This is a genomic window from Luedemannella helvata, assembly GCF_039528415.1.
Classification (GTDB): domain Bacteria; phylum Actinomycetota; class Actinomycetes; order Mycobacteriales; family Micromonosporaceae; genus Luedemannella; species Luedemannella helvata.
On sequence record NZ_BAAALS010000012.1, the window covers coordinates 108,961 to 166,631 of the forward strand.

The 57,671-nt window shown below is 71.2% G+C and carries 49 protein-coding genes, 1 tRNA gene, 1 pseudogene and 1 riboswitch; of the genes and pseudogenes, 16 read left to right on the forward strand and 35 right to left on the reverse strand.

Features of this window, described 5'->3' with window-relative positions; genetic code table 11:
- Positions 1–331: 331 nt before the first annotated feature.
- The 3 genes from ABD191_RS14195 to ABD191_RS14205 all read right to left on the reverse strand — a co-directional run bounded on the left by ABD191_RS14195 (position 332) and on the right by ABD191_RS14205 (position 4,035).
- Complete coding sequence (locus ABD191_RS14195) at positions 332–1,324, reverse strand: C40 family peptidase (RefSeq protein ID WP_344081452.1); 993 nt, start codon at positions 1,322–1,324, stop codon at positions 332–334.
- A gap of 11 nt (positions 1,325–1,335) precedes the next feature.
- A riboswitch (cyclic di-AMP (ydaO/yuaA leader) is annotated at positions 1,336–1,479 on the reverse strand.
- Between the two features lie 154 nt (positions 1,480–1,633).
- The gene (locus tag ABD191_RS14200) at positions 1,634–2,641 is read right to left on the reverse strand and encodes a hemolysin family protein (protein ID WP_344081455.1); all 1,008 of its coding nucleotides are present in this window, start codon (positions 2,639–2,641) and stop codon (positions 1,634–1,636) included.
- The gene (locus tag ABD191_RS14205) at positions 2,638–4,035 is read right to left on the reverse strand and encodes a hemolysin family protein (RefSeq protein WP_344081457.1); all 1,398 of its coding nucleotides are present in this window, start codon (positions 4,033–4,035) and stop codon (positions 2,638–2,640) included. Before ABD191_RS14205 ends, ABD191_RS14200 begins: the two co-directional genes overlap by 4 nt.
- 123 nt (positions 4,036–4,158) lie before the next feature.
- Between ABD191_RS14205 and ABD191_RS14210 the strand changes: the two genes are divergently transcribed.
- Complete coding sequence (locus ABD191_RS14210; RefSeq protein ID WP_344081460.1) at positions 4,159–4,392, forward strand: hypothetical protein; 234 nt, start codon at positions 4,159–4,161, stop codon at positions 4,390–4,392.
- Here ABD191_RS14210 and ABD191_RS14215 read toward each other — a convergent pair whose 3' ends face one another.
- Entirely contained in the window at positions 4,393–6,516 is a 2,124-nt protein-coding gene (locus ABD191_RS14215) for a (Fe-S)-binding protein (protein WP_344081463.1), read from the reverse strand.
- A gap of 122 nt (positions 6,517–6,638) precedes the next feature.
- Positions 6,639–6,923 carry a cell division protein CrgA gene (locus ABD191_RS14220; RefSeq protein ID WP_344081466.1) on the reverse strand — a complete coding sequence of 95 codons (285 nt, stop codon included), beginning with the start codon at positions 6,921–6,923 and terminating at the stop codon, positions 6,639–6,641.
- Between the two features lie 157 nt (positions 6,924–7,080).
- Here ABD191_RS14220 and ABD191_RS14225 point away from each other — a divergent pair, with 157 nt between their 5' ends.
- Genes ABD191_RS14225 through ABD191_RS14240 form a run of 4 tightly spaced genes read left to right on the forward strand, consistent with a single transcriptional unit; the run spans position 7,081 to position 9,532 of the window.
- Positions 7,081–7,884 (forward strand): DUF881 domain-containing protein, encoded by an 804-nt coding sequence (locus ABD191_RS14225; protein WP_344081469.1) that lies wholly within the window; start codon positions 7,081–7,083, stop codon positions 7,882–7,884.
- A gap of 8 nt (positions 7,885–7,892) precedes the next feature.
- On the forward strand, positions 7,893–8,660 hold the full coding sequence (locus tag ABD191_RS14230) for a class E sortase (protein WP_344081472.1): 768 nt from the start codon (positions 7,893–7,895) through the stop codon (positions 8,658–8,660).
- 3 nt (positions 8,661–8,663) lie between these two features.
- Positions 8,664–8,879: a hypothetical protein gene (locus tag ABD191_RS14235; RefSeq protein WP_344081659.1), complete on the forward strand. Its 216-nt coding sequence runs from the start codon at positions 8,664–8,666 to the stop codon at positions 8,877–8,879.
- Between the two features lie 8 nt (positions 8,880–8,887).
- On the forward strand, positions 8,888–9,532 hold the full coding sequence (locus tag ABD191_RS14240; protein ID WP_344081475.1) for an aminodeoxychorismate/anthranilate synthase component II: 645 nt from the start codon (positions 8,888–8,890) through the stop codon (positions 9,530–9,532).
- A gap of 49 nt (positions 9,533–9,581) precedes the next feature.
- Here the strand turns inward: ABD191_RS14240 and pknB are convergent, their stop codons facing one another.
- The 7 genes from pknB to ABD191_RS14275 form a co-directional block, all read right to left on the reverse strand.
- A complete protein-coding gene (gene pknB / locus ABD191_RS14245) occupies positions 9,582–11,294 on the reverse strand; it encodes a Stk1 family PASTA domain-containing Ser/Thr kinase (RefSeq protein ID WP_344081478.1) in 1,713 nt (570 codons plus the stop codon).
- Between the two features lie 117 nt (positions 11,295–11,411).
- Complete coding sequence (locus tag ABD191_RS14250; RefSeq protein WP_344081481.1) at positions 11,412–12,728, reverse strand: serine/threonine-protein kinase; 1,317 nt, start codon at positions 12,726–12,728, stop codon at positions 11,412–11,414.
- A 22-nt stretch (positions 12,729–12,750) separates the two neighbouring features.
- Positions 12,751–14,229 carry a peptidoglycan D,D-transpeptidase FtsI family protein gene (locus ABD191_RS14255; protein ID WP_344081484.1) on the reverse strand — a complete coding sequence of 493 codons (1,479 nt, stop codon included), beginning with the start codon at positions 14,227–14,229 and terminating at the stop codon, positions 12,751–12,753.
- Positions 14,226–15,722, reverse strand: coding sequence for an FtsW/RodA/SpoVE family cell cycle protein (locus tag ABD191_RS14260; protein ID WP_344081647.1), 1,497 nt, complete (start codon positions 15,720–15,722; stop codon positions 14,226–14,228). The genes ABD191_RS14255 and ABD191_RS14260 overlap by 4 nt, the downstream gene beginning before the upstream one ends.
- A gap of 68 nt (positions 15,723–15,790) precedes the next feature.
- Complete coding sequence (locus tag ABD191_RS14265) at positions 15,791–17,149, reverse strand: PP2C family protein-serine/threonine phosphatase (RefSeq protein ID WP_344081487.1); 1,359 nt, start codon at positions 17,147–17,149, stop codon at positions 15,791–15,793.
- Positions 17,146–17,628 (reverse strand): FHA domain-containing protein FhaB/FipA, encoded by a 483-nt coding sequence (locus tag ABD191_RS14270; protein WP_344081490.1) that lies wholly within the window; start codon positions 17,626–17,628, stop codon positions 17,146–17,148. The genes ABD191_RS14265 and ABD191_RS14270 overlap by 4 nt, the downstream gene beginning before the upstream one ends.
- A 5-nt stretch (positions 17,629–17,633) precedes the next feature.
- The gene (locus ABD191_RS14275; RefSeq protein ID WP_344081493.1) at positions 17,634–18,413 is read right to left on the reverse strand and encodes an FHA domain-containing protein; all 780 of its coding nucleotides are present in this window, start codon (positions 18,411–18,413) and stop codon (positions 17,634–17,636) included.
- A 207-nt stretch (positions 18,414–18,620) separates the two neighbouring features.
- On the opposite strand from ABD191_RS14275, the gene ABD191_RS14280 reads away from it, so the two are divergent.
- The 3 genes from ABD191_RS14280 to ABD191_RS14290 all read left to right on the forward strand — a co-directional run bounded on the left by ABD191_RS14280 (position 18,621) and on the right by ABD191_RS14290 (position 20,846).
- A tRNA-Leu gene (locus ABD191_RS14280) sits at positions 18,621–18,706 on the forward strand.
- A 212-nt stretch (positions 18,707–18,918) separates the two neighbouring features.
- Positions 18,919–20,019 (forward strand): NAD-dependent epimerase/dehydratase family protein, encoded by a 1,101-nt coding sequence (locus ABD191_RS14285; protein WP_344081496.1) that lies wholly within the window; start codon positions 18,919–18,921, stop codon positions 20,017–20,019.
- A 20-nt stretch (positions 20,020–20,039) separates the two neighbouring features.
- On the forward strand, positions 20,040–20,846 hold the full coding sequence (locus tag ABD191_RS14290; protein WP_344081499.1) for a WecB/TagA/CpsF family glycosyltransferase: 807 nt from the start codon (positions 20,040–20,042) through the stop codon (positions 20,844–20,846).
- Between the two features lie 53 nt (positions 20,847–20,899).
- On the opposite strand, the gene add is transcribed toward ABD191_RS14290, so the two are convergent.
- The 4 genes from add to ABD191_RS14310 form a co-directional block, all read right to left on the reverse strand.
- Positions 20,900–21,871, reverse strand: a complete 972-nt coding sequence (gene add / locus ABD191_RS14295) for an adenosine deaminase (protein ID WP_344081502.1) — start codon at positions 21,869–21,871, stop codon at positions 20,900–20,902.
- A gap of 9 nt (positions 21,872–21,880) precedes the next feature.
- A complete protein-coding gene (locus ABD191_RS14300; protein WP_344081504.1) occupies positions 21,881–22,384 on the reverse strand; it encodes a hypothetical protein in 504 nt (167 codons plus the stop codon).
- 216 nt (positions 22,385–22,600) lie between these two features.
- A complete protein-coding gene (locus tag ABD191_RS14305) occupies positions 22,601–22,825 on the reverse strand; it encodes a DUF397 domain-containing protein (protein ID WP_344081507.1) in 225 nt (74 codons plus the stop codon).
- The gene (locus tag ABD191_RS14310; RefSeq protein WP_344081510.1) at positions 22,822–23,673 is read right to left on the reverse strand and encodes a helix-turn-helix domain-containing protein; all 852 of its coding nucleotides are present in this window, start codon (positions 23,671–23,673) and stop codon (positions 22,822–22,824) included. Before ABD191_RS14310 ends, ABD191_RS14305 begins: the two co-directional genes overlap by 4 nt.
- Before the next feature lie 610 nt (positions 23,674–24,283).
- Here ABD191_RS14310 and ABD191_RS14315 point away from each other — a divergent pair.
- On the forward strand, positions 24,284–24,595 hold the full coding sequence (locus ABD191_RS14315; RefSeq protein WP_344081513.1) for a hypothetical protein: 312 nt from the start codon (positions 24,284–24,286) through the stop codon (positions 24,593–24,595).
- Positions 24,596–25,544: 949 nt separating this feature from the next.
- Positions 25,545–25,880, forward strand: a complete 336-nt coding sequence (locus ABD191_RS14320) for a hypothetical protein (protein ID WP_344081515.1) — start codon at positions 25,545–25,547, stop codon at positions 25,878–25,880.
- Between the two features lie 69 nt (positions 25,881–25,949).
- Here ABD191_RS14320 and ABD191_RS14325 read toward each other — a convergent pair whose 3' ends face one another.
- The 4 genes from ABD191_RS14325 to ABD191_RS14340 all read right to left on the reverse strand — a co-directional run bounded on the left by ABD191_RS14325 (position 25,950) and on the right by ABD191_RS14340 (position 32,073).
- Entirely contained in the window at positions 25,950–27,671 is a 1,722-nt protein-coding gene (locus ABD191_RS14325; RefSeq protein ID WP_344081518.1) for a PASTA domain-containing protein, read from the reverse strand.
- A 162-nt stretch (positions 27,672–27,833) separates the two neighbouring features.
- Positions 27,834–29,309: a glutamate-cysteine ligase family protein gene (locus ABD191_RS14330; RefSeq protein WP_344081521.1), complete on the reverse strand. Its 1,476-nt coding sequence runs from the start codon at positions 29,307–29,309 to the stop codon at positions 27,834–27,836.
- Positions 29,310–29,404: 95 nt separating this feature from the next.
- Positions 29,405–30,538 (reverse strand): acyl-CoA dehydrogenase family protein, encoded by a 1,134-nt coding sequence (locus ABD191_RS14335; RefSeq protein WP_344081524.1) that lies wholly within the window; start codon positions 30,536–30,538, stop codon positions 29,405–29,407.
- An 11-nt stretch (positions 30,539–30,549) separates the two neighbouring features.
- Complete coding sequence (locus ABD191_RS14340) at positions 30,550–32,073, reverse strand: acyl-CoA carboxylase subunit beta (protein ID WP_344081527.1); 1,524 nt, start codon at positions 32,071–32,073, stop codon at positions 30,550–30,552.
- Between the two features lie 71 nt (positions 32,074–32,144).
- Between ABD191_RS14340 and ABD191_RS14345 the strand changes: the two genes are divergently transcribed.
- Positions 32,145–32,435, forward strand: coding sequence for a type II toxin-antitoxin system RelE/ParE family toxin (locus tag ABD191_RS14345; RefSeq protein WP_344081530.1), 291 nt, complete (start codon positions 32,145–32,147; stop codon positions 32,433–32,435).
- Positions 32,436–32,545: 110 nt separating this feature from the next.
- Positions 32,546–32,743: a helix-turn-helix domain-containing protein gene (locus ABD191_RS14350; RefSeq protein WP_486341495.1), complete on the forward strand. Its 198-nt coding sequence runs from the start codon at positions 32,546–32,548 to the stop codon at positions 32,741–32,743.
- A 238-nt stretch (positions 32,744–32,981) separates the two neighbouring features.
- Here ABD191_RS14350 and ABD191_RS14355 read toward each other — a convergent pair whose 3' ends face one another.
- From ABD191_RS14355 to ABD191_RS14390, 8 genes are all read right to left on the reverse strand, one after another.
- Entirely contained in the window at positions 32,982–37,256 is a 4,275-nt protein-coding gene (locus ABD191_RS14355) for a hypothetical protein (protein ID WP_344081535.1), read from the reverse strand.
- Between the two features lie 146 nt (positions 37,257–37,402).
- Positions 37,403–38,302, reverse strand: a complete 900-nt coding sequence (locus ABD191_RS14360; protein ID WP_425560719.1) for a hydroxymethylglutaryl-CoA lyase — start codon at positions 38,300–38,302, stop codon at positions 37,403–37,405.
- An 84-nt stretch (positions 38,303–38,386) separates the two neighbouring features.
- Positions 38,387–40,018, reverse strand: a complete 1,632-nt coding sequence (locus tag ABD191_RS14365; protein ID WP_344081538.1) for an alpha/beta hydrolase — start codon at positions 40,016–40,018, stop codon at positions 38,387–38,389.
- Positions 40,019–40,108: 90 nt separating this feature from the next.
- Entirely contained in the window at positions 40,109–41,446 is a 1,338-nt protein-coding gene (locus tag ABD191_RS14370; RefSeq protein ID WP_344081541.1) for an acetyl-CoA carboxylase biotin carboxylase subunit, read from the reverse strand.
- Positions 41,447–41,615: 169 nt separating this feature from the next.
- Entirely contained in the window at positions 41,616–42,197 is a 582-nt protein-coding gene (locus ABD191_RS14375) for a TetR/AcrR family transcriptional regulator (protein ID WP_344081544.1), read from the reverse strand.
- Between the two features lie 47 nt (positions 42,198–42,244).
- Positions 42,245–45,115: a hypothetical protein gene (locus ABD191_RS14380; RefSeq protein ID WP_344081548.1), complete on the reverse strand. Its 2,871-nt coding sequence runs from the start codon at positions 45,113–45,115 to the stop codon at positions 42,245–42,247.
- A complete protein-coding gene (locus ABD191_RS14385; protein ID WP_344081551.1) occupies positions 45,105–46,907 on the reverse strand; it encodes an HSP90 family protein in 1,803 nt (600 codons plus the stop codon). The genes ABD191_RS14380 and ABD191_RS14385 overlap by 11 nt, the downstream gene beginning before the upstream one ends.
- A 54-nt stretch (positions 46,908–46,961) precedes the next feature.
- A complete protein-coding gene (locus tag ABD191_RS14390; RefSeq protein ID WP_344081554.1) occupies positions 46,962–47,561 on the reverse strand; it encodes a VanZ family protein in 600 nt (199 codons plus the stop codon).
- A gap of 44 nt (positions 47,562–47,605) precedes the next feature.
- On the opposite strand from ABD191_RS14390, the gene ABD191_RS14395 reads away from it, so the two are divergent.
- Positions 47,606–48,715: an acyltransferase family protein gene (locus tag ABD191_RS14395; protein WP_344081557.1), complete on the forward strand. Its 1,110-nt coding sequence runs from the start codon at positions 47,606–47,608 to the stop codon at positions 48,713–48,715.
- Here the strand turns inward: ABD191_RS14395 and ABD191_RS14400 are convergent.
- Complete coding sequence (locus ABD191_RS14400) at positions 48,712–49,512, reverse strand: SGNH/GDSL hydrolase family protein (protein WP_344081560.1); 801 nt, start codon at positions 49,510–49,512, stop codon at positions 48,712–48,714. The genes ABD191_RS14395 and ABD191_RS14400 overlap by 4 nt on opposite strands.
- A 108-nt stretch (positions 49,513–49,620) precedes the next feature.
- Here ABD191_RS14400 and ABD191_RS14405 point away from each other — a divergent pair, with 108 nt between their 5' ends.
- Complete coding sequence (locus ABD191_RS14405) at positions 49,621–51,381, forward strand: proline--tRNA ligase (protein ID WP_344081563.1); 1,761 nt, start codon at positions 49,621–49,623, stop codon at positions 51,379–51,381.
- A gap of 66 nt (positions 51,382–51,447) precedes the next feature.
- A pseudogene (locus ABD191_RS14410) lies at positions 51,448–52,092 on the forward strand (DsbA family oxidoreductase); the annotation flags it as partial.
- 439 nt (positions 52,093–52,531) lie between these two features.
- On the opposite strand, the gene ABD191_RS14415 reads toward ABD191_RS14410, so the two are convergent.
- The 3 genes from ABD191_RS14415 to ABD191_RS14425 all read right to left on the reverse strand — a co-directional run bounded on the left by ABD191_RS14415 (position 52,532) and on the right by ABD191_RS14425 (position 54,145).
- Positions 52,532–53,074 carry a YbaK/EbsC family protein gene (locus ABD191_RS14415; RefSeq protein ID WP_344081566.1) on the reverse strand — a complete coding sequence of 181 codons (543 nt, stop codon included), beginning with the start codon at positions 53,072–53,074 and terminating at the stop codon, positions 52,532–52,534.
- A 54-nt stretch (positions 53,075–53,128) separates the two neighbouring features.
- The gene (locus ABD191_RS14420; protein ID WP_344081569.1) at positions 53,129–53,296 is read right to left on the reverse strand and encodes a hypothetical protein; all 168 of its coding nucleotides are present in this window, start codon (positions 53,294–53,296) and stop codon (positions 53,129–53,131) included.
- Positions 53,297–53,362: 66 nt separating this feature from the next.
- Positions 53,363–54,145: a DUF2637 domain-containing protein gene (locus ABD191_RS14425; RefSeq protein WP_344081572.1), complete on the reverse strand. Its 783-nt coding sequence runs from the start codon at positions 54,143–54,145 to the stop codon at positions 53,363–53,365.
- Between the two features lie 180 nt (positions 54,146–54,325).
- Between ABD191_RS14425 and ABD191_RS14430 the strand changes: the two genes are divergently transcribed.
- A complete protein-coding gene (locus ABD191_RS14430; RefSeq protein ID WP_344081575.1) occupies positions 54,326–55,207 on the forward strand; it encodes a transglutaminase-like domain-containing protein in 882 nt (293 codons plus the stop codon).
- On the opposite strand, the gene ABD191_RS14435 is transcribed toward ABD191_RS14430, so the two are convergent.
- The 3 genes from ABD191_RS14435 to ABD191_RS14445 form a co-directional block, all read right to left on the reverse strand.
- The gene (locus ABD191_RS14435) at positions 55,196–56,503 is read right to left on the reverse strand and encodes a hypothetical protein (protein ID WP_344081577.1); all 1,308 of its coding nucleotides are present in this window, start codon (positions 56,501–56,503) and stop codon (positions 55,196–55,198) included. The two genes, ABD191_RS14430 and ABD191_RS14435, sit on opposite strands and share 12 nt — an antisense overlap.
- A gap of 360 nt (positions 56,504–56,863) precedes the next feature.
- A complete protein-coding gene (locus tag ABD191_RS14440) occupies positions 56,864–57,103 on the reverse strand; it encodes a hypothetical protein (RefSeq protein ID WP_344081580.1) in 240 nt (79 codons plus the stop codon).
- 303 nt (positions 57,104–57,406) lie between these two features.
- The gene (locus ABD191_RS14445) at positions 57,407–57,544 is read right to left on the reverse strand and encodes a hypothetical protein (protein WP_344081583.1); all 138 of its coding nucleotides are present in this window, start codon (positions 57,542–57,544) and stop codon (positions 57,407–57,409) included.
- Between the last annotated feature and the right edge of the window lie 127 nt (positions 57,545–57,671).

Consider the following 57,671-nt stretch of genomic DNA (forward strand, 5'->3'; position numbering starts at 1 on the left):
CGACTTTGGCGACCGAGGCCGGCCCCCAAGCCACCAAAACCACGACTTTGGCGACCGAGGCCGGCCCCCAAGCCACCAAAACCACGACTTTGGCGACCGAGGCCGGCCCCCAAGCCACCAAAACCACGACTTTGGCGAGGTCGCGAGCCGTCCACCCCACCAAAGTCGCGCTTATGGCGAGAGGAGCCTCCCCGCACCCCGCCAAAGGCACGACTTTGGGGCCGGGGCGGCGGACACGCCGCGCGATCGCCGGGAGCCGCGCTGTTCGGACAACGCACGATGGCGGCCGCCCGAACGGAGATCGGGCGGCCGCCATCGGAGCGGGAAGGAACTAGCCTGGTCGGCCGAAGCTGTGGACGCTGCCCACGGAGTACATCTCGGCCATGCGGACGTTGTCGCCCGCTGTCGGCGCGTGCATGACTTTGCCGTCGCCGACGTAGATCGCCACATGACGCAGGTTGCTGAAGTAGAAGACCAGGTCACCGATCTGGAGATCGGCCTTGTCGATGTACTTCATCGAGGAGCGCTGCGCGGCTGCGTTGTGCGGCAGGGAGACGCCGACCTGGGACCACGACCGTAGGGTCAGGCCCGAGCAGTCGTAGCTGTTGGGCCCGGCGGCGGCCCAGACGTACGGGTCGCCGGCCTGGGAGCACGCGAACTTGGCGGCCTTGTAGCCGTTCGTCGGCGCGTACTCGGACGGGCAGGGCCAGGGGCGGTAGGAGCCGGTGCCACCGGACGTGCCGTACAGCTTGCGGCGCAGCGCCTGCAGGTCCTTGAGCTTGTCCTCGATCTCGTGGGTCTTCTTGAGCAGGTCCTTGTCCTGCTCGGCGAGCTTCGCGACCAGGGTGTCGAGCGGGGCCCGCTGCTTGTCGTACTTGTTCTTGAGCTCGGTGACGCCGGAGATCTGCCGCTGCTGTTCGCGGGCGAGCTGGTCGAGCAGCGACAGCTGGTCGGCGAGGTCGCGGGGCTCTCCGCTGGCGAGCATCGCGTTGATCGCGCTGGCCTGGCCGCCCTTGTAGATCTGGGCGGAGACCACGCCGATGCGGATCTGGGCCAGGTCGACCTGCCGCTCCAGCGGCTCGATCTTCTTCTTCAGCGCGGCGAGCTTCGCCTTGTTCTTCTTGTACTGCTCGTGCACCTTGTTGTAGTGCTCGATCATCGGCTCCGCGTCGGCCCACAGATCGGCGATCTGCTTCTCGACCTCGGAGACGGACGGGTCGGCCGCATGGGCCTGAGCACCCGCCGTGAGCACAACGGAAACGGCGGTAACCGCCGCGACAAGGGCGACGCGCAAGGGTCTGTGGACGCGGGCGGGGGTGGCCACGGCGAACCGACTCCTTCTTCCCTCACCGCCGACCGGGTTAGCTGACGGGTTCGGGCGGGAAGAGCAGGCCCTACCGCGGGAAGACCGCGGATTCACCCCATCTGAAACCAGGTGGGTCCCCGATTCGTCTCGCGACGATTAGGCGGGGTCCGCCCGCGGCCGCCGGGAGGTCAGCCTGTCACGGTCGGACGGTCCTTCACATTAGGGAGTCAATGCGGTGCTCGCAACCTGTCGGGTACACATAAATGACTTTCGATTGCGGTTGGAAAAGCCTTAGTACACAAGGGGTGTAGCAACGGTTGCGGTGCGTTACGCGGGCAGCGGTTGGATCACGCCCAGGAGGTCGTGCAGGGTGACGACCCCCAGCGGGGTCTGCCCGTCGCTCACGAGCACGATGTGCCGGCGCTCGCGGCGCATGGCGATGAGCAGCTCGGCGAGCGTACGGTCCGGCGGCACCACCGCCAGCGGGCGGATCAGCTCCGGCTCGATCGGGCGTCGCCGGTCGGGCCCGGCCACCCCCAACACGTCCTTCACATGCACAAACCCGAGTACGCGCCGGGAGCTCCGCCCGACCACCGGGAAACGCGAGCGCCCCGTGCGGGTGGCCAGCACTTCCAGCTCGGCCGGCGACACGTCCTCGGCGACCGTGGTCACGTCCGACCACGGCAGCAGCACGTCACCCGCGGTGCGCTGGTGCAGCGCGAGCGCGCCCGTGATGCGCTCATGCTCCACGGGCGCCAGCAGACCCTCGGTGCTGGCCTGTGTGACCAGGTTCGCAAGTTCCTCGGCGGTATAGACCGTCTTCACCGCGTCCGCCGACTCGATGCTCCAGATCTTCAGGATGTTCTTCGACAGCCACTTCATGGCCACGAGTACGGGCTTGAACAGCAGGCAGAAGCCGAGGAACGGCGGACCCAGCACGAGCACGGCCCGCTCCGGACCGGCCAGGGTGATGTTCTTGGGCACCATCTCGCCGACGACCGTGTGCAGGAAGACGACCACGCCCAGCGCCAGCACGAAGGCGACCGGGTGCACGGCGGCGTCCGGCAGGCCGAGCGCGTGGAACGGCGTCTCCAGGAGATGGGCCAGGGCGGGCTCGGCCAGCGCGCCGAGGCCGAGCGAGCAGATCGTGATGCCGAGCTGCGCGCCCGCGATCATCAGCGGGACCTGGTTCATGGCGCGCAGTGCCAGGCGGGCGGCCCGGCTCGTCGCGGCGAGCGGCTCGACGACAGTGCGCCGGGAGGCGATGACCGCGAACTCGCTGCCCACGAAGAACGCGTTGCCGAACAGGAGAATCACGCTGATGAGCAGGCTCATTGGTCGTCCTCCTCGTCGAGTGGCGGCGGGCCGACGACCCGGACCTGTTCGACCCGGCGGCGGTCCACCTCGACGACGGTGAACTCCCAGCCCATCTCCTCGACGACCTCCCCGGCGACCGGAATGTGCCCGAGCCGGGCCATGAGGAATCCCGCGAGCGTCTCGTACGGACCCTCCGGCATCCGGAAGCCGGTCAGTTCGGCCAGTTCGTCCTCGCGCAGCACCCCGTCGACGAGCCACCGGCGGTCGCGGCGACCGGCGGTCACCTCCGCCCCCGGGGCGGCCACATCGGCCAGCCGCGGCCGGTCGGGCGCCTGCTCGGCCAGGTCGTACTCGTCGGTGATCTCACCGACCAGCTCCTCGACCAGGTCCTCGATGGTGACGACCCCGTCCGTTCCGCCGTACTCGTCGACGACGATCGCGAGGTCGCCGCCGCCCGCGCGCAGCGTGGCGAGCACGCCGTCGAGGTCCAACGACTCCGGTACGAGCACGGGCTCGCGCGCCACCGTCTTCACGAGCGTCGTCGCCCGCGCGGCGATCGGCACCGACAGGGCGTCGATCACGGTGACCACGCCGACCACCTGGTCGAGGGTCTCCTCGAAGACCGGGAAACGGCTGTAGCCCGACGAGCGGGCGGTCGCGAGCACCGCGGCGACCGTCTCGTCCGCCGCCACGGCCAGCACGTCGACGCGCGGCGTCATGGCCTCCGCCGCACGCTTGTCCGCGAACCGGATCGTCCGCTGCAACAGAACCGCGGTTTCGTGCGGCAACGCGCCGGCTTTCGCGGAGTACGCCGCGAGCAGCCCGAGTTCCTCAGGCGAGCGGGCGCTCGCAAGCTCCTCCTGCGGCTCGATGCCGAAGCGGCGCACGATCCAGTTCGCCGAGTTGTTCAGGGCGAGGATGAGCCACTTGAACGTCACCGAGAACGCGCGCTGCGGCCCGGCCGTCAGGCGCGCGGTCGGCATCGGCCGGGCGAGCGCGACGTTCTTGGGGACCAGCTCGCCGAAGAGCATGGACAGCAGCGTGGCCAGGACGAGCGCCAGGATGTGCGCGACTCCGGCGGTGGCGCCCTTGGCGATCGGCTCGACGACCGGGGTGAACAGCTTCGCCAGCGCGGGCTCGGCCAGGTAACCCGTGAGGAGCGCGGTGATCGTGATGCCCAGCTGCGCGCCGGAGAGCTGGAACGACAGCTGGCGCAGCGCCTTGCGGACCGTACGCGCCTTCGGGTCGCCGGCGGCGGCCTGCTGGTCCACCTCGGCCCGGTCGACGGTCACGAGCGAGAACTCGGCCGCCACGAATCCAGCGTTGCCGGCGGTCAGCAGTGCGAACGCCAGCAGCGGCAGGATGGTTTCGATGAACACCCGGTCCCCTCGATTCGACCCGAATTCTCGCATGTACCCGCTACGACCCCCACGGCACCTCCGGATCGTGCCGTTCAGCGATCTAGCCCGATCTGGCGATTGCGGACGTCGGATTCACCCGGAATGCTGGCCGTCTACGGCGTTCGGAGGGTACGGATGCAGATGTTCGTCGGCGGCGCGTTGGTCGCGGTCGTTTTTGGCATGCTGGTCGGGTCCAGCTTCGCGCGTGCCAAGCGCGCCCGGAAGGACTACGTGGTCAGCGCCAAGGCGATCCCCGGACTGCGGCGCACGCAGTTCCGGGAGGTCCGGCGCGCCGGCAAGTACAGCATCCTCGCCGCCGGCGTCGTGATCGCCCTGGTCTTCGCCGCGATCCGCTGGGACGAGAACTAGCTAGCCCTTGATCTGGCGGAGCAGGACGCTCGCCACGTCGATCACCTCGACGGTGTCGGGCGCCGCGCCGGCCGACTTCTTGGCGGTCACGCCGTCGCCGAGCATGGTGGCGCAGAACGGGCAGCCGACCGCGATGGTGGACGCCCCGGTCGCGAGCGCCTCCTCGACGCGTTCGATGTTGATGCGCTTGCCGATACGCTCCTCCATCCACATGCGGGCGCCGCCGGCGCCGCAGCAGAAGGAGCGCTCCGAGTTGCGCGGCATCTCGATGACGTCGCCGAGGACCTCGCGCGGGGGCGTGAACACCCGGTTGTGCCGGCCGAGGTAGCACGGGTCGTGGAAGGTGACGCCGCCGTCGACGGGCTGCACCGGGGTGAGCTTGCCGGTGGCGACCAGGTGCGAGAGCAGCTCGGTGTGGTGCACCACCTCGCCGGTCCAGCCCACCTGCGCGTACTCGTTCTTGAGGGTGTTGAAGCAGTGCGGACAGGTCGCCACGACCTTCTTGGCGCCGGCGTCGGTGAGGGTCTCGGCGTTCTGCTGGGCGAGCATCTGGAAGATGAACTCGTTGCCCATGCGGCGGGCCGGGTCGCCGGTGCAGGTCTCGCCCTCGCCGAGGATGGCGAAGCTGACGCCGGCCTCGTGCAGCAGCGTGGCGACGGCCCGGGTGGTCTTCTTGGCGCGGTCCTCGAAGGCGCCGGCGCAGCCGACCCAGAACAGGTACTCGAAGTCGTCGACCTCGCCGACGCGCGGCACGTCGAAGTCGAGGCCCTTGGTCCAGTCGGCGCGGGTCTGCGGCGGCGCGCCCCACGGGTTGCCCTTGTTCTCCAGGTTGCGCAGCATGACGCCGGCCTCGCTGGGGAAGTTCGACTCGATGAGCACCTGGTAGCGGCGCATGTCGACGATGTGGTCGACGTGCTCGATGTCGACCGGGCACTGCTCGACGCAGGCGCCGCAGGTGGTGCACGACCACAGCACGTCCGGGTCGATGATGCCCTGGACGTCGGCGCCGCCGATCAGCGGCCGTTCGGCCTCGGCGAGCGCGAGCACGTTGACGTTGGCCAGTTGCTCGGCGGTGCCCTTCTCCTCGCCGGTGAGGTCCTTGCCGCCGCCGGCCAGCAGGTAGGGGGCCTTGGCGTACGCGTTGTCGCGCAGGCTGAGCACGAGCAGCTTCGGCGAGAGCGGCTTGCCGGTGTTCCAGGCGGGGCACTGCGACTGGCAGCGGCCGCACTCGGTGCAGGTGGTGAAGTCGAGCAGGCCCTTCCAGGTGAACTGCTCGACCTGGCTGACGCCGAACTGGTCCTTCTCCGGGTCGGCCTCCTCGAAGTCGAGGGGGACGCCGTTGCTCATCATGGGCCGCAGGGCGCCCAGCGCCGGTGCCTGGGTGCCGCTGCGCTTGAAGAAGATGTTGGGGAAGGCCGTGAAGCGGTGCCAGGCCACGCCCATCGTCGGGTTGAGGCCGATGACGATCGCCCAGGTCATCGAGATGATGATCTTAATGAGGGCGACGATCGTGACGGCCGTGAGGCTGGCGGGCAGGATGTTGCCGAGCGCGTGGCTGACCGGGGCGGCCCAGACCGGGAACGGCAGGTGGTCCGACGCGGCGAGCAGGCCGCGGATGAGCATCCCGCACACCAGGACGAGCAGGATAATCCACTCGACGAAGTACCCCTGCCACATGGTGGAGCCGGTGAAGCGCGACATCTTGCGGCGCGGGCGGTTCGTCAGCCGGACCACGATCAGGTAGAGGATCGCGGGCACGGCGAGCACGCTGAAGATCTCGGTGACCAGGCCGTAGACGCTCCAGCCGCCGATCAGCGGGATGTGCGCGGTGGGGCTGACGACCTCGAAGTACGCTCCGACGACCAGCGTCGACAGCAGCACGAAGCTGACCATGACCAGCCAGTGGGCGACGCCCACCGGGGTCCACTTGAACATGCGGGTGTGGCCAACGATCTCGGTGAGCATCGTGCCCGTGCGCCTGCCCTTGTCGGCGAAGCGCTCGGGGTCGGGCTGGCCGAGGCGGATCACCTCGACCATGCGCCGGACGGCCCGGACCACGAGCACGATCGCGGCCACGGTGACCGCCACCGCGAGCACAGTGGCGACGATCTGGACCGCACCCATGGTTGGCCTCCTGCGCGTACCGGAAAGTGCTGAGCCTACCCGCCTCAGTTACTCATGAGTAACCCCATGATGACCTTCAGCGGGTCGCAGGCAACATCACCTTATCGGTACGCCGGAGGAGATCAACGCCAGCGGGTGAACAACACCAGGGCCGCGACCATGGCACCGAAGCCGATGAGCAGGTTCCAGTACTCCAGGTTCACGAGGAAGGTGAAGTTGTCGCCAAGCTCGACGAAGCCCTGGGTCAGGTAGTAGACCACCAGGTAGACGATGGCGAACACCACGAGGCCGAGCGCGGTCCCCGCCACCCACGGCGGGCTCGGCTTGTTGGCCGCCGCCGTGGTCTGCGGGCGCATCTCCGGCGGCGCCGTGTAGACCTTCTTCTTGCGTACTGATGACTTAGGCACGGGCTCTCCTGAGGGACATCGGAGACCATATCCATGACCGCCGAGGCGCCCCGTGAATAATGGTTGGGAACTAGCGTAATGGCACCGTGACCCTGGCGGCTAACCGGGCGGCACGGCATCACGCCTGAGCTGGGCATCTGGGATGGAAGAGAGTGTGGTGGAGTACACATCCGCCCGCGGCGCCTCGTGGCGCGAGGCGGCCAGCCGCGCCGGTCGCGTGCTGCTGCCGCGCCGCCGCCGCCGCGGCTGGTCGCTGCTCGTCCCCCTCATCGCCCTGGTCGCCGGCCTCCTCATGACCACGACCGCGCACACCGCGGCCGGCACCGCCCTGCGCGATGACCGCGGGCCCGAGCTGTCCCGGCTCATCGAGGAGCGCCGCAAGCAGGTGGCGGCCGGCGAGTTGCAGGCCGCACAGCTGCGGGGCGACATCGACGCGCAGACCGGCGCCCAGGCCGGCTCGGACTCCCGCATCGCCGAGCAGCGCGCCCGGGCGAACGTCGTGCGCGAGGAGGCGGGCTTCACCGCTCTGCACGGGCCGGGGCTGGTCGTTCGCCTCGACGACGCCCCCCGGCGCCCCGACGGCAGCCTGCCGGCCGGCGCCGGCGTCGACGACGTGGTCGTGCACCAGCAGGACGTCCAGTCCGTGGTCAACGCACTGTGGGCCGGCGGCGCGGAGGCTATGTCGATCATGGATGTCCGGGTGATCTCCACGAGCGCGGTCCGCTGCGTCGGCAACACCCTGCTGCTCCACGGGCAGGTGTACTCCCCGCCCTTCGTGGTCCGCGCCATCGGCGACCCGGAGGCCATGCGGCGGGCCCTGGACGCCGCGTCCGGCGTGCGGGCCTTCGCGGAGGCGGCCCGCGTCTGGGGCCTCGGCTACGACGTCGCCTCGCAGGGCGACATCACCGTGCCGGCGTATTCCGGCTCGGTTGACCTGGATCATGCCCAGGTTGCCGGTTAGGCTCCAGCATGCCTCCGACCACGTATTACGCCACCCGGCGCATCGGCGACGACGAGCCGGCGCCCGCGCCCGGCGAGCCCGCCGCGTCGGCGCCGGTGCGCACGCGTGGCGACGTGATCCGCACGGGCGTGCGTACGCTCGGTGAGTTGCTCATCACAGCGGGCCTCGTTCTGCTGCTGTTCGCGGCGTACGAGATCTGGGGCAAAGCGGTCATCGTCCAGCAACACCAGGACGACCTGGACAAGCAGCTGGCCCAGCTGTGGGGCGACCCGACCCCCGGGCCGTCGGCCAGCCCGGCCCCGAAGGCCGGCGCGGCGCCGCCCGGCTGGGCCATCGCCCGGCTCTACATCCCGAAGCTGAACAAGCACTGGGTCGTCGTGGAGGGCGTCAGCCTCGCCGACATCAGGTACGCGCCCGGGCACTACCCGAAGAGCGCCCTGCCGGGCCAGATCGGCAATTTCGCGGTCGCCGGCCACCGCAGCCCCGCGATCTTCTGGGACCTCGACAAGATGATCGCGGACGACGAGATCGTCGTCGAGACCCGGTCCACCTTCTTCACCTACCGGGTGACCGCTCGCAGCATCGTGAAGCCCACAGACGTCGACGTGGTCGCGCCCGTGCCCGGCGACGTCGGGGCCAAGCCGGAGATCGCGATGCTCACGATCACGACCTGCGACCCGAAATGGGACAACTACCATCGGTTGATCGTGCACGCCGAGCTCCAGGACAGCTCGCCCCGCAGCGCGGGCCTGCCCGAGGCCCTGAGGAAGAAGTAGCCCATGTACGGCTGGATCTGGCGCAAGCTGCCCTTCGGGCTGCCCGGCAAGCTCACGGGATCGGTGTTGCTCGTTATCGTCGCGGTTGCCATCCTGTGGTTCTGGGTGTTCCCCGCGGTCGAGCCGCTGCTGCCGTTCGACGACGTGCAGGTCAGCCAGACCGACGGGGTCGTGCCCGCGCCGTCGTCACCGCCGCCCGTTTCGCCGAGTCACCGATGAGGACAACCATGCGCGTACTCGTGATCGACAACTACGACAGCTTCGTCTACAACCTGGTGCAGTACCTGGGCCAGCTCGGCGTCCAGTGCGACGTGCGGCGCAACGACGAGATCACCGTGGCGGAGGTCGGGGAGTTGCGCCCGGCGGGGGTCCTGCTGTCCCCCGGACCCGGCACACCCGCCCGCGCCGGCATCTGCCTCAACCTCATCAGGGAGTACGCGGGACAGCTGCCCATCTTCGGCGTCTGCCTGGGCCATCAGGCCATCGGCGAGGCGTTCGGCGCCACGGTCACCCGGGCCCCCGAGCTGCTCCACGGCAAGACCTCGACGGTGTCGCACTCCGGCCAGGGCGTGCTGGCCGGCCTGCCGACGCCGTTCACGGCCACGCGGTACCACTCGCTGGCGGTCGTCGAGTCGACGCTGCCCGACGAGATCGAGATCACCGGGCGGACGGAGTCGGGCGTCATCATGGCGATGCGCCACCGCAGCATGCCGATCGAGGGCGTGCAGTTCCACCCGGAGTCGGTGCTGACCCAGGGCGGGCACCTCATGCTGGCCAACTGGCTCGCGGCGTGCGGCCTGCCCGAGGCCCTCGACCGCGCCCCGGCACTCGTCGCGGAGGTCGAGTCCCGCCGGGTGGCCGCGTTCGCCTGATCACGCGGTCGGTTCGCCCGGCCCCCGCGGCGGCAGGTGCCGCCGCGGGCTACGTGGGCGGGGCGCTCGTGGGCGGCGCCGTTGTGGGCGGCGCCGTCGTGGGCTCCTGGAGCACACCGACATAGAGCGTGATCGTGCTGCCGGTCTTGAGGACCGTGCCACCGTCCGGGTCCTGGCTCATCACGATGCCGACCTGGGACTCGTCGGTCGTCAGGCGATCGGCGACCCGGACCTGGAAATTGGCGTTGGTCAGGATCGCCCGCGCCGCCTCCTCGCTCCGGCCGGCCACGTCGTCGACCTTCTTCATGTTCTCCCGCGAGATCTCGACCTCGACCGTGGAGCCCTCGGGCAGCTCCGTGCCGGACTTCGGGTTGGTCCGGACGACTTCGTCCTTCGGCCGCTCGCTGTCGACCTGCTTCCACTTCGGCACGAGGCCGGCGCCCTTGAGCTGCTCCTCGGCGTTGCCCTTGCTCGTGCCCACCAGGCTCGGCACCTTGACCTGGTTCGGGCCGGCACACCAGGTGATGACGACCTCGGACTTCTGCTCGACGCGCTGGTTGGGCTGCGGGTTCTGCCCGATCACCTCGCCCCTGGGGCAGTCCGTGCCGGTACGCGGTTCCGGCTTCGCGGTCAGGCCCGCCGCGTTCAACCTCGTGGTCGCTTCCTCCACGGACAGCCCGGTCACCGTCGGAACGACGGCCTTCTTGGGCAGGTTCATGATGATCAGGCCGGCCGTCAACGCGATGACGGCGAGGACGCCGAGGGTCGTGAGCGCGGCGATCGCCCAGCCGCTGGTCTTGCGGCGGCGCGTGTTGCCGACGCCGGCCGGGATCTGGCGCGTCGTGCCCGTGGGGCTGCGCAGCACCTGCGTCGGCCCAGCCTCGTCCATCGGCAGCACGGGCTCGGCGTGCACCGGGCGTCCCTGGGCGGCGCGCAGCACGTCGGCCCGCATCTCCGCGGCGCTCTGGTACCGGTTGACGGGGTTCTTCGTGAGCGCCTTGAGCACGATCGCGTCGACGGCCGGAGGCACGTCGCGGTTGCTCAGGCTCGGGGGCTTAGGGTCCTCGCGCACGTGCTGGTACGCGACGCTGACCGGGCTGTCACCGATGAACGGCGGGTGCCCGGTCATCAGCTCGAACAGCACGCAGCCGGTGGCGTAGACGTCGCTGCGGGCGTCCACGGCCTCGCCGCGCGCCTGCTCCGGCGACAGGTACTGCGCGGTGCCGATGACCGCGCTCGTCTGGGTCATCGTGGACGCGCCGCTGGCCAGGGCCCGGGCGATGCCGAAGTCCATGACCTTGACCTGGCCGGTCTGGGTGAGCATCACGTTGCCGGGCTTGATGTCGCGGTGGATGATGCCGTGGCGGTGGCTGAACTCCAGCGCCGCGCAGATCTCGGCCGTGAGCTCCAGCGCCCGGCGCGGCTGCAGCCGCCCCTCCGCCGCCAGGACCTCCTTCAGCGTGCGGCCGTTGACGTACTCCATGACGATGTACGGCAGCGACTCGCCGGCCGGGCCGCGCTCCTCGCCGGTGTCGTAGACGGCGACGATCGCGGGGTGGTTGAGGGCGGCGGCGTTCTGCGCCTCGCGGCGGAACCGCATCTGGAAGGTGTCGTCGCGGGCGAGATCCGCGCGGAGCAGCTTGATCGCCACGTCGCGGCCCAGGCGCAGGTCGCGCCCACGGCGAACCTCGGCCATGCCGCCGTAACCGAGCAGCTCGCCAACTTGGTACCGCCCCCCGAGGAGAGGAGCCTGGGCGGTCATCTCGTCCGTCGTCCTTCGCTGTCGTCAAGCACTGTCCGTACCACTCTGTCAGCCCGCCATCGTGAGCGCGCTGATACCCGCCGGGGTGGGCTCACGGGGGACCACACCTGACGCACCTCAGCCGCCGTTCTTGGACAGCGCGACGGCCGCCCCGATACAGATGGCCACCACGACCACCGCCACGATGATCGCGATGACGAGGCCGGTGCGGTTGCCGGTCGGCTGCGTCGTCGGGTACTGGGGCTGGGGGTAGCCGACCGGGTAGCCGGGCTGACCCGGCATCGTCCCGTACGGCTGGCCCGGCGAGGCCGGGTACTGACCGCCGGGCGGCACAGCGGCCACGCCGGGGCTGACGCGGCCCTGGTACGCGGCCGGCGACGCCTGCCCGACCCCGGGCAGCTGGCCGACCGCGGGCGCCTGCCCGACCCCGGGCAGCTGGCCGGGCGACCCGACGCCGGGGGAGACCTGGCCGGCGGACGGCTGCCCGGGCGCGCCGACCTGGCCGCCGCTGACCTGCGCGCCGCTGACCTGGGCAGGCGTGCCCGCAGGCCCGCCGCTCACGTGCACGGGCGTACCGGGCGCGACGCCGGCCTGGGCCTGCCGGTTCGCGGCCGCGAGCGTGGCGGCCGCGCGGCGGGCGACGGAGGCGAACGCGGCCGCGTCGGGCCACCGGGCGGTCGGCTCCTTCGCGATGGCCCGCTCGACGATCACGCGTACGGGCACCGGAATGTCGGGCGGCAGCGGCGGCGGCACCTCGCGCACGTGCCGCATGGCGATCTCGAGCGGGTTGTCGCCCTCGAACGGCCGGCGGCCGGACAGGCACTGGTAGGCGACGATGCCGAGCGCGTAGATGTCGCTCAGCGGCGTGGCCTGCTGCCCCATCGCCTGCTCCGGCGAGATGTACGCGGCCGTGCCCAGCACCGACCCGGCGGCCGTGAGCTGCGCGGCGCCGACCGCGCGGGCGATGCCGAAGTCCGTGAGGACGAGGGTGCCGTTGGGACGCACGAGCAGGTTGCCCGGCTTCACGTCGCGGTGCACCACGCCCTTGACGTGCGCGGAGTGCAGCGCCTCGGCGGCCTGGGCGACGAGCGCCATCGTGCGCGCCGGGGTGAGCCGTCCGACCCGCGACAGGGTGCGCGACAGGGCGTCACCGTCGACGTACTCCATCACGAGGTACGACCCGACGGCTGATTCGCTGCTGTAGTCGTAGATGTCGACCACGCCGGCGTGGTTGATGGTGGCCATCGTGCGGGCCTCGCCCCGGAAGCGCTCGCCGAAGCCGGGCTCCTCCAGCAGCGCGGGCAGCAGCACCTTCACCGCCACGGTGCGTCCCAGCACGTCGTCGACGGCGCGCCACACGTCGCCCATGCCGCCGCTGGCAATGCGCTCCTCCAGGCGGTAGCGACCGCCGAGGACCGTCCCTGGACTGATCATCGAGACCTCGCTCGCAGTCGCGTCACTTCAGCGCCGCCTTCAGGACCTCGCCCGCGATCCGGGTCGCCTCGGCGCTACCGCCGGACCCCGCGTTCTGCAGCAGCACGGCCACGGCGACCTTCTTGCCGTCCTTGATGCCGAACCCGATGAACCAGCCGTGGTCGGGCGCGTCACCGTTCTGGGCGGTACCGGTCTTGCCGCCCACCTGGGCGCCGTCGACGCGGGCGTTGCGGCCGGTGCCGTTCTCCACCACGTTGATCATCATGTCCTGCAACTGGGCAGCCACGTCGCCGTTGATGGGCTTGCGCAGGACGGTGGGCTGGGCGTGGTAGACCGCGCGGGCGTCGGCCTGCAGCGTGTCGACGATGTACGGGCGCATCTGGTCGCCGCCGTTGACGACGGAGGCGGCGATGAGAGCGCCCTGCAACGGCGACATCTTCACGTCACGCTGGCCGATGCACGACTGCGCGAGCGCGGGCCGGTCCACGTTGCCGTCCGGGCCCTCCATCGTGCCGGTCTCGCTGACCGCGACGTTGAAGAGGTTCTTGTCGTCCCGGGTGAGGTTGTTCTGCTGCCCGAACCCGAACGCCGCCGCGGCCTCCTTCAGCTTGTCCGCGCCGAGCTGCTCCACGCCGTAGCGGGAGAAGGCCGTGTTGCACGAGACCGTGAGGGCCTGCTTGAGCGTGATGTTGTCCGGGCAGACGACGCCGGGCGCGTTGCGGATCACCTGCTGGGTGTCCGGCGCCTGGTATCCCGAGCCGCCCTTGAGCACGGTGTCGGGTCGCACGCCGTTGTTCAGCGCGGCGGCCGAGACGACGACCTTGAAGGTCGAGCCGGGCGGGAAGATCTCCGAGAAGGCCCGGTTGATCAGCGGCTTGTCCGGATCCTTGTCCAGCTTGTTGATCTGCTCGCGCACCGCGCCCGAGTTGTGCGTCGTGAGCTTGTTCGGGTCGAAGGAGGGCGTCGAGGTGGCCGCGAGGATCGCCCCGGTCGACGCGTCGAGCGCGACGACCGCGCCGCGGTCGGCGCCCACGTTGTTGTCGCGCAGCTGCTTGTACGCCGTCTCCTGGACGCCCTTCTTGAGCGTCAGCAGCGTGTTGCCGCCCGGCGACTGCTTGCCGGTGAACGCCTCCGCGATGCGGTCGTCCAGGAACGAGTCCGCCGTACCGGCGAGGAAGTCGTTCTCCATCCGCTCCACGTTCGTGGCGCCGAAGTCGACCGACTTGTACCCGACGATGTGCGCGTACAGCGCTCCCTCCGGGTACTGCCGCAGGTACTTGAGGGTGTCCGTGGTCTCGACGCTCTTCGCGACCGGCGAGCCGTCGACCACGATCTGGCCACGGGCGCGCTCGTACTCCTGGGCCTGGACCCGGATGTGGTTGTGCTGGTCGTCGGTGCGGTAGTCGTCGGACTTGTAGACCTGCTGCCAGTTGAGGTTGGCGAAGAGCAGGCCGAACAGCACCAGGACGACGACGCCGACCCGGCGCAGCGGCGCGTTCACCGGACCACCTCCGTCGGAATATCGGCCAGCTTCTGCGGCGGTGCGACGACCCCGCCGCCGCCCGTCGCGAGCGTGACCGGCCGGCGGCCCGCGTCGGAGACCCGCAACAGCACGGCGACCAGCAGCCAGTTCGCCATGAGCGAGGAGCCGCCGGCGGACAGGAACGGGGTGGTCTGGCCGGTCAGCGGGATCAGCTGGCTGATGCCGCCGATGATGACGAAGACCTGCAGGCCGAGCGTGAAGGACAGCCCGCCGGCGAGCAGCTTGCCGAACGAGTCGCGCACCGTGATCGCCGCGCGCAGGCCGCGCACCGCGATGAACAGGTACACCGCGAGCATCGCCGTCAGGCCGAACAGCCCGATCTCCTCGCCGAGCCCGGCGAAGATGAAGTCGTTGTGTACGGCCGGCAGCACGTACTGGTCGAAGTCCGCGAGGTACGGCAGGCCCTTGCCCGGCCCCACGCCGAACATGCCGCCCGTGCCGAGACCCAGCAGCGACTGGACCAGCTGGTAGCCCGTGCCGTTGGCGTCGGCGAACGGGTCGAGCCAGATGTTGGCCCGGTCGTAGAAGTTAGCGAACGGGCCCCCGATGGCGGCGCCGAGGAAGTACGCCGAGATCGCGCCGCCGAAGAACAGCAGCAGACCGATGATCAGCCAACTGGCCCGCTCGGTGGCGATGTAGAGCGTCACCACGAACATGCCGAAGTACAGCAGCGAGGTGCCCAGGTCCTTCTCGAAGATCAGAACCATGAGGCTGACGAGCCAGACGACGAGCACCGGGCCGAGGTCGCGGGCGCGCGGGAAGTCGATGCCGAGGATCCGCTTGCTCGCCAGCGACAGCACCTCGCGCTTGCGGACCAGGTAGTACGCGAAGAAGCTGAGCAGACAGATCTTGGCGAACTCACCCGGTTGGATCGAGAAGTACGGGTCGTTCTCGGGGCCGACCTTGATCCACAGCTTGGCCCCGTTGATGGCCGAGAAGCGGGCGGGCAGCACGGCCGGGATGAGCACCAGGACGATGCCGACAAGACCCAGCGTGTACGCGTACCGCGACAGCGACTTGTGGTCCCGCATGATGAACAGCAGCAGCGTGGCCCCGACGACCGCGGCGGCCGTCCAGAACAACTGGCGCACGGAGTCGCCGCTGAACGCGCTCAGGTCGGCCCGCTGCGCGGCCGGCGCGGCGCCCAGGTCGAGGCGACGCAGGAAGGCGATGCCCATCCCGTTGATCAGCGCCACGGCCGGGAGCAGCACCGGGTCGGCATACGGGGCCAGCCACCGGATGACGAAGTGCATGCCTAGGAAGATCAGGAAGCTGACCCCCACGGGCACCCAGAAGTCCGGCGTGACCTCCTCCATCATCCCCGCCTCGACGGCCGCCGAGAACAGCAGGACAACGATCATGGCGAAGATGAGCAGCGCGAGTTCCACATTGCGCCGCGTCCGCGGACGCCGCACCGACCCGGTCGTGACGACCGGGTTCGGCATGGGCATTGCGGCTGCGCTCACGGCTTCGGCTTCCTCACGCTCGGTACGGACGGCTCGGTCGGACGGGGCATCGCTCAGCGGTTGACCGGGCGGCAGTCGGGCGGGCCGGACGGTTGCGGCTCCGGCGAGGGCGAAGGCGAGGCTGTCGCCGTGGGGGCGGGCGAGGCACCGGTCGGTCCGCCGGAGGCGGGGGCGCTCGGCGCGGCCGTGGGACACAGCGGCAGCAGGTTGCGGTTCATCGGGTTGAGCAGGTCGTCAAGGCGCTGGCGGGCGTCGGCGCGGCTGTCGGCCGTGATGCCGTCGCGAACCTCGGCCTGCGCGAAGACGGTCAGGTCCTCGATGCGGATGTTGCTGAGGTAGTCGGTCGTCGACAGGTCGAACCCGGCGACCTGGCCGGGGATGCCCCGGAACACCGCGACCGTGCCGTCCTCGGTCACCCCGACGTAGTACCTCGTCTGGGTGTAGTGCCAGCCGTACCAGGCCGCGCCACCGATGAGGGCGAGGATCAGCACGAGAAACAGCGACGTGCGGACAGGGTGACGCGCGGGGCGCTCGTCCTCGGCCGGGGCCGGCGGCGGTTCCGCCGGGGGCGCGCCGGCGCGGGGCGCCGCGTACTCGGCGGCGCGCGCCGAGGACATCGAGGCGTCCGCGGAGGTCGCCATGCCCCGGTCGGCCGCGGCCGCGCCGGCCACGATCGGCGTCGACTCGACGATGTCGTCGTCGGTCACGTCCACGATCACGACCGTGATGTTGTCCGGGCCGCCGCCGCGCAGCGCGAGCTGGATCAGCCGCTCGGCGCACTGGTCGGGGTCGGCGTACTCCTTGAGGGTGGCCGCGATCGTCTCGTCGCTGACCACGCCCGACAGGCCGTCGCTGCACAGCAGGTAGCGGTCGCCCTTGATGGCCTGGCGCACGGAGAACTCGGGGTCCACGTCGCGGCCGTCGAGGGCGCGCATCAGCAGGGAGCGCTGCGGGTGGGTGTTCGCCTCGTCGGCGGTGATCTTTCCCTCGTCGACAAGCAACTGCACGTACGTGTCGTCGCGGGTGATCTGGGTGAACTGCCCGTCGCGCAGCATGTACGCCCGGGAGTCGCCGATGTGCACCATGCCGAACTTGCTGCCGGCGTGCAGCATGCCGGTCAGCGTGGTGCCCATGCCCTCCATGGCGGGGTTCTGGTCGACGGTCTCGCGTATCTGTTGGTTGGCCGCCTGGACCGCGCGCCGCAGGTCGTCGATCGGGGAGTCCCCGACCGCGTCCTCGTCGAGGTGCGCGAGGTTGGCGATGACGATGTTGCTGGCGACGTCGCCGGCGGCCATGCCGCCCATGCCGTCGGCCACCGCGAGCAGGCGCGGTCCGGCGTAGACGGAATCCTGGTTTCCGCCCCGGATCAGACCGCGGTCGCTTCGCGCCGCGTAACGCAGAGTCAGAGTCATGGCCGCAGCTCGATAGATGTGCGCCCGATGCGGATCGGGACGCCAAGGGGTACGGGGGTTGGTGCGGTGACCTTGGTGCGGTCGAGGTAGGTCCCGTTGGTCGAGCCGAGATCCTCCACGAACCACTGCCCGTTGCGCGGCACCAGTCGCGCGTGCCGGGCGGAGGCGTAGTCATCGGTGATGACGAGCGTGGAGTCCTCGGCGCGGCCGATGGAGATGGCCTGTTCGCCCAGGGTCAGCCGGGTGCCCGCGAGGGCACCCTCGGTCACGATGAGGTTGTGCGCGGCGCGTCCCCGCTTCACCTTCGCGGGTCGCCCCTGCCCGGACGGTACGCCGACCCCCCGCGGCGCCGCCACGAGCCGGGACGTCCGGCTGCCCGAGAAGAGGTCACGACGGATCACCCCGACCACTGTGAACACGAAGATCCACAACAGGACGAGAAACCCGTACCGGGCAACCGTGAGGACGATTTCGGGCAAGGCGGTTAGCCGTCCACTCGGAACGTCAGGGTGGTCGTTCCGAGCTGGATCATGTCTCCGGGGTTCAACGCCACGGCGGAGACGCGCTGACCGTTGACCGACGTCCCGTTGGTCGAACCCAGGTCGGTGAGGACCACCTGGGCGCCGTCGAAGTCGATGCGGGCGTGTCGGCGCGAGATGCCGACGTCGGGCAGGCGAAGGTTGGCCTGGTCACCCCGGCCGATCACGGTCGACCCGATGGACAGCGGGTAGGTGCGGCCGTCGCTGGAGACCAGCCGGGCGTTGCGCGCCGGCCCGCCGGCGCCCATGGGCGGTCCGTACCCGCCACCGGCCTGCTGGCCCGCGTACGGCCCCCCGCCGTAGCCGCCCTGCATGCCACCCTGGTCGTACGGGTTCGGCGGAGCCATGTCGGCGCCCGTGTAGACCTCGGCGGTGACCCGGAACATGCCGGTGTCGAGGCCATCCCCCCGCTCGATCTCGACGATCACGTCGCCGTAGACCGTCCAGCCCTGCTCGCCGATGAACTCGGCCTGGGACTGGGCGAGCTCCTGGGCGAGGGCCGCCGCGTACGGCGCCAGCCGGCTGTGGTCGTAGGGCGAGAGATCGATCACGTAGCGGTTCGGCACGAGCGTGCGCCCACCGGCCAAGATCGCCTTATGGGCCTCCGCCTCCCGCTGCATGGCGTTGAGGATCTCCACAGGGTGGACGACCCCCTTGAACACCTTGGCGAAGGCCCCCTCAACCAGGCCTTCCAAGCGCTTTTCAAAGCGTTGCAGCACGCTCACCGGTCCTCCTCGCTTTCGAGGACATGATGGTATCTGCCCTCTGCACCAGCCGTATGCGCGGCGATCGGCCAGTGCATGCTACTGTCTCCAAGCGCTGTGGCGCGCGGTCTCGGAGGACTGGATTTCCCAGAACCCCTTCGACGATCACCTGGATCGGGGTTTATCCTGCTTCAGATCACAGCGTTAGCACCACAAGCAGTATCCGTCGGGGAAGTGGCGGAATGGCAGACGCGCACGGTTCAGGTCCGTGTGCCCGAAAGGGCGTGAGGGTTCAACTCCCTCCTTCCCCACCAGAAATGCCTGACCGGTGATGTCAGGCGCGAACTGGACATCAAGGCCCTGGCCACGCCGGGGCCTTGTGGCTTTTTTGTGACACGTGTGTCGTAAATCCGGCGCACCCGCCCGGCGCGTCGCGCCGCCGGGCGGTCGGCGGCGCCCGGCGCGGCCCGGTCCGAATAGCTAGACTCCTGGCCTGGTGTCCTGCCCGACGAAGGAGGAACAGCGCGTGAGCGTGGCTCTGGTGACCGGCTCGGCCGGCCTGATCGGCTCCGAGGCGGTCCGGCACTTCGCCGGTCTCGGCCTGGACGTGGTCGGCGTCGACAACGACATGCGCAAGCAGTTCTTCGGCGCCGAGGCGTCCACCGCGTGGAACGTGCTGCGCCTGACCAACGAGCTCGGTGAGGCGTACACCCATGTCGACGCCGACATCCGCGACCGCGACGCGCTGACGGCGCTGTTCAAGCGCTATGGCCGCGATATCGCCGTGGTGATCCACACCGCCGCGCAGCCCAGCCACGACTGGGCCGTCCGCGACCCCTTCACGGACTTCGACGTGAACGCCGTCGGCACCCTCAACCTGCTGCAGAACGTGCGCGAGTTCGCCCCGGGCGCGCCGTTCATCCACTGCTCGACCAACAAGGTCTACGGCGACCGCCCCAACTCGCTGCCGTTCGTCGAGCTGGACACGCGGTGGGAGATCGAGCCGGGTCACCCGTACGAGCAGGGCATCAAGGAGGACATGTCCATCGACGCCTGCCTGCACTCCGTGTTCGGCGCCTCCAAGGTCGCCGCGGACGTGATGGTGCAGGAGTACGGGCGCTACTTCGACATGAAGACGGTCTGCTTCCGCGGTGGCACGCTGACCGGGCCGGCGCACTCGGCCACGGAGCTGCACGGGTACCTCGGCTACGTGATGCGCTGCAACATGGAGCGGCGCACGTACAAGATCTTCGGGTACAAGGGCAAGATGGTCCGCGACGCGATCCACTCGCAGGACGTGGTGGCCGCGTTCGAGGCCTTCTACCGCAACCCGCGCAGCGCCGCCGTCTACAACCTGGGCGGCGGGCGCCACTCCAACAGCTCCCACCTCGAGGCCTTCGCCATCGCCGAAAAGATCAGCGGTAACGAGATGGTCACCGAGTACCACGAGGCCAACCGGATCGGGGACCATCAGTGGTGGATCGGCTCGAATGAGGCGTTCTCGCGCGACTACCCGGAGTGGAAGCAGGTCTACGACGTCCCCATGATCATGCAGGAGATCTACGAGGCGAACGTCGACCGCTGGGTCCCCGGCTCCTGGACCGCTGCGAACAACCCGTCCGCCTGACCCCCCGGAGCGTTGACAGCGTGATCGACCAGGGCAAGCGCAACGTGCTCGGCGTCCTCGTGGACGCCATCGACTACGAGGCCGCCACCGAGAAGGTGATTTCCGCGGCGCACAGCCGGCGACCGCTGGCGCTGACCGCCCTCGCGGTGCACGGCGTGATGACCGGCGTCGAGGATCCCGCCCACGAGGCGCGGCTCAACTCGTTCGACGTCGTCACGCCCGACGGCCAGCCGGTGCGCTGGGCGCTCAACCTGCTGCACGGCGCGAACCTCGCCGACCGGGTGTACGGCCCGGCCCTCACGCTGCGCGTGCTGGCGCGGTGCGCCGCCGAGGGCCTGCCCGTGTACCTCTACGGCTCCACGGACGAGACGCTCACGCGCCTGACCGGCGCGCTGCGCGAGCAGTTCCCGGACCTGAAGATCGCCGGCCTGGAGGCGTCGAAGTTCCGCGCCGCCGGGCCCGGCGAGCCCGCCGAGATCGCTGAGCGGGTGACCGCGTCGGGCGCCCAGCTGCTGCTCGTCGGCCTGGGCTGCCCCCGCCAGGAGATCTTCACCCACGCCATGCGCCCGCTGCTCCGCATGCCCATCATGGCGGTGGGCGCGGCGTTCGACTACCACGCCGGCCAGCTCCGCAAGCCGCCCGCCTGGATGCAGCAGCGCGGGCTCGAATGGCTCTGGCGGCTGGGTCTGGAGCCCAAGCGGCTCTGGCGCCGGTACCTGATCCTCAACCCGGCCTATGTCGCCCGGCTCACGGCCCAGAAGACGAAGCTCTGGCGGGCCACCCCGGCCACCCCGACGACCACCCCGGTGGACACCTTCGCGGTGTAAGCCTGCCGCCCCGCACGCGCGGGCGGCGGGACCGCCGCCCGCGACCGACCGGTTCAGGCCAGGGTGGCCAGGCGGGCGCGGGTTTCCGCGTCGCACAGGGCGCCCGCCACGCCGGCCAGGTACGCGTCCTCAGTGGCCAGTCCCAGGGTTGCCGCCGCGGCCAGTTCCCGGCCCAGGTCGGTGCCGAACATCGCCGGGTCGTCCGTGTTGATCGTGCATGCCACGCCCGCCGCCCGCAGCGCCGGCAGCGGGTGGTCCGCGAGCGTGGGCACGCTACGGGTACGCAGGTTGGAGGTGGGGCACACGTCCAGCACCACGCCCCGGTCGACGAGCTCGGCGACGACGCCGGGGTCCTCCACGGCCCAGATGCCGTGCCGGATCCGGTCGGCGCCCAGGTCGAGCGCCTCACGCACCGAGGCGGCGCCGCCGAGGCCGTCGCGCCCCGGCAGCTCGCCGGCGTGCGGTACGAGACCCAGCCCGCCGTCGCGCGCGATCGCCATCGCCTTGCGGTACGGCTCCAGGGGCGCGGCGTACTCGTTGCCGCCCACCCCGAAACCGACCACGAAGTCGTCCCGGTAGCGCACCGCCTGACGCGCGCACTCCTCCGCCAGGTCCACCGGAAGCTGGCGGTGGATGTCCGGCGTGAAGCGCACGGTCACCCCGTGCAGGGCGGCCGCTTCGCGCGCTCCCTCCGCGTACCCCTCGAAGATCTCTTCGAAGCGGAGGCCGCGTTGCACGCGTTCGCCCGGGGAGAAGATGCCCTCCACGTAGACGGCTCCGAAGCTCGCGGCCTCGGCGGCGTAGTCGACCACGATGCGGCGGAAGTCGTCGGCCGTGCGCAGGCAGTTCGTGGTGAGCATCCAGACGTCGATGAAGTGCGCGAAGTCCGTGAACTCGTAGAGTGCCTCCAACTCGGCCACGGAGGTGGCGGGCAGCGTCTCGCCGTTGTTGCGGGCGATCTCCAGAAGCGTGTGCGGCCGGATGGCGCCCTCAAGGTGGACGTGCAGCTCAATAGCGGGGACCACCCCGCCAGGTTACCGACTGCTCTGGGCGTAGAGCAGTTCCAGGATGGAGCGCGCCGCCTCGAACCAGCGGTCCAGCCATTCCGCGGACGGCATGGGGCCCTTGTTGGGCAGCTCCAGGAGCAGCCCGCGCAGCAGCGGATGGTCCGCGAGCGGCATTGACGGATTGTCCAACCAGGACGGTGGGTCGAACACCGACTCGTCCAGGTGCGAGACGCTGGGCAGATGCCCCATCTCCTGTACCCTCCCCAGTTCGGAAACACGGCCCACGTCCGACATGGACGGGGCGGGAATGTGTGGCGGCGGCACGTCGAGTACGGACGGCGGCGGCATGGTGGGCAGCCCGTCAAGCCCCGGCAGGGAACCGTTGCGGCGACCCGGTTCGGCGTCGAACTCGCCGGCCAGGACCTCCCGGCGCACGTTGCTGCGGAAGTTCGCGAGCGCCTCGGAGGAGGTGGGCTCGCCGTACCGGTCGTCGGTGTCGGAGGAACCGTTGCCACCGTTCTTCATCGCCACCCCATCGTCCGTGTCGCTGCCGGCCGGCGTCCGTGGCAGTCCGGAACGCCATCAGGTCCAACGACGCACGCGGTGGCCGGGCGACGGTCGATCGGCAAACGTCACCCGACCGTCGCCGAGAGACGAACGGAGCGGCGATGACGAGTGCATCGCCGCTCCGTGAACGCGGTCGTGGGCCTGCCCGGACCCCGCGACACCGCCGGGCCGGCCGCCATGTCAGAGGTCGAACTCGCCGTCCTTCGCGCCGCCGACAAAGGCATCCCACTCTCCCGGTGTGAAGATCAACGCACGCTGCTCCGGGTTCTTGGAGTCGCGCACGGCGATAGCGCCGTCAACGAACGCCACTTCAACGCAGTTGTCCGTCCATGGGCCCGATCGAGTGCTCTTGCGCCAGACGGCGCGGCTCAGGTCGACGTCGAGACCCTTGATATTGATGCTCACTGAAGCTCCCTTGCCCTGTCGATGATGAACTTCACCGACTCCTCCGGGGACAGCGCGGCCTCCCGGAGACGGTCGAAAACAAACGAGTACCGGGCCATTTCGTCTTCCTTCTCCTGGAAGATGCCCCCGGTGGCCATGGCGACATACGTCATGTCCGGGTCCACCTCCTCGTCAAAGCGAAGGATGCAGAACGGCCCCTCCATGCCGGAATGCGCACCGGCGCGGAATGGCAGAACCTGGATCGTGACGTTCGGTCGCTCGGCCGCCGTCGCGAGACGCTCGAGCTGGCGCCGCATGACCTCGACGCCGCCCACGAGGCGGGCCAACACCGCCTCGTCGAGCACCACCCACAGATCCACGGGTTCGTCCTGCGTCAACAACGACTGGCGTTGCTTGCGGATACGGATACGGTTCTCGATTTCTTCCTGGCCCATGTCGGGGTTGCCGACGAGCATGAGCTGACGTGCGTACTCGGCCGTCTGGAGCAAGCCGGGTACGCAGAGAACCTCGTAGGCCTCGATCCTGTCCGCTGCGGCCTCGAATCCCACGTACGCGCCGGTGAGCACGACGCCGTAGGACTGCCACCACCCCTTCTGCCGCGCCTCTCGGGCGACCTGGACAAGCGACTCGATCTCGCTCGCGGGCGAGCCGTAGATGGTGAGAATGTCGCGCACGTCCCGCGGACTCGCGCCAATCTGTCCGGTCTCAATGCGGCTGATCTTCGACGCCGAGCACTCCAGTCGCTCCGCGACGGATTCGATCGTGAATCCTGACGCGTCGCGCAATCTGCGTAGCTCGGCACCCAGCCGCCGCCGTCGGGCCGTCGGGCTGCCACGCCTGGCGGTCACGCCTCACCTCCGGGCCCCCGGTGCGCGCGTCCTGTGTGGACCGGCACCCCCTGTGTAGATTTCCCCGCTGCACGAGATCCCGCCATACCGTTTGTTACGGCGTGCGGGAAAGACGAAGCGCGTTCAGTTTGCCCCGTGCTCCACCGCCAATCAAGACTCACGCGAATTGCCCGATACACATGGCATGGTCGGCTTCGTACCCCCACTGAGGGTGACACATTTGGAAACACGCCCTTTGCAACTTGCATTGATCATGTGCCTACGGCAACCTGTGCGTGAGGACAACGTAACTCCCCGTGATCAACTCATTCATACAAGGCGATGGAGGGGCACCATAAGCGCCAGGCTCGGACGTCTCGCCAACAGCCGTCCGCGCCAGGTTCCTGTGACGCCCGATCCACGGCGAGCGACCGATGGTTGCAGGCCGCTCCGTGGTTCACGCCCCGCCGACCGTATGCGCCCTTGCCCCGCGGGGGCGAGTGCGACACGGATCGGGGTACTGGCCCGGCCGCCACCCAACGGCGGCCGGCCACACGATTGACACGATCGACCACCACTTCACCCACGTTCCTCCGCGAAGGTACTCCGGAACTGTGGGAAAGGAGGGCACGTGCTACCTCGCTCCGGTGACGTGCTGCGCGTGACCAGCGCCGCGAGCATTCAGTTCAACAAGCCCATGATGTTCCGGGTCATCCGCGTCCAGGACTGGCAGACGTACAACGGCTGGGCCTGGCTCGACGGCTACCAGCTCAACTCCGCGGGGGACGCGGTGGAGCGCCGGTGCATCTTCGTCCAGATAGGCGGGCTGCAACCCGCGGCCGTCGGAATGCGCAACTCCCCGGTGCGCTCCTCCGCCGCTCAGAATCGCCAAGCGCGCCTGCCCGACCGGCATTCGGGCCTAAGATCGAACTACCCACGGTAGTCATACACCCCTCACGTGGCGCGGTCCCCGACGGTTCTCGGGGGTCGGTGCCATGGCCAAACACAACGAACGAAGCGATCGGCGGTGGGCGTCGCTTGCGGCGGCCGCCGCCATCGCAACGCTGAGTACTGCCACGTACTGCGATCTGGCCCACCGGGCCCAGGCCGCGACAACCACGACGAGTACGCCGGTGGAATCATCCGTTCCGGTGAACGCGGCCGGCCCGCAGAGCCCGCGCGTCACTCTGTCGGCACGGCCCGTCCGGACCTCCGTCACGTCTGTCGCGCCCCCCTCCCGGCGGCCGTCCCCGCGACCCACCACGCTGATCGCAAGTCGACTACCGCCGGTCAGCCCGGCGGTCACCGGCCGACACCCCGCCACGGCTCGCGCCGGTACCGTCCCCCGGCCTGCCGTGCCACCCGCTGCTGAGGCGCCGACCGCCGTCGCGTCGCCCGCGCCGAGAGAGCAGTCGCTGCGGGCCAGCCCACTCGCGCCCGGGACCGTGCGGGCGCCAGGTCGGTTCACCGCGCCCGGCACACGTCCGCAGGGCACCACGGTGCCCCCGGCGGCCGATCGGTCCGCCCCCAACCCACCGAGCGCCACGCCATGGACCACGAGCCTCCCGTCATGGTCGACAGGCGCCCCACCGTCGAGCGCGGGTCCATCGCCGTACCCGACGAGTACCGGCGGCGTCGCGCTGACGGCGAGTGGCCTACCGTTGCCGCCGGGCGTATCCCCCTCGCCGACCACCAGCACGTTGCCCAGCCTGACGCCCAGCCCGTCACTCGCCTCGACGCCGAGCGTGTCGCCGACGTTGACGGCCAGTGCGACGCCGTCGAGAGTGACACCCTCGGCCCGCGCGCGGGCGACCCCCTCACGGACCACCCCACGACCTACCGCGACGGCGCGCTGGCATGCCAGGGCGACCCAGCCGATCCTCCCCCAGGTCGTGATCGTCGTTCCCGACCAGCCGTTAATCCTGGACCCCTGGCTCGTGCCGCCCGACCCGCCTGCCTGGGGTAGCCCGCCTCTCGCCGGGCCGGAAGCGCCCGACTGGCACCCCGGCTGGACGGTGCCGTACATCCCGGAGCAGCCGGACCAGTCGATCGGGCGCGACGCGCCCGAGAGGCGTCGTTACCCGCCGTCCTCGTCGCATGCCGTCACCGCCGAGCCGGCCTGGCCCGTGCAGGGTGCTGGCGAGCGGCTGGTGACGTTCGGCGCGACGGGCCTCGCGGTCGCGGCGACGGGCCTGCTCTTCCTGGGCCTGCTCCGTCGCCGGTTCTGACCCACTTTGAGGTTATGGATTCTTTGGCCGATATGGCGACACCTTGAATCCATAACCTCAGCGGCGGTGTCAGTTCGGCGAAGGTGGCGCCTCTGTGGGCGGCTCAAGGGTTTCCGGCGCGGGTGGGCTGCTCGGCGGCGGCTCGGGCGCGGGACCGGTCGAGATGATCAGCTTCACCTCGGATCCCTTCTGAACGAAGGAACCCGCGCCCGGCTCGGTACCGATGGCCGTACCGGCCGCGATCTCCGGGTCGGGCCGCTCCACGATCACGACCCGTACGCCCAGGGCGGACAGCGCCTCGCGCGCCAACAGGGTCGGCAACCGCCGTACGGGCGGCAGCGGCACGATGCCCTGCTCCTGCGTCGGCTCGCCCGCCGTCGTGGGCGGCGCGCTCGTGGCCGCTGCCGTGGTGACGACGGCCGACGTCTTCGCGGCGGCCGACGGAAGCGGCGTCGTCGTCGGCTCGGACCGGCTCTGCAGGACGGCCCAGATCCCCAGCGACATGAGCCCGAGCAGGATGAGGATCGCCAACGTGATCATGATCGGCATCATCACGCTGCGCCGGGGTGGATGCAGCGCCTGCCATTCGTCCGTGGGCGTGGACAGCTGCGGCGTCACCGCGGGCACCTCGGCGCGGGCGGCCCACTTCGGCGTGCCGGGCGGCGGCTCGGGTGCCCCGGTCCCCGGCTTGGGCGGCAGCTTGTCGAGCGGCGGCATGACCGAGGTGGCCGCCGGCCCGGTACGCGCGCCACCCTTCGAGGGCGGCAGCACGGCCGTGGCCCCGTTCACGACGGCGGGCGGCGGCGGCACGGGCGCTTTGGCGCCGGGCGGTAGCGCCTGCGTGGCCTCGGCCGATGCCCCGGGCTTGGCCGGCGACGTCGGGCTGGGAGGCGGCAGCGCCTGCGTCGCCTCGGGCGCCACATTCGCCTGCGGCGACGCCGCGCTTCGCGACGGCGCTGGGCTGGCCTGCGGCGGCGCAGGACTCGGCGGCACAGGGCTCGGGGGCACAGGGTTCGGGGGCGCAGGGTTCGGGGGCACAGGACTCGGCGGCACAGGGCTCGGCGACGCGGGGGTCGGGGGCGGCGCGGGGCTCGCCACTGGCGCGGCGGGCGGGGTCGGCTTTGGCGCGGCGGGCGGTTCAGCCTCGCCGCCGGCCGACCCGCCGGCCTCAGCCGACGCCGGTGCCGCTGGCGAAGCGGCCCCTCCCGCCGACCCCGACGTGGCCGGCGATGCCGCCGCGCCGGACTTCGCCGCCGCATCAGGCTCCGCTGCCGCGCCGGACTTGGCTGCCGCGCCGGGCTCCGCTGCCGCCTCAGGCTCCGCTACCGCGCCGGACTTCGCTGCCGCATCACGCTCCGCTGCCGCGCCGGACGTCGCTTCCGCGTCAGACTTCGCTGCGCTGTCCGAAGCCGCGGCCGCGCGGACCGCGAACATCTGCGAGGCTGACTCCACCATCGGCGCGGGCATGATGACCGGCTCGACCATCGGCGCGGGCATGATCACCGGCTCCGCCTGCGGCTCGGCCTCGGCCTTCACCTCATCATCCGCCGCCGGCTTGCGCGGCTTGGCGGGCGGCGAACCGGGTCCCGTGGGCGCCCGCAGCCCGCCTGCCGGCAGGATCGGCGCGCCGGGCGAGGTGGGCTTGGCGAGCGGAACGGGCGCAGCCGCGTCGTCCGGCTCGCTGGCCGCCGCGCGCAGCTCCTCCGCCGTCCATTGGCGGGTCGCCTCGGCGTCGGAGCCCTCGCCGGGCGTGCCCGGTCGCTGCTGGTCGGACCTGTCGCCGTCAGCCATCGCGCGCTCCTTCCCCTGCGCTCAGCGGGGATAAGCCCGCGACGATGCGTGGCAAGCATACGGGCGAGCCGCCACCCGATCACCGCACAAAACCCGACACGTCAACAACTACTCCGTCCGGGTCGGCGGCCTGGTCAATCCACTGTGGACCAGATGACGCGACTAACCGACGGGCCAGGTGTGGACCGGGGCGTTCGTGTGCATGAGGGACATGTACCGGCGCAGCATCTCCACAAGCGCCTCGCGTCGGCTGCGACCGCCGCGCTCCAGGGCCGCGACCGTCTCGGTCTGCCAGGCGGCGCCCGTGCGGCCGGTGGCACAGCGGCCCTCGATGATGCCCAGCAGCCGGTCGCGGACGACGACCGCGGTGCCGAACCGGTCGAGCCCGTCGGCCGCGAGCGGCAACAGCACCTCGCGGATCAGGTCGGCGACGGGCCGTTCGCCGTGCCCGGGCCACCACATGCGGGCCTGCAGGCCCTGTTCGGCGCCGCGCCGGAAGTTCTGCGCGGCGACGGCGAAGCCCATGTGCTTCCAGACGGGCTCGTCGGCTTCGGCCAGGGCGCGGGTCAGCCCGAAGTAGAAGGCGGCGTTGGCCAGCATGTCGGACACGGCCGGCCCGGCGGGCAGGACGCGGTTCTCCACGCGCAGGTGGGGCCGGCCGTTCATGATGTCGTACACGGGGCGGTTCCAGCGGTAGACCGTGCCGTTGTGCAGGCGCAACTCGGGCAGCCGCGGCACGCCGCCGGCGCGGAACACCTCCACGGGGTCCTCGTCGTCGAGCAGCGGCAGCAGGGGCGGGAAGTACCGCAGGTTCTCCTCGAACAGCTCCGACGTCGAGGTGATCCACCGCTCGCCGAACCACACTCTCGGGCGTACGCCCTGGGTTCGAAGTTCTTCCGAGCGGGTGTCGGCGGCCTGCTCGAACAGGGCGATGCGGGTCTCCTCCCAGACCCGGCGGCCGAACACGAACGGGGAGTTCGCGCCGACCGCGACCTGCGGGCCGGCGAGCGCCTGGGAGGCGTTCCAGTAGTTGGCGAACCGGTCGGCGGGCACCTGGATGTGGAACTGCACGCTCGTGCACGCGGCCTCAGGCCCGATCGAGTCGGTACGGACGGCGAGCCGCTCCTGGCCGGCGATGTCGATGTCGATGTTGCCGCCCCGCGCCTCGATGATCTCGCGGTTGAGCACGAGGTACCGCGGCACGGGCGAGAGGTTGGCCAGCACGGTGTGCGCCTCGGTGAGGGTCGGCAGGATGCCGATGAGCACGAGGCAGGCGTCGACGTGGTGGGCGTACTCGTCCGCCATGGCGAGGCTCGATCGCAGGAAGTGCTCGTAGTCGGTGAGGCCCTCGCCGTCGATGAGCCGCGGCGGAACGTTGATCTCCAGGTTGAAGCGGCCGAGTTCGCGCTGGAATGTCGGGTTGGCGAAGGCCTGGAGGATCTCGGCGTTGCGCATGGCGGGCTGCGCGTCGTTGCCGACGATGTTGACCTCGACCTCGAGGCCCGTCTTGAGCGAGTCCGTGTCGAACCGGAGGTCGTCGAGCATCAGCCGGAAGACATCGAGACACCGCCGCAGTTTCTGCCGGTATCTCATGCTGTCTTCCAGACTGAACGTGGTCGCCGAGACGTCCTCGCCCATGAGTCCTCCCCGCCGCCGTGGTCCCACGGTAGGTCCGCCGGTTGCACCGCGCTAGTGACGGTTCGGACAACCTTATGCGAGGAGTGAGGAGCCGTTTACAACCCGAGATCACGGGCGATGACTATCCGTTGAATCTCGGACGTACCCTCGCCGATCTCTAGTATCTTCGCATCCCGCCAGAAACGGGCCACCGGGGTCTCGTTCATGAACCCGTACCCGCCGTGGACCTGGGTCGCCTCCCGGGCGTTGGCCACGGCGGCCTCACTGGCGTAGAGCTTGGCCACGGCGGCCGCCCGCTTCACCGGCATGCCCCGGTCGACCTGACCCGCGGCGTCGAGGTAGGCCAGCCGGGCGGTGTGTGCGCGCACCTCCATGTCCGCGATCTTGAACTGGATCGCCTGGAAGTCGCCGATCGGACGCCCGAACGCCTCCCGCTGGCGGGCGTAGCGCACGGACTCGTCGACGCACCCCTGCGCCAGGCCGGTGGCCAGGGCCGCGATGGCGACCCGCCCTTCGTCGAGGATCTGCAGGAACTGGGCGTACCCGCGCCCGCGCGTCCCGAGCAGGTTCGCCGCCGGCACGCGGACGTCGTCGAAGTGCAGCTCGTGCGTGTCCGACGCGCACCAGCCGACCTTGTCGTAGCCGGGGGCCACGGTCAGGCCGGGCGTTCCCGCCGGTACAAGGATGGTGGAGATCTCGTGGTCGGGCCCGGTGACCGCCGCGACCGCGATGAGCGCGGTGATCTCGGTGCCCGAATTGGTGATGAACGCCTTGCTCCCGTTGATCACCCACTCGTCCCGCTCGCTGTCGAGAACCGCTCTCGTACGCATGCCCGCGGCGTCCGAGCCGAAGCCCGGTTCGGTGAGCCCGAAGGCGGCCAGCGCCTCGCCGGACAGCAGCCGGGGCAGCCAGGTCTCCTTCTGTTCGGCCGAGCCGAAGCGGAAGATCGGCATCGCACCGAGCGACACGGCCGCCTCCAGCGTGATGGCCACGGACGAGTCGACCCGGGCCAGCTCCTCGATCGCCACGCACAGGGCGAGGTAGTCGCCGTCCATCCCGCCGTACTCGGCCGGGAACGGCAGCCCGAACAGGCCGAGCTTGCCCATCTGCCGCACGACCTCGTACGGGAAGGTGTGGTTGGCGTAGTGCTCCGCGATCACCGGCGCGACGACCTCGCGGGCGAACTGGGCGACCGTGGTACGCAGCGCCTCGTGCTCTTCGCTGATCATCGGTGCCTCCTCTAGACCGGTGTGACGCCGTGGCGGCGGCGGGGCGTGGCGGCGTCGCGGTCGCGCCGGGCGGCGGCCGCGAACCGGCGGATCAGTTCGGCGCGCAGCTCGTCCGGCTGCACGACCGCGTCGATGACGTTCTCGGCGGCCAGCCGCACGAGGTCGATGTCACGCTCGTACTCGTCGCGTTTGCTCTGCACGAACGCGGCGCGGGACCCGTCGTCGGGCAGCGCGGCGATCTTGTTGGCGTAGACCGCGTTGACGGCGGCCTCCGCACCCATCACGGCGATCTTCGCGGTAGGCAGCGCGAGGGTGGCGGTCGGCGCGAACCCCGGCCCAGCCATGGCGTAGAGGCCGGCCCCGTACGCCTTGCGCACCACGACGCAGATCTTCGGGACCGTGGCCTCGGCCACCGCGCTGATCATCTTGGCGCCATGCCGGATGATGCCCTGCTTCTCCACCGCCGTGCCGACCATGAACCCGGGCACGTCGGCCAGGAACAGCAGCGGTACCCCGAACGCGTCGCACAGCTGGATGAAGCGGGTCGCCTTGTCGGCCGAGTCGACGAACAGCACCCCGCCCTTGTGCAGGGAGTTGTTCGCGACGATGCCGACGACCTCGCCGCCCAGCCGGGCGAAGCCGATGGTGACCTCGCGTGCCCAGCGGGCCTGGATCTCGAAGAAGCTGTCCCCGTCGACGACGCCCCGGACCAGCTTGCGGATGTCGAAGGCCCGCCGCTCGTTGTCGGGGATCTCCAGGTCGCCCTTCGCGGGCTCGCTCGCGTCGGTGGTCGGCGGCTTCTCGCGCCAGTTGGTCGGCAGGTAGCTCAGGTAGCGCCTGACGGTTTCGAGTGCCTCGTCCTCGCTCTTGCAGAGGAAGTGGCCGACGCCGGACTGCTCACAGTGGACCTTCGCACCGCCCATCGCCTCCAGCGTGGTGCGCTCGCCGGTGACCATCTCGACCATGCGGTCGGAGCCGAGGTACATCGAGGCGTTGCCGTCGACCATGGCCACCACGTCGCAGAACGCCGGAATGTACGCCCCGCCGGCCGCGCTCGGCCCAAACAGCGCGCACACCTGCGGGATCGCCCCGGACGCCAGCACCTGCTGGTGGAAGATGTGCCCCGCGCCGCGCCGCCCGGGGAACAGGTCGACCTGATCGGTGATGCGCGCGCCCGCGGAATCCACGAGATAAACCATCGGTACGCCCTGGTCGCGCGCCTTCTCGATGATCCTGATGATCTTCTCCACGGTCCGGGCCCCCCAGGAGCCCGCCTTGACGGTGGAGTCGTTGGCCATCAGGCAGACGGGCCGGCCGTCGATCGTCGCCTCGCCGGTGATCACGCCGTCGGCGGGCAAGGCCTCGTCGAGCGCGTTGACCAACTGCCCGTCCTCGACGAACGAGCCCGCGTCGACCAGCCGGGCGACCCGCTCGCGCGCGAACAGCTTACCCTTGGCGGCGTTGGCCTGGTGGTACCGCTCGGCGCCACCGGCGCTGACCCGCTTGCGCAACGCGTCGATCCGTTCGTCAGCCATCGGCCGGCACCTCCTTAACGATCGTTAGGTTACCCCATTCGCGCCCAACATGCTCCACACAAACCTGACCGATGACACCCCGCGCGACATACCAGGACCACGCCGAGACACTCGGCGAGCCATACTCACGTCACCTGGCGGGCAAGACGCGGGAACTGCGGTTCCATCTGGGAAGCAGCGCGGTGCGCATCAGCTATTGGGTCGCGCCCGGCAGAAGAGTCGTGCTGCTGACCGTGTTCCGCAAGACCAGACAAGTGGAACGAGCAGAGGTCGATCGAGCCGTCGCCGCACAACTCGCGTGCGCGGCCGGGCACGACGATCATGCACCGGCCGAGCGGACGTACGAACGCACGTGGCTTTGACGAGAGGAGTGCACGATATGCCGACGCGACATGTCCGATGGGAACGCACCGGAGCCGACGAGCACGCCGCGGCGTACAACGAGGCCCGGGCTTCTCTCATACTCGGGCAGATGGTGTACGACCGGCGGGTCGAACTCGGCCTTACGCAGGCTGAGTTGGCCGAGCGGGCGGGCATGACCCAGCCGCAGCTTTCGCGCCTCGAGTCCGGCGGAGCTACCCCCACTGTTCCACTACTGATCCGGCTTGCCGCGGCGTTGAGCGCGGATCTCGACATAGCTTTTCGCCCCCACGGATCCGCTGCGGCCTAGTCGGGACGAGTCCCCACCTCGGCGGCAAGCGCAGCATGGCAAGCGTCTTGTGACCAACACTGTCACGGCGAACACTCACGAACGTTAACAGCCGTGTCGGTCGACGGCATGGGCTCGGCCATGGTCACCGACGTGTGGACGGACGGCTCACTCGGCACCGTCACCGGCACGCTCAGCAGTCGCTGCCCGCGCACGGGTCCGCGCTCTTGCGGCTTGGTGCCGTAGTCGACCGTACCGCTCACCCGCGGCGCGGCACACGCCGGCGACCGAGGTGCAGGAGGGCGAAGCCGCTGAGGACCAGTACGAACCCGAGCCACAGCGGTTCCGAGCCCGTCCCGGTGACCGGCAGCGGCCTGACCACCGGCAGGACCTCGGTGTCCGTGACCGGGCGTCCCGTCGGGCCGCGGACCACCCCGGCGTTGTCGACGGTCGAGCCGCGGTACGTCGCGGCCAGCCTGACGTGCAGGTCCACGGCCGCAGACCGGGCGCCGGGCGGGAGGGTCGCCCGCGTGCAGGAGACCCGTACGCCGGACCGGGCACACGTCCAGCCCTTGCCCGCCGTGACCGACAGGACGGTCAGGGCGGCGGGCAGGTCGTCGGTGACCGTGACCGGCCCGATCGGTGCGTCGCCGACGTTGGCCGCCGTGAGCACGTAGTGGAACGCCTGGCCGGGCGTGAGCGAGGGCGTGTCGCTGGTCTTCGCGAGCGCGAGGCGGCCGCTGCCGACCCACTGCTTCGTGGTCTCCAGCACGCCGACCACCTTGTCCGCCGGCACGGTGACGATCTCGTCGCCGTACTCGTCGACATCGCCGTCGCCGTCGGTGTCGTGACCGTAGACGCCGTCGCCGTTGCGGTCGATCGGCGTGCGCACGCCGGTGACGGTCAGCGTGCCGGTGGCGGCCCCAGCGGCCGTCACCACGATCCGGCAGGCACCGGCGACCGTGCCTCCGGTCGCGCAGGTGTCGGTGATGATCTTGCCTACGCCTGCCGGCCGCGACGTCCAGGTGTACCTCAGCAGCGTGCCGTCCGGGGCGGGCTCCCACGTCGTCCCGTCCGCCGACCGCTCGACCCGGGCGGTGAACGTGTGCGGCTGGCCGGCGGGGTTGGTCGCCGCCTCGCTGAGCCGTACGCGCGTTTCCCACCACATCTTGGCCGCCTGCACGTCCTCGGGGCCCTCGACGAACAGCAGCCCCGGCGTCGGGTTGCCGCCGGCATCGAACAGCGGCAGTGTGCCGAAGTCCTGGCCGGCGATACTCAGCTCCCGTACGTGGGTGAGCTGCACCGTGGCGTTGCCGGAGCCGGTGTTGCGCACGACGATCGTGCACTGGCCAACGCTGTCGGTCCCGGTGGTCAGGCACGTGCTGGCGGCCGTGTCCACCGCCCCGGCACCGGTCACCACCGTGGCATCGACTTTGGCGCCGACGGGAGCTGCCGGTCCGGGCTCCGGGCCCGCCGGGCCGCCGCGTCCGCTGACCCGGATCGTGAGGATGTGCGGCTCGCCCACGACGTTGTTGGACGCGTTGGGCTCCACCGCCAGCGTGTAGCCGACCCAGGTCTTGGTCGCCGGGTCCGGCGGCAGCTTCAGCGCGTCGGCCGCCCACGGGTCGGCCACGGAGACCGACAGCGTGCTGTCGCCGACGGGTACCCCGTTCAGCCCGGTCACCGTCATCGTGCCGGTGCCCAGGGTCGTGGCGCGCACCACGACCTCGCACGTGCCAGCCGCGTCGAGGACGCACGACTCCGGTGGGTCGGCCGTCAGCTCCGGGGAGGTCGGGTCCCACTCGAACGTCAGGGTGGCGCCCGCGGCGGGCTGGGGGGCGGCGGCACCGACCGACTTGGTGGCCGTGAACGTGAAGGTGTGTGGCTGGCCGATCAGGTTGACCGACGGCGATCCGGCGACGGTGACGTTGAACGAGGCCCACGTCTTGGTCAGCACCGCCGGTTCGCCGATGAGAGCGGCGTCGCCCACCTCGATCCGGGACTCCGTCCGGGTCCCGTCGCCCGGGTCGAGGAAGACGGAGATTCCCGTGACCGTCAGCGTGCCGACCGCCGCCGCGTTGGAGGTCACCGTGACCGCGCAGGTGCCCGCGTTGTCCACGACGCACTGGTATGCGGTGCCGCCCAGCGCGGTGACCCCGGGCCCTGTCGCGGTCCCCGGCCCCGACCAGGTGAACCGTATGATCGAGCCCGCCTCCAGGGGGCCCTGGCCCGACGGCTTGTCGTCGGCGTCGGTCGCGGCGAACTGGATGCCCGCCAGCGTGAACGTGTGGCTCCGCCCGGCCAGGTTCAGCCCGGAGCCCTCCGCGGTGACCTGGTACGCCCGGAACCGCTTCTGCGAGGACGGGGGGTCGGTGAAGGTCACGTCGTACGGCGCAGGCAGGCCCGTGCCGTCGATGCGGACGACGCCGGGAGAGGTGGCCGCGATGGTGACCGTGCACTGTCCCTGCGCGTTGGTGCCGTCGAGGCAGCCGTTGACGACGGTGTAGTCGCGGCCTTCCTGGAAATTCTCCTCGGCCACGATGGCCAGGCGGGGGACGATGCCCTCGACCGGGCGCCGCGTGCCGGCCACCTCCTGGGTGACTGTGACGGTGAAGACGTGCGCCTCACCGACCACGTTGACGGCCGGGCCGCTGATCGTCACCTGTACCTGGGAGTAGCGGTTGGTCACCGTGCAGGTCACGTCGATGGTCCGCAGCACATTGGCCCGGTCGCCCGTGTCGACCGTCGGGATGGAGACCTGAGGCGTCGTGGTCAGCACCGTGCCGTTGCCGTCCACGCACTCCCACGAGGCGAGGTACCCGGGGGCGGTGGTCTCGGCGAGGTTGTAGACGCCGCGCTTGACGCGCCGGTCCGTCACCTCCGGGTCGCCCACGGCGCCCGTTACCGCGCCGAGCCCGTCGAGCGCACCCGTGTCACCTGCCTGGCCCGACTGGAAAGTGGCGGTCAGGGTGAAGTCGCCGGCATCGGGGGGCGTGCCGGGGTCGCCCGTACTGTCGACGACCTTGACGAGCGTCAGCTGGGCCGGGCTGGCGGTGTTGACGATCCGGCAGGTGGCGTTGGAGGTCGCTGTGATGGTGACGGTGGTCGTCGGGCCGGCGCCGCAGTCCCACGTCGTCCCGTCGTCGTACGAGACGGGTGGCGGCTTGGCGGGGTTACGGGCCTCCGACAGCGTGTAGGTGCCTGGGGCGACCACGGTCGCAACGCCCTCGGCGGAGCCGGTCACACTCACGTTCTGCGGCCCGGTCGCACGCAGCAGCCACATGTCGGGCGTGGCGGTCGGGCTTGGCCGTGCCGCGCTGTTGACCTCCTTGATGAGGGTCAGCGATGGCGCGCTGTTGCGCAGCTCGCACGAGGCCGAGAGACCGTCCGCCGCGGACGGCAGGTACGCCGGCGGAACGATGGGAAGGTCCTCGCCTGTGGCGACGCCGTTGGAGACCAGCGTTACGGACACGGGACGGGCGGTCTTCTGGCCGCCGACCAGCTCGTACGCGTTGCAGACGATGCTGCGTAGCGACCACGGCGCGGGCGGCGACGACTCCGTGAGCTGGTAGTCCGGGGACGCGGCGACCTGGGTGAGCGTCTGCGACGCGTCGCCGGGAACGGTGAGTCCGACCGGGTAGCTGTGCGCTCCGTTGGCCTCCGAGAGCGTGACGTCGAAGTCGATGGCGGGTGCCGGCGACGCCGGGCTAGTGATCTTGTTGATCCGCACCGACGCACAGGTGTCGAGTTGCGGGACAGGGCTGAACCGGACGTAGTCCTTGAGGCGCGCGCTATCGCTGTTGCCCGTCTGCGTGAACCCGTACGGCACCAGGAACCGTTGGCAGGCGGCGTTGTCGTCGATGAAGCCCGCGGCGGTCAGGTCGAGGGCGAACTCGCCGAAGGAGGCGGGTGACGGGGTGGACACGGCCGCCTCGAAACCGGTTTGTTTCCGGACCTGGTTCCAGCCGTTGCCGGTCCAGCGACGCAGGTACGCGGTTGTCGCGCGGGTGTTGGATTCGTAGTCGAACCGGATGAGCAGGACGCCGGCGTTGCTCGTCGCGGTCGCCGGCACGAGGGGCATGTAGTAGCTGACCTGGCCGGTCCGGTTGGGCCGGGTGCGCCACGCGCCATAGATCACGTAGTGCGTCCGCCCGCCGACGTTCACAGCCTCCCACGCCACGTAGGCGTTGCACAGGTCGGCCTTGCCGCTGACGTTGGCGTTCTGCGCGACGACGGGGTTGATCACGTCAAGATCGTTGAGCGAGCTGTTGCCGAGGGTGTCGTCGTTCCTGCCGGTGCACGGTTCGGCGTCGTTGCGGGCGGAACCCTGGAGCTTCGCGTCGGCGTTGTCCCAGTCGACGCCGGCTCCCGGCGGCACCCCGTTGACGACCTGGTTGCCGTCGATCTCGAAGTCGGTCAGCCGCCCCAGGGCGGCATACGCCGCCGGCGGATTGGCCAGGGTGATACCTGCCAGTACGACGACCGCGAGCGCGGCCGCGGCCCGGTCCAGCGTGCCACCGCGCGTGCGCCGCATCTCGCCCTCCAAGTCCTATTTACCCCAAAACATCTAGGAAAGAATAGAACGCTAAGAAGCGACGAATATCAAGAAACGGTGCATTGTTGATTAAAGGAATGCGAACCGAATTCCTTTAATCGCGGAATCAGCGAGGCACCGCGGAATCAGCGAGGCACCCGCGGGCCGGCCTTCAGGACGCCGCTGGGCAGGTCGCGGCCCACGATCTTCTGCGCGAGGCGGGCCGCGTCGAGCAGCTTGTCGAGGTCGACGCCCGTCTCGATGCCCATGTCGTCGAGCATGTGCACGACCTCCTCGGTGGCCACGTTGCCGCTGGCCCCCGGGGCGTACGGGCAGCCGCCCAGGCCGCCGACGCTCGCGTCGAACTCCACCACGCCCAGCCCCAGCGCCGTGACGATGTTGGCCAGCGCCGTACCGCGCGTGTTGTGGAAGTGCAGCAGCGTGGGCACCCAGGTCGGCGGCGGGACGGCGTCGAACAGGTCACGCACCCGGCGCGGCGTCGCCATGCCGGTCGTGTCGCCGTACGCGATGCGGTCCGCGCCGTCCGCGAGCACCCGCCGGACGATCCCGGCGACCCGCTCGGGCGCGATGTTCCCCTCGTACGGGCAGCCGAAGCTCGTCGCGACGATCACCTCGACGGACCCGCCCGCGTCGTGGACCTGCTCGATCATGGCCGTGATGTCGTCGAGCGACTCGGTCGTGGAGCGGTTGACGTTGCGGCGGTTGTGCGTGTCGGACGCGGAGACGACCACCTCGATGTCCGTGAAGCCCGCCGCGAGCGCCCTGGCCGCCCCGCGCGAGTTCGGCACGAGCGCGCTGTACCGCACGCCGGGCTCCCGGCGCGCCGCCGCCCAGACCTCGTCCGCGTCGGCCATCTGCGGGATGGCCCTGGGGTGCACGAAGCTCACCGCCTCGATGCGTCGAAGGCCGGTCGTCGACAAGGCGTCGAGCAGCGCGACCTTGGCGGCCGTCGGGACGGGGTCCTCGTTCTGCAACCCGTCGCGCGGCCCGACCTCGCGCAGCGACACTGCTGGCGGTAGCTCCACACCCAGAGGCTAGCGCGCCCGGCCCGCGGTGAGACCACCACGAGCCGGGCGCGACTATCCTCCCCAGGACCTGACGCCGAGGCGTCAGCTCGTACCGCGCGCCTTCGCGGCGGCGGCGAACAGTGCGGCGCTGCCGTCCAGCGGCCCGACGGGCAGGTACGGCCGGGCCGTGAGCGAGCGGGCCAGTGGCGACGGCGGCGCTACGCCCTCGCAGAACCGGTCGCGGGCCGGCAGCGCGCCCGTGGCCAGGAACTCGACCACCACCGCGTCGGCGCACGTACCGAGCGCGAACACGCCATGGCCGCCCTGGTCGACGCCGACGAACGCGGCCCGCTTGCCCAGTGCCTCGCGCAGCCCCACGCCCGAGGTCCACGGCGTGGCGGGGTCGCGGGTGTTCTGCAGGACGAGCACGTTGCGCGGACCCCGGTCGGTCACCGCGACGGGCGGCTCGACCGGCTTGGTGGGCCAGAAGGCGCACGGCCAGACGTTCGACGGCATGCCGTTCAGCAGCGGCCAACTCCTGCGCGCGGCCGCGACGTCGCGGGCGTGGCGGGCCACCGAGCCGGGCCAGACCGCGTCGTTGCAGACCACCGAGTACAGGGCCGAGATCTGGTTGTCGGCCGGCACCTCGACGGCCGGGTCGCGCAGCGCCCCGGTGGCCCGCAGCGCCGTCGCCACGGACGGCAGGTCGGCGCTCGTGCCCTGGGTCACCGGCACCAGCTCGGCGACCAGCGTTCCGAGCAGCGGCAGGTAGAAGTCGGCGTACAGCAGGGACCGGGTCACCTCGCGCAGGTAGTTCCCGTCGAGGACCAGCCCGTCGCCTAGGTCCAGGGGCGTCGCGTCAAGAGCTTTGACCACCCCGGAGTACGTGCTACGCACGGCGGCCGGCGTGGCCCCCAGCCCGAACAGCTCGGGGTAGGTCGCGGCGTACGCGTAGAAGTCCTCGATCCGCTCGGTGACCGCCGCGTTCCAGGTGCGCCACATGTCGCGCCACACGAGGTCCGGGTCGACGCCGCTGTCCAGGATGATGCGGTCCGAGCGCTGGGGGTACAGCGACGTGTAGACCGCACCCAGGTAACTGCCGTACGAGCCGCCGTAGTAGGAGATCTTCGGCTCGCCGAGCAGGGCCCGGATGCGGTCCATGTCGCGGGCCGTGTTAGCGGTCGTGATGTGGGGCAGCAGGGGGCCGTTGCGCCGCGCGCACTCGGCGGCCGTCCGCTGGGCGAACGCCACGTTGCGCGCGATGTCGCCGTCCGGTGACGGGTACGGCAGGTGCAGGGTGACCGAGGTCGGCGACATGTCGACGCCGCAACTGACGGGCGTGCTGTGGCCGATGCCGCGCGGGTCGAACCCGATCAGGTCGTACTGGTCGAGCACCTCGGCGGGCAGCAGGGTCGCGAGCGCGCCCGGCAGGTCGAGCCCGGACCCGCCCGGCCCGCCGGGGTTGGACAGCAGGACGCCGCGATGGCGGGCCGGCGTCGACGTGGCGATCCGCGAGATCTCGACGTCGATCGTGCGGCCGTGCGGCTTGCGGTAGTCCAGCGGCACCTTGACGGTGGCGCACTCCTGGCGCGGGTCGCGGTAGGAGTCCGGCGGCGGGGGCGGGCACTCGCCCCATGCGATCCCGGGTGCCTTGCCGCGCGCCGGTGCCGCCGCGTGGGCCGGCGCGGGCAGGGCCGTCACGACAATGGCCGCCGCACTGAGTGCGGCGGCCATGGGTCGAAGTCTTCGCATATTCGCCTCCCCAGATGAATACGACATCTGGGAAGGTAGCCCACCCGCGCCACCTTTTCGGGCGGCGAGGGATCAGCGCATGCGGGAGACGATGCCCGTGTCGTAGTCGCCGGAGACGAACTCGGCGTTGTCCAGCAGCTCGGCGAAGAACGGCAGGTTGCACTTCGGGCCGGCGATCTCGAAGCCGGCCACGGCCGCCCTGGCGCGCTCGATCGCGGCGGCCCGGTCGGGCGCGAACACGATCAGCTTCGCCATGAGGGAGTCGTAGTTCGGCGTGACCGTCGTGCCGGCCGCGTACCCGCTGTCGACCCGTACGCCCTCGCCGGTGGGCTCGACCCACGTGGTGATGGCGCCAGGCCCCGGCAGGAACCGCTTCGGGTCCTCGGCGTTGACCCGCAGCTCGATCGCGTGGCCGGCGGACCGCAGCGCGTCCGGGTCGAACGTCGGCGCGAGGCCGGACGCCACGCGCAGCTGCTCCTCGACCAGGTCGACGCCGAAGATCGCCTCGGTGATCGGGTGCTCGACCTGCAGGCGCGTGTTCATCTCCAGGAAGAAGAACTCGTTCGTGGCGGGGTCCAGCAGGCACTCGACCGTGCCCGCGTTGCGGTAGTTGACCGCCTCGCCCGCGCGGACGGCGGCCGCGCACAGGGCCGCCCGCAGCTCCGGCGAGACGGCCGGCGACGGGGTCTCCTCCAGCACCTTCTGGTTGCGGCGCTGCACGGAGCACTCGCGCTCGCCCAACGCGACAACCCGGCCGTCGGCCAGGCCCAGGATCTGCACCTCGATGTGGCGCACGCGGGGGAAGTACCGCTCGATGAGCACCGAGCCGTCGCCGAACATGCGCTCGGCGAAGCCGCGCACCTTCGCGTACTCGGTGCGCAGGGCGGCCTCGTCGTGGGCGGCCGCCATGCCCATGCCGCCGCCGCCGGCCGCGGCCTTCACCATCACCGGGTACCCGATGCGGGCGGCCTCGGCGACCGCCTCGTCCTCGGACGCGGCCGGGTCGACCGTGCCCGGGGCGACCGGCACGCCGGCCGCCGCCATCAGGTTCCGGGCGTTGATCTTGTCGCCCATGGCGACGATCGCCTCGGCGCTCGGCCCGACCCAGATCAGCCCGTTCGCCTCGACGGCGCGGGCGAACTCCGCATTCTCGGACAGGAACCCGTACCCCGGGTGGATCGCCTCCGCGCCGGTCTGCTTCGCCGCCGCGAGGATCGCCTCGGTGTTGCGGTAGGACAGCGCGGGGTTCGCGGGGCCGACCAGCACGGCCTCGTCGGCCTCCAGCACGAACGGCAGGCCCGCGTCGGCCTCCGAGTGCACCGCGATGGTACGGATGCCCAGTCGCTTCGCGGTGCGGATGATCCGGCGGGCGATCTCACCACGGTTGGCGACGAGCAGCGATCCGATCATGGGGGACGGCCTTTCTGGCGGAACGGGGGAGCGTCGCCAGAGTACGGCGAGGCCACGGTTACTGGCGAGTCTGTGGACATTCAGCTCGTTGAAATCCACAGGGCTGAGCAGCACAAACAGAGAGGCTGTGCGCGACCGCACACAGCCTCTCCACAGGCCCTGTGGATAACTATCCGGTCAGCGCGGCCTTCGTGGCGCCCCGCAGCAGCTCAGCGTGCCGGTCGGCCGGCACCTCCGCCCCGGCGTACGGGGTGGAGTTCATGAGACCGAACGCGGCATGGGCCAGCACCCGAGCCTCCGCGGCGACCAGCTCCGGTCGGCACGCGGTCAGCACGCCGACCCACTCCTCGACGTACTGGCGCTGCAGGCGGCGGATCTGCCGGCGCGGCTCCTCGGGCAGGCGGTCGAGCTCGTGCAGGTGCAGGGTGATCACCGCCGGGTTGGCGAGCGCGAAGTCGACATGGAAGCGGACCAGCTCGTCCAGCGCGGTGGCCGGGTCGTCGCCGTGCGCGGCGATGCGCTCGCGGCCGCCGGCCAGGAGCTGCTCGCTGACCGGGGTGAGCGCGGCGGCGAGCATCGCCTCCTTGCCGGCGAAGTGGTGGTAGAGCGCCGGGCCGGTGACGCCAGCGGCGGCACCGATGTCGTCCATCGAGACGCCGTGGTAACCACGGCTGGCGAAGAGCTGCACCGCGATCTCCAGGATCTCCTGGCGGCGGGTCCGGCGGCGGGGGGTCTGCGTCTGCACACTCACGGGTTGCAGCCTACTCGCGGGTCAAGCCCCTTCCTACTCAGCGGTAACTAGTCGTTGAGGCCGTACTCCTCGCGGATGCGCTGCGCCTCCTCCGACCGGCCGCGCGCCTCCAGCGCCTCGCACAGCAGCCAGGCGGCGTTCTGGCTCAGGTCCGAGCCGGTGGGCGCCGCGGCCAGCACCGGGCGCAACTGCGCCTCCGCCTCCGCAGCACGACCCTGGCGCAGCAACAGCTCGCCCGCGAACAGCTCCGCCTGCAGGGCCTCCGCGTACGCGTCGATCGAGCGGAACCGGGCGGCCACCCCGTCGAGGCGGGCCAGCGCGTCGTCCAGCCGGTCGGCGCCGAGCAGCACACGGGCGCCGTCGTACCCGAGCATCGCCCGCTCCCAGCGGGCCGGCGGCTCGTCCGAGTCGACCGCGGCCAGGACGGCGTCGGCCTCCGCGAGCCGGGCCACGGCCGCGTCCGGGTCCCCGGCCCAGCGCAGCGACAAGGCGGACATCCGGCGGGTGCGCGCCTCGTCGATCGCCAGCCCGCACGCCCGGAAGGTCTCCGCCGCCGTGACGAACCGGGTGGCCGCCTCGGCGTCCCGGTCCAGCCGGTAGAGGATCTCGGCGGCCTCCTCGTGCATCTGGCCCCGGGCCGGCGCGTTGTCGAAGCCGTCCAGGTTCACCGCCAGCTGGTCGAACATGGCCAATGCCCCGTCGGTCTCGCCCATCTCGCGATAGATCGAGGCCAGCAGGTAGCGGCACCGGTCGGCCAGATCCGGCCGCTCCGCGGCGTCCAGCGCCGGCACGGCCTCCTCGGCGATCTCGGCGGCGTCGAGCAGCCGCCCCGCGTGCCGGTACGCCACCGCCAGGTCGAACCGTAGCTGCGCGCTCGCCAGGTCACTGCGCGACCCCGGACGCGCGCCCAGGGGCGCCCGCTCCTCGGCCAGCGCCACCAGCTCGATCAGGTCGTCGATCACCTCCGCCGCCCGGGGGGTGTTGGCCAGCAGGCGGGCCCGGTGCCGGCGCGCGTCCGCGCGGGCGCGCGGGTCCGCCACGTGCGCGATGGCGTCGTCGAAGGCCGCCACCGCCCCGTCGGCGTCGCCGGTCATCTCCAGGCCCAGGCCCATGGCCCACGCCGCGGCCGCCCGCCCCGGCCGGTGGTCGAGCCGGGCGAAGCCCTCGTGCGCCTGCCGGGCCGCCGTGACAGACTCCCCGACCCGGCCGAGCATGCCCAGGCACTGCGCCCGGCTCAGCGCGACCGCGAACACCGTGTACGGGTTGGGGCTGTCCGGCGCGTACTCGGCGGCCACGTCGAGCGCGGCCAGCGCCTCGTCCGGCCGCTGCCCGCGCAGCAGCGCCCCGGCCAGCCGGTGCGCCGCGCTCGCCCGCAGATGCGGCGCACCCTGCGTCAACAGGTACGCCGCGGCGTCCTCGGTCATCGGCAGGCCCTCGTCCTGGCGACCAAGCTCGCAGATGGTCAGCCCCAGGCGGCCCCGCGCCGTGTGCTTGCGGTCCTCGTGGCCCAGATCGGCGTAGAGCCGGACCGCCTCGGTCCACTGGCGCTCGGCCTCCGCCAGGTCGCCGCGCTCGTTGGCGGCCGCGGCCGCCAGGTAGTCGGCGCGGCGCGCGGCCTGCTCGTCCGTCAGCTTCTCGTCCGCGAAGCGCTCCTCGAACGCCCGCACCAGCCCGAACGCCGTCCGCTCGTCGCCGGTGCGGTACCCCTGCTCGATCCGGTCGAGCAGTTCCTCCATAGAGATCCCGTCCGGCACCTCCACCTCGACGGGTTCCGGCTCCACCGGCTCGGGCTCGGTCGAGGCCGGCGATGTCAGGGACCGGGCCGTCGCGGTCAGCGGCAGGCGCTCGACGATCGGCTCGGCCGTCAGCCACTCCTCGACGCGTCGCGACTGGTGCCCCGTGCGGTTGCGCTCGTCGAACCGGGCGGCCAGCCCGCGGGCCTGCGCGGCCAGCTCGGCGGCCAGTGCGGCCACGGTGACCTCCCCCGCGGCCCGGCGCAGCGTGACATCGCCGTGGCCGGCCTCGGCCAGGCGGCGCAGCACGAGACCGGACGCGGCCGCGAAGTACATGGCGGTCAGCGGCGTGGGCGCGCGATCCAGCCAGTCCAGGTGCCGCTCGATCAGCTCCAGGCCGCGTACCTCGTTGCCGGTCACCCCGCAGAAGTAGATGTGCTGGTTGATGTCGCCCATGCTGGCCAGCATGCCGCGCACGGCCCGGTACGCGCGCCGGTGCGCGTCGCGCGCCTCCTCGAGCCGGCCGGTGCGCACGTACGGCACCATCAGCTCGGACAGGATCGACTGCGGCTGTTCCCGGCAGCCCAGGCGCCCGGCGAGCACCGGCTCGCCCAGCGCCACGGCCTCCTCGAATCGTCCCCGGCTGACCAGGTGCGCCACCTTCGAGGTCGGGTCGCAGCCGGCGCAGTCGGAGTTCTCGTCGCGGGGCGCCGCGCACCACTTCGCGTACCACTCGTCGGCGGCTGCGTCGTCGCCCAGGTGGTGCGCCACAACCCAGCGGTACTGGTAGACGGCGTGCAGGCTGTGCCCGCCGATCGTGTACCGCCGCTGCATGTCGTCGAGCACCTCGTACGTGCGGTCCAGCGGCACCTCGGGAAACTTCGTCAGCGACGAGATGACGTACTTGAAGTACCACAGCAGCAGCTCGGCGTCCTCGGCCTTGTGCCGCCCCGGATCCTTGTCGTACTCCGACAGGCACCAGGAGAACGTGACGAACGCCTTGGCCGGCTCACCGCCATGCTGGTAGGCCGGGGTGGCCGCCATCCGGGCGTGGAACGCCAGGTCGGCGCTGCCGAGCGCGTCGGCGTGCCGCATCGCCTCCTCGGCGGCCGCGATGTGCGCCGCCCCGTACGGCATGTCCCAGACGTGCGCGATCATTTCGCGCACGCGCGTCTCATCCGTCACGGTCGGCCTCTCCGATCACGGCGTGGTTGAGGAGGCCCAGGAAGGACCGGTTGAGCAGCGCGGCGTCGGCGGGCCGCAACGGGTGGTGCCCGAGCAGCAGCGCCTGGCCGTAGATCGCCTCGATGGACAGCTCGGTCAGCCCGCTACCGGACAGCGCGATGAGCCGGCGTACCAGGGGGTTGCGGTGGTTGAGCACCAGCTGCGGGCGCGCGTCGGCCTCGGCCTGTTCAAAAGCGGCGAGTACCCCCGCCCAGACGTCGTCGACGCGATCGCGGGTCTCGCGCAACTGCTGCTGGAAGGCCGCCGAGCGGTCCACCAGGTAGAGCGCGGGCAGCGCGGCGGGCTCGAAGGAGCGCACCACGGGCTCGCAGCCCAGCCGGTCGAGCACGCGCTGCGCGGTGGCCACGAACGGTCGCAGCGCCAGCTCGGCGGCCGGGTCCAGCGTCTCGAACCGGGTGGTCAGGTCGCTCGGGTCGAGCCGGTCGACGAGGATCTCCCGGTCCAGCGACGGTAACCGCTCGATGATCTCCGAGTCGTACGTGTAGCCGCCGTTGACCACGGCCAGGTCCTGCGCGGCGGCGACGGCGGCGAGCTGGCGGAACTCGTCGATGGTGGCGCAGTACCGCACGGTGCCGTGGCGCTCGCGGAACTCGGCGAGCGTCATGCGGCCCATGTTGGTCTCCATGGGCCACCACTGGTCGACCAGGCGCAGCATCTCGTCGTCGTGCAGGGCGAGCGCCTTGACGCCCAGGTGGTGCACGTCGAGGAAGGCGGCCAGCCGCTCCCGGTCGTGGGAGGCCAGCCGCATGAGCCAGCCGCGCAGCTGGTCGCCGAGCGCCTCGCGCACCTCGTCGAGCAACCCGTCCTCGTAGAGGGCCTCGCGGCTCGCGGTCGGCCGCAGCTCGGTGGCGTCGACGACGCAGCGGGCGAAGAAGGCCCACTCGGGCAGCAGGCCCTCCGCGCCCTCACCCAGCAGCATCCGCTTGAGATACACGCGGTGGCCCGCCTTCGCGGCCGGATTGACCGGCATGGGCAGCACGAACGCGGCGCCGGTCAGGCCGGCCGCCGGCACGGCGAGATCGATCACGTCGAAGGGCGTGAAACCGAGCGTCGCCTGCGCGTACTCCATGAGTCTTTCCCGGCGGTCACCGGGTGCGTCGGCCGCGGTGGCCAGCCACGGCGGCGGCCCGGCCGTGACGACCTCGCTGCCGACGCGGACGGTGACCGGCAGCAGCGATCCGTAGAGGCGGGCCAGGTCGGTGACGGTCGCCTCCATGAGCCACTGGCCACCGTCGCGGCGCGGCACCAGGGTGACGGACGTGCCGGGCTCGGCGCGCTCGTCGGCCGGGCCGGCCAGCGCGACCTCGTAGCGGCCGTCGGCGTAGCCGGTCCACAGCACGGTCGGCTCGTCGCCGTAGCGGGTGCGCACCCGGATCTCGTCGGCCACCAGGAAGCACGACAGCAGGCCGATGCCGAACTGACCGAGGAACTCGTGCCGGGCGAAACCCAGCTCGTCGCGCTTGCCGCTGCGCCCGATCGTGGCCAGCAGGTCGTGCACCTGCGCCTCGGTCAGCCCGATGCCGGTGTCGTGCACGCGCAGGGTCCCGTCGCCGGTCAGTTCGGCCGGCTCGATGCGGACGAGCGCGGGCGCGCCGGCGTCCGTGGCGCGCCGGGCGGTGATCGCGTCGACGGCGTTCTGCAGCAGCTCACGGACGTACACACGTGGGCTGCCGTAGAGGTGGTGGCTGAGCAGATCGACCACGCCTCGGAGGTCGACCTGGAAGTTCGTCATGGTGGCGCCGCTCCCCAGGTCACATGTCTGGCGACACGCTACCTGTCAGGAGCCTCAGACGGGGACGACCGCCATGTCCCCCGCTCGCCGGCGGGCCCACCACGGCGCCGCGCACAACGCGGCCAGCCACGCGCCGACGGCATTGACGAGCACGTCATCGACGGAGGTGACACGGCCGATGTCGAACACCCACTGCCCGATCTCCAGCAACGCGGACGCGGCCGCCGCGCCGACGAGGATCGCGCCGGGCCCGATCCGCCAGCGGATGGGGACGAAGAACCCGGCCGCCGCGAACACCAGCAGGTTCGCCCCGACCTGGATGGCGAAGAAGTCCGGCCCGACCTGCCACTGGTCGACGAGGTCCACGAACGGCACGGGGTGCACCTTGCGGGTCGCCTCCCAATGCGGGATGAACCCCATGAACAACCAGGGGGCGGTGCCGGCTACGAGGCCCACCTCGGCCACCGTGTCCCGCCAGGCCGTCGCTCGGGGTACGCCGCGGCGGCGGCGCAGCGCGACGATGCCGACCAGGACGAGGGCCACCAGCGGCACGGCCGCCGCGAAGATGTAGCCCACGTAGCCGTAACGTTCCCAGACCTCGTGCACGATCGGCGACGCTACCCGTTCGACCGACCACCAGCGGGTGAGCTTCACACGATGACCACGAATGCTCCACAAGCGACCCTCAGAATCGTCGCGTGACCGCTGCCCCAGCCCTCGCACCCGCCCGGGGCGTCGCCCCCGTCAGCGCGCCGACCCGCGACCGGTTCCTCGACGGGCTGCGGGCCCTGGCGATCGGCCGGGTGATCATCTATCACGGGCTGGGCTTCGCCTGGCTGGCGTACCTGTTTCCGGCGATGGGCGTCATGTTCGCGATCGGCGGCTCGCTCATGGCCGCGTCGCTGCGTCGGGGTGGCGCGGTGCGGGCCGTGCGCTCGCGCGTGCGGCGGCTGCTGCCCTCGGTGTGGGCGCTCGGCGCCGTCGTCGTGCCGCTGACGCTGTGGCTGCTGTGGTCGGACAATCCGACCGCCCTGCCCCCGGTCGAGCTGCTGCTGTGGCTGCTGCCGGTGGGCCAGCCGGCCGGCGCCGCCCAACTGCTCCCCGCGACGATCGTCCTCTGGTACGTCGTGACGTACCTCTGGCTGGTGATCCTGTCGCCGCTGCTGTACGCGCTGTTCCGCCGGTGGCCGGTGCCGACCGTACTGGCACCGCTGGCCGTCCTCGCGCTGACCCAGCTCGTGGCGCCGGGCGCCGGGGTGGACCTGGACACGACGTCCGGCCACGCGCTGGTCGACGCGGCGGTCTTCGGGGCCTGCTGGGTCCTGGGCTTCGCACACCGCGACGGCGCGCTGCGCCGGCTGCCGGTGCCGGTGTGGCTGTCCCTGTCGGGCGTGCTGCTCGCGGGGGGCACCGCGTGGGCGCTCACCCATCCGGGTGAGGGCGGCACGGTGGATCTGAACGAGATCCCGCTGGCCCAGGGTCTCTACTCGACCGGCTTCGTGCTGCTGCTCATGCGCCTCACCCCGAGCATGGCCTGGCTGCGCCGGTTTCGCGGGCTGGACTGGCTGGTCAGCGCCATCAACGCCCGCGCGGTCACGATCTACCTGTGGCACAACATCGCCCTGTCGGCGAGCGAGCCGGTCGCGGACAAGCTGGACGTCTGGCGGTTCGGCGACACGACGGGCTATGCCCTCTACGTCGGAGTGGGCGCCGCCCTCCTGGTGATCGCGGTCCTCGCCCTCGGCTGGATCGAGGACGTGGCCGCCCGCCGCCGCCCCCGCCTCATCCCGAGCCGGGAGTCCCGCTAGCCGAGGAGTGACGTGAGGGTGGGGCGCTTCGCGCTCACCTGGTCGCCGCTGGACCGGCCGGTGAGACGTCGGCGCACCCACGGGGCCAGGTGGTTGCCCACCCACCGGGCGTCGGCGGCGCGGGCGGCCGCCCACGAGTGGGTCAGCTTGGCCGGCACCTCCCACCAGCCGGGCGAGGGCTCCAGGCCGAGCGCGGTGAGCACGTGTGCGGCCACGCGGCGGTGTCCGACGGCGTTCATGTGCAGCCGGTCGATGCTCCACAGTTGCGGGTTGTGGAACTCGGCGTCGTTCCACAGGTCGACCAGGCGGGCGCCGTGCCGGTCGGCAACGACCTCGACCTCCCGGTTGAGGACCTCCACCCGGGGCAGGATGATCCGCCGGCCGGGCAGGCGGGCGGTCACGTCCGCGAAGCGGAACACGACGACATCGGCGCCGGACGCGCGCAGCACCCGGATCGCCTCGTCGAACCGCTTCATGAGCTGCGGCGCGTCGAAGCGACGGCGCAGCACGTCGTTGCCGCCGGCCGCGAAGCTCACCAGGTCGGGCCGCATCCGCAGGGTGGCCGGCACCTGGTCGTCCACGACGTTGTCGAAGAGGCGGCCACGGACGGCGAGATTGGCGTACCGGAAGTCGGGCTGCTCCTCGGCGGGCGGCCGGCCGGCGACCGACGACCGGTATTCGCTGGCCAGGCGGGCGGCCACCAGATCGGCCCAGCCGCGGAAAGAGCCGTCGGGCTGGATGTCGTCCAGGCCCTCGGTGAAGCTGTCGCCCACCGCCACATAGCTACGCCACTGCACGCGCATATATGTACCGCGAGACCCCCGTTCACGTCAGCCCGCCCCGCGCGAAGCGTGGCGGAGATAACCGTTGGCGGTGACCCGGATGCGACCCGATAGGCTGCCCGAATGCTGCTGCGGATGTCGACGCTCTTCGTACGCACCCTGCGGGAGGACCCCGCGGAGGCCGAGGTGCCCAGCCACAGGCTGCTCGTGCGCGCCGGTTACATTCGCCGCGCCGCCCCGGGCGGGTACACGTTCCTGCCGCTCGGCGTGCTGGTGCGCGAGAAGATCGCCGCGATCGTGCGCGAGGAGATGGCCGCGATCGGGGCGCAGGAGGTCTCCTTCCCGTCGCTGCTGCCGCGCGAGCCCTACGAGGCCACGCACCGCTGGACGGAGTACGGCAACGACATCTTCCGGCTCAAGGACCGCCGCAACGCCGACTACCTGCTCGGGCCGACCCACGAGGAGCTGTTCACGCTGCTCGTGAAGGACCTGTACTCGTCTTATAAGGACTTTCCGGTCATCCTTTACCAAATCGGGACGAAGTTCCGCGACGAGGCTCGGCCGCGCGCCGGCCTGCTGCGCGGGCGCGAGTTCGTCATGAAGGACTCGTACTCCTTCGACCTGTCCGACGACGGCCTGCGCGACTCGTACGCGGCGCACCGCGAGGCGTACGTCAGGATTTTTGATCGGCTGGGCCTGAAGTACACGATCGTGTCCGCGATGGCGGGCGCGATGGGCGGCTCGGCGTCCGAGGAGTTCCTGGCGCACGCGGCCGTCGGCGAGGACACGTTCGTCGGCTGCACCACCTGCGACTACGCCGCCAACGTCGAGGCCGTCACCACCCCCGCGCCGCCTGCCTCGGACCCGCACGCCCAGCCCCCGCTGGAGGTGCACGACACCCCCGACACCCCCACGATCGAGTCGCTGGTCGATATGGCCAACGCGCGCCGCCTCGCGGGCCGCGACGACTGGACCGCGGCCGACACCCTCAAGAACGTCGTCCTCAAGATCACCAACCCCGGGAGTACGGAGCCGGAGATCCTGATCGTGGGCGTCCCGGGCGACCGCGAGGTCGACCTGAAGCGGCTGGAGGCGTCGCTCGCCCCCGCCGTGCCGTCGATGTTCGAGGCGGAGGACTTCGCCAAGCACCCCGACCTCGTGCGCGGCTACATCGGCCCGCAGGGCTCCGACGACCGGCAGAGCCTGTCCAAGCTGGGCTTCCGCTATGTCGTCGACCCTCGCGTGGTCACCGGCACGGCCTGGCTGACCGGCGCGAACATCCCCGGCAAGCACGCCACCAACGTGGTCGCGGGCCGCGACTTCGTGCCCGACGGCACGATCGAGGCCGCCGAGGTGCGCGCGGGCGACGCCTGCCCCGCGTGCACGGGCGGCACGCTGACCACCCGCCGGGGCATCGAGGTCGGGCACATCTTCCAGCTCGGCCGCCGGTACGCCGACGCCTTCCAGCTGGACGCCCTCGGCCCGGACAGCAAGCCGATCCGCGTCACCATGGGCTCGTACGGCATCGGTGTCACCCGGCTGATCGCCACGATCGCCGAGCAGTACGCGGACGAGCGCGGCCTGGTCTGGCCCGACGCGGTCGCCCCGGTCGCCGTCCACGTGATCGCGGCCGGCAAGGGTGCCCAGGTCGAGGCGGCCCTGCAGATCGCGAACGACCTGGCCGCCCGGGGCGTGGACGTCCTCGTCGACGACCGCCCCGGCGTCTCGGCCGGCGTGAAGTTCACCGACGCCGAACTGCTGGGCATGCCGAAGGCCGTGGTCGTGGGCCGCCGCCTGGCGGACGGCTTCGTGGAGGTCCGGACCCGCGCGACGGGCGCCACGGAGGACGTGCCGGTCGCCGACATCGTGGCCCATTTGACCTGATCGTGGGCACACTCACATCGCGTGAGCTGCGGAAATGTGAGCAGCTCTCGCGATGTTGAAGATGGCGTGGAGATCGAGATCTACTCTGACGTCATCTGTCCCTGGTGCTACATCGGCACCCGCCGGCTCACGGAGGCGCTGCGCTCCTACGACGGCGAGGTGACGCTGCGCTGGCGCGCGTACCAGCTGGACCCCAGCGCGCCCGCCGACGGCCAGCCGCTGCTGCCCTGGTTGGGCGCCCGCTACGGCGGCGAGGCGCGGGCCCGGCAGATGTTCGGCTCCGCCGCCGCTGCCGGGGCGAGCGCCGGCATCACCATGAACTTCGAGTCCGCCCTGGTCGCCAACACATTCGACGCACACCGGCTGATCTGGTTCGCCGGCTCCCCGCAGGCCGTACCGTTCGGCGCGGACGCGGACACCCAGCAGCACGTCGTCGAGGCCCTGCACGCGGCCCACTTCACCCACGGCCAGGACATCGCCGCGACCGACACGCTCGTCCAGGCGGCCGTCTCCGTGGGCCTCGACCAGGCCCGCGTGGAGAAGCTGCTCGCCTCCGACGAGGGCGTCGCGGAGGTGCGCGCGGAACTCGCCGAGGGCCGGGAGCTGGGCATCACGAGCGTGCCGACCTTCATCTTCGCCGGGAAGTACGCCGTCACGGGCGCCCAGGACGCCGCCACGCTCAGCTCGGTACTCGACGAGGTGGCCCGCCGCGAGGGCATCCGCCCGGTCCTGCGCACCCTGGTCGGCTCCCACGCCACCCACGACAACCGGCACCCCCACCCGGCAACGGCCGGGGACACCGCCGACCCGGCGACGCCCCGCATCCCGCGCCCCCGCACACCCGACCTGGACGCCTGCACAGACGACACCTGCCACTGACGCCCCACCGCCCCGCCCCGCCCCCACCGCGCCCCCGCCCCCGCCGCGCCAAGGTGCGCACTTTGGCTGCCTCGTCACCCCCGTGTAGCCGCCAAAGTGCGCACCTTGGCGGCAAGGAGCGCGGTCGCGGCAGGGAGCGCGGTCGCGGCAGGGAGCGCGGTCGCGGCAAGGAGCGCGGTCGCGGCAAGGAGCGCGGTCGCGGCAAGGAGCGCGGTCGCGACGGTGGCGAGCGTGGTGCGGTGGCCGGGCGAGGTGGCGCGGACGGGGTGGGTTAGGCGGGGATGGCCAGGTCCGGGAGGGTTTCGGCGTTCGGGAGGGCGGCCAGGAGGGCGCCCGGGATGGCGATCTTGCTGTGCCGGACGCCCGAACCGATGATCACGTAGGGGGCCGCGGTGACGGCCGCGTCCACCAGGATCGGCCAGTCCTTCGGCAGCCCGATGGGCGTGATTCCGCCGTACTCCATGGTGGTCATCGCCACCGCGTCGGCCTGCGGCGCGAAGCTGGCCTTGCGCGCGTCGAGGTGGCGTCGTACGACGCCGTTGACGTCCGCCCGCGTGGTCGCCAGGACGACGCACGCGGCGTAGCGGACCTCGCCGCCGCGCTTGCCCGCCACGATGACGCAGTTGGCCGACGTGTCCAGACCCACCTGGTACGCCTCGCAGAAGGCGGCCGTGTCGGCCAGTTCGGGGTCGATGGGCGCGACGAGCACCTGGTCGACGGAGTCGACCGGCCAGGCGTCAAGGGCCGCCTGTACGGGGGCGGCCAGCAGGTCGGGCCGCTGGCGGGCTGGTTCGGTGGCGAGGGTCCCTAACACGTCGACATCCTCGCACGTCGGCGACGACCGGTACGGACGCCGCCGACGACCGCTTCAGCTGACGGCGAGGAACGTGATCACCGCGATGACGGCGACGGCGGCCACGCCGATGGTGGCGATGAGTGCGATGGGCAGGCCCCGCTTCTCCGGCTCCGGTGCCTCGTTGACGAAGGCCTGGAACCGGGCCGTGTTGGCGCTGGGGTCCTCATGGACGTCGGACATGCCCGCGACCCTAGGGCACGACAACAAACCCGCGCACGACCGGCGCGCCCAGGTGTCGCACACCGGTCACGATTCGGCGTCCTCCGCGGCCGGCCGGGGGCGGGCTGAGCTCACGCGGGCCGAGGTCCGCGTCGTCGGTGACGACGACTGCGCGGCGCGCGCCCGACGTTCGCTCGCGTGCCGGGCGGCGGTCGGCCCGGCCGGCGGCAGCGCCTGCGCCACGGCGATCCGCGTCGACGACGGCAGCGTCGTGGTGGCCGGCACCGCCGTCGAACCCGCCGGCGCCCCGGAACCCACCGGCACACCGGAGTGCACCGGCACACCCGAAACCGCTGGCGAGACCGGCGTCGGGAACGGGTCGGGCGGCCCGGCGTGCCGCGGGCCAAGCTCATCCACATAGGACGGCATCGGCTCGTCGACCTGGTACGCCTGGGGGTAGCTCGGCTCCTCGGCGGCCGGCTCCTCGTTGCGGGTGAGCAGCCGACCCGTACGGGACAGAAGCTCGACCGTCAGGAGCAGGGCGACCGCCGGCCAGGCCGCGACGATGCGCGCGCCGACCGAGGGCTCGGCCGCCGCCACGTTGGCGGCCACGGACGCGACCACGCCCGTGGCGAAGGCGATCCGCGCCGACCAGCGCACCCGCCGGCCGTTGCGCCGGTCGTCGACCATCGCGACCGAGGCGACCACGAGCATGCCGTCAACGGACAGCGGCAGCACGTACGCCACGTCCGGTCGCTCGCCGACGCTGAGCGCGACGCTGACCATGTGGTGGTACGACGACCACGCGGCGATGCCCGCGACCACGGCGGCGGACAGGTTGCTGGCGAGCCTCGTCGTGTTCGTACTCACCTCTGCTCCTCCCCTGAGCGTGGACGGCGGTGGCCGCCCCGACGAAGCAGCCTGACCGATCAGCGCCAAGGTCGCCACCTTCATACCGGCGTGGCGTCCGCTTGCGCAGATGGTGGAAGGTGTAACGGCCCGGAAACTGACGAGGTGTGCGCGCCGGTCACGCTGGGTATCTGGCCTGCCGTGCCCTTCGACACCGCCACCCAGGAAGCGCCCACGATGACGCTCGCCCCGCCCGGGGAGCGCCGGGTCACGTGCGAGCTCACGCTCGACGCGACCACGGCCGCCAGCCTCGCGCTGCAGATAGCCGCCGCAGGCGACCCGGCCGATGGCCGCGTGGAGTCACTGGAGCTGACCAGCAACGGCGCGCCGATCGGCGCGACCGTGGTGCCGGCGCTCGCGGGTGGCCGCGAACACGTGGTGCACCTGCTGCCGGGCCCGCTCGCCGTCCGGTACGAGGCCGTCCTGCCGGCCCCGCCGACCAACGCGCCCGCCCCGGTCACCGACCGCGCCCGCAACGACGCGTTGCGGCCGAGCCGGTACTGCCCGTCGGACCGCCTGGAGGGCTTCGCGCGCAGCCACTTCGGCGGCATCACCACGAACCTGGACCGGGTACGCGCGATCTGCGACTACGTGCACGACCACGTGGCGTACCTGCCGGGGTCCAGCGGACCGGTCACGGACGCCCTCGACACGCTGCTCGCCGGCAGCGGGGTATGCCGCGACTTCGCGCACCTCACGGCCGCGCTGTGCCGTGCGGTGCAGGTGCCCGCGCGGGTCGCCGCGGTGTACGCCCCGGGTCTGTCCCCCATGGACCTGCACATGGTCACGGAGACCGAGATCGACGGGTCGTGGTGGGTCTGGGACGCGACCCGGCTGGCGCCGCGCCAGTCGCTGGTGCGCATCGCGACCGGCCGCGACGCCGCCGACATCGCGTTCTCGACCGTGCTGTCCGGGCATGTCGACTTCGGCGAGCTGGCGGTGAGCGCGGTGGTCGCCGGGGACCTTCCGGTCGACGACCACACGCGGCTCACCTCTCTTGAGGAGCCCGACCTACCGCTGTGACCAGTACGTAAGGTCGCGGAAGACCGACACCGCCTCCGGGTGTTCGGCACCGAGCAGCCGCTGCTGGTCGGCGTAGAGATCGCGCAGCAACTGCGCGGCCTGGGCCGGCGCGCCGGACATGCCGACCCAGTAGGCCAGCCGCTGCCGCACGCCCATCAGCTCGCGGTCGTCGGGTCCGAGGACCCGCTGGCCGTGCAGCACGAGCGCGCGGTAGTGGTCCAGCGCCAGGTCGGGGTGCTGGTAGTCGCGCTCGGCCGCCGCTGCGGCCTCGCGCATCGTCCGGATCCGCTGCAGGTCCTCGGGCGTCGGGACCGCTTCGCCCGCGTTCGAGAACAACACCATGGGCGTACGGGTGTCCACGGTGGCCGCGAAGTGCGCGTAGCGGTCCATCGGGGCGCCCCGGCGGTCCGTACCCCGGTCGGGCGTCGCGCCGCGCGAGCGGCCGGACCGTCCACCGCCGAGCCGGCCGAACCGCCGGCGCTCGCCGATCTCGCGCTCGTCGGTGACCTTGCTGGCGAGGCTGCGCTCGTCGGTCACCCGCCCGCCGAATGTCCGCATCGGACCGGTCGAGGCGGCGGAGATCAGGGCCGGCCTGTCGGAGATGGCACGGGCCAGCATGAGCTTCGGCGCCGGCTTGACGGCCCGGTGCATCAGCTCGGCGGCCTGCTCGTACAGGCCGACCAGGTTGACGTAGTGGTAGCCGGCGACGCCCCGGCGGTGGATGACGTCGAGCATCGCGCGGGTGAACGCCGTGCCGGCCCGCCCTGGGCTGTCGTAGTTGTCGTCGTCGGCCGCGGCGGCCAGCATGACGGCCACGCCGGGTTGGTGGATCAGCCGCGCGATCGACTCACGTACGGAGGACTCAACCTCGGGCGCGGCGATAAGCCGCAGGTCGAGCACGATGACGCGGGTGTACGCGCGACTGGCACCGACGATGTTGGCGACCTGTCGCAGGTCCAGGAAGGACGATCCGGCGTCCGAGTAGTCAATGGACAGTGCCAGCGCCGGATCGGTCGCGCCGACCGGTACGGCGTTGCCGGCCAGGTACACGAACAGCAGGTCGGCGGCCTCGGTCGCCGCGTTCTGGATCTCCGTGGCGACGGTCGAGGGTCGGTTGGGGTTGATGAGCGCCCGGATGTGGTGCTCCGGCATGCCGCAGAGGCGCCGGTCGGCGAACGTCTCGGCGAGCGCGACAACGTTGTGCGGTACGGCTGGCAGGTGGCTCAGCCCGCCATAGCCGTAGTTGCCGGTGCCCACAAGAACGATCCGGGTGTGCTCGGGGTCGGGAAGGCGCACGCGCCACCACCATTCAGGGCCGCGTGGTGTCGCACGGCGGCCAGCTGGCGGTCACCACGCAGAAAGTTACAGAGCAGGCGACGAAGTTAGCGCAGCTGCAACCCTCAGGCAATCATTCGACCGTACGCGTCTGGACCGTTCCTCCACGATGGACGGGCGTCCCTCTCCGTGAAAATCGGTCGAAATCCTCTCTTATCTGCATTCGGGTGGGTTAGCGTAGCGGGCACTGTTCCATTCGTTCCCGAGGGGGGATCCATGACTCGCATGCGACTGCGCTTCCTTGCCGTCTCGGCCGGCGCGCTCTTCGCCGTCGGCGTCGCCGCCGGCCCAGCAGCCGCCAGCACGACCGCCGCACCGACCTCAGGCGTGACCACCACGACGGTCGCGACCACGACCTCGTTCACGACCGGGAACGACGGGCATGGCCGGTGGCGCGGGCACCGGTTCCACGGCGACCGCTCGCGCGGGCACGACCGCGGGCACGACCGCGGGCACGACCGTGGGCACGACCGCAGGCACGACAGTCGACACGGCCACGGCCACGGCCGAGACCACGGGCACGGCCACGGGCACGGGCACGGGCACGGGGGTGGCGGTCATCGGGGTCACGGTCACGGCTAAGCCGGGTGACCAAAGGTCAGATGAATGACCCCCGGTTACTGGCGGATTCTGGATGACTACGTAGAGTTATGAGGGTTGCTCGCAGAGCAGCACCTCGGAAACGGTTACTTACGCGCAGGCAGCTGTATCGAAGAGACCTTCACGCACGTCATGAGGGGGAAAGAGATGACACGCCTGCGATTTCGGTTGTTCGCGGTCCTGATCGGCGTCCTGTTCGCGCTCGGCATGACCGCTGGCCCGGCCTCCGCGGCCATGGTGAGCCCAAGCGCGGGCACCGCGGCGTCAGCCGTGGCGAACCACGGCCATGGGCACGGGCACGGCCATGGGCACGGCCACGGCCACGGGCACGGCCATGGACATGGGCACGGCCATGGGCACGGGCACGGCCACGGGCATGGGCACGGCCACGGTCACGGCCATGGCGGGTGCTGGGGCTGGTGGTGCTGATGAGCCACGGTGGTGCTGAGTCAGGGTGACAACGCATCAGACGACGGGAGCACGCCCATCGCGGGGCGTGCTCCCGTCGCCATGCCGGTCAGGGGCGGCG

What these genes read in the sequence shown, in the direction of transcription:
- ABD191_RS14200 (WP_344081455.1), bottom strand. Translation starts at nt 2,641, where the DNA reads ATGAGCCTGCTCATCAGCGTGATTCTCCTGTTCGGCAACGCGTTCTTC.
- ABD191_RS14205 (WP_344081457.1), bottom strand. Translation starts at nt 4,035, where the DNA reads ATGCGAGAATTCGGGTCGAATCGAGGGGACCGGGTGTTCATCGAAACC.
- ABD191_RS14210 (WP_344081460.1), top strand. Translation starts at nt 4,159, where the DNA reads ATGCAGATGTTCGTCGGCGGCGCGTTGGTCGCGGTCGTTTTTGGCATG.
- ABD191_RS14215 (WP_344081463.1), bottom strand. Translation starts at nt 6,516, where the DNA reads ATGGGTGCGGTCCAGATCGTCGCCACTGTGCTCGCGGTGGCGGTCACC.
- ABD191_RS14230 (WP_344081472.1), top strand. Translation starts at nt 7,893, where the DNA reads ATGCCTCCGACCACGTATTACGCCACCCGGCGCATCGGCGACGACGAG.
- ABD191_RS14235 (WP_344081659.1), top strand. Translation starts at nt 8,664, where the DNA reads ATGTACGGCTGGATCTGGCGCAAGCTGCCCTTCGGGCTGCCCGGCAAG.
- ABD191_RS14240 (WP_344081475.1), top strand. Translation starts at nt 8,888, where the DNA reads ATGCGCGTACTCGTGATCGACAACTACGACAGCTTCGTCTACAACCTG.
- pknB (WP_344081478.1), bottom strand. Translation starts at nt 11,294, where the DNA reads ATGACCGCCCAGGCTCCTCTCCTCGGGGGGCGGTACCAAGTTGGCGAG.
- ABD191_RS14250 (WP_344081481.1), bottom strand. Translation starts at nt 12,728, where the DNA reads ATGATCAGTCCAGGGACGGTCCTCGGCGGTCGCTACCGCCTGGAGGAG.
- ABD191_RS14260 (WP_344081647.1), bottom strand. Translation starts at nt 15,722, where the DNA reads ATGCCCATGCCGAACCCGGTCGTCACGACCGGGTCGGTGCGGCGTCCG.
- ABD191_RS14265 (WP_344081487.1), bottom strand. Translation starts at nt 17,149, where the DNA reads ATGACTCTGACTCTGCGTTACGCGGCGCGAAGCGACCGCGGTCTGATC.
- ABD191_RS14325 (WP_344081518.1), bottom strand. Translation starts at nt 27,671, where the DNA reads ATGGCTGACGGCGACAGGTCCGACCAGCAGCGACCGGGCACGCCCGGC.
- ABD191_RS14330 (WP_344081521.1), bottom strand. Translation starts at nt 29,309, where the DNA reads ATGGGCGAGGACGTCTCGGCGACCACGTTCAGTCTGGAAGACAGCATG.
- ABD191_RS14335 (WP_344081524.1), bottom strand. Translation starts at nt 30,538, where the DNA reads ATGATCAGCGAAGAGCACGAGGCGCTGCGTACCACGGTCGCCCAGTTC.
- ABD191_RS14340 (WP_344081527.1), bottom strand. Translation starts at nt 32,073, where the DNA reads ATGGCTGACGAACGGATCGACGCGTTGCGCAAGCGGGTCAGCGCCGGT.
- ABD191_RS14345 (WP_344081530.1), top strand. Translation starts at nt 32,145, where the DNA reads ATGACACCCCGCGCGACATACCAGGACCACGCCGAGACACTCGGCGAG.
- ABD191_RS14350 (WP_486341495.1), top strand. Translation starts at nt 32,546, where the DNA reads ATGGTGTACGACCGGCGGGTCGAACTCGGCCTTACGCAGGCTGAGTTG.
- ABD191_RS14355 (WP_344081535.1), bottom strand. Translation starts at nt 37,256, where the DNA reads ATGCGGCGCACGCGCGGTGGCACGCTGGACCGGGCCGCGGCCGCGCTC.
- ABD191_RS14365 (WP_344081538.1), bottom strand. Translation starts at nt 40,018, where the DNA reads ATGGCCGCCGCACTCAGTGCGGCGGCCATTGTCGTGACGGCCCTGCCC.
- ABD191_RS14370 (WP_344081541.1), bottom strand. Translation starts at nt 41,446, where the DNA reads ATGATCGGATCGCTGCTCGTCGCCAACCGTGGTGAGATCGCCCGCCGG.
- ABD191_RS14385 (WP_344081551.1), bottom strand. Translation starts at nt 46,907, where the DNA reads ATGACGAACTTCCAGGTCGACCTCCGAGGCGTGGTCGATCTGCTCAGC.
- ABD191_RS14405 (WP_344081563.1), top strand. Translation starts at nt 49,621, where the DNA reads ATGCTGCTGCGGATGTCGACGCTCTTCGTACGCACCCTGCGGGAGGAC.
- ABD191_RS14420 (WP_344081569.1), bottom strand. Translation starts at nt 53,296, where the DNA reads ATGTCCGACGTCCATGAGGACCCCAGCGCCAACACGGCCCGGTTCCAG.
- ABD191_RS14440 (WP_344081580.1), bottom strand. Translation starts at nt 57,103, where the DNA reads ATGACCGCCACCCCCGTGCCCGTGCCCGTGCCCGTGGCCGTGCCCGTG.
- ABD191_RS14445 (WP_344081583.1), bottom strand. Translation starts at nt 57,544, where the DNA reads ATGGCCGTGACCGTGGCCGTGCCCATGCCCGTGGCCGTGCCCGTGCCC.